Origin of the sequence: Cupriavidus malaysiensis (assembly GCF_001854325.1) — a bacterium.
In the GTDB taxonomy this organism is placed as follows: Bacteria; Pseudomonadota; Gammaproteobacteria; order Burkholderiales; family Burkholderiaceae; genus Cupriavidus; species Cupriavidus malaysiensis.
Map to the genome: position 1 here is coordinate 226,584 of NZ_CP017755.1, position 56,602 is coordinate 283,185.

Consider the following 56,602-nt stretch of genomic DNA (forward strand, 5'->3'; position numbering starts at 1 on the left):
GATGCCGCCGCCGTAGAAGGGCACGGCCGCATCGACCAGGCCGCGCGCCGCGGACAGGTAGGACAGCAGGCCGCCGAAGCAGTAGCCTAGCGCGGCGACCTTGCCGCCGCCGCTGTGCTGGCGCAGCGCGCGCACGGTCGCGCCGATGTCCTGCAGCGCGAGGCCGACGTCGACCTGCTTGCGCAGCGACAGCGCGCGCTCCATATCGGCGCCGGCGTAGCCCAGTTCGACGCGCGGCGCGAGGCGCCAGAACACGTCAGGCGCCAGCACCACATAGCCGTCGGCGGCATACTGGTCGGCCACCGCGCGGATGTGTTCGTTGACACCGAAGATTTCCTGCAGCAGGACGATGCCGGGCGCACCGTCCAGCTTGGCTGCGGGCGGCAGGCTCAGGTAGGCGTCGAAGCTGCCCGTGTCGGCTTCGATGCGGATCCAGCGGCTTTGGGGCATGGTGGCTCGCTCCATGGAGTTTGGTTCAGGGCGCAAGTGTGCCACCGCTGCCCGCTTCGTGCCGGGCACGGCGCCGGCCGTGCTGCCGGCGTCGCTGCCTGGCGCAAAGCGCTACCAGCGTTACCGGTTGGTTACCCGATGCGCATGCCGGCTGCTTACCAGTTGAGCTGCCGGCTTACGCCCGGGGCCAGCACGGTGTGCTTTTCCACACCGTCGTAGACGGCGCTGACCTGGTAGCTGCCCTGCGGCCCCTTCATCAGGCAGCGCGGCCCTTCCGCCTGGAACTCTGCCACGTCCTTGCCGTTGCGGCGGACCTTCACCGCCACGTCGGACAGGTACTCGCCGCGGCGTCCCTCCGTGAACAGCAGGCTCATGCCGTAATGCGGCGCGTCGGCCTGCAGCGCCTGCTGCTCGTCGGCACCGACGCCGCCGCAGACATAGGTGATAGAGCCCGACGTGGCCGGCACCATCGGCGCGGCGACGCCCGTGGCGGGCAGCAGCAGCGCACAAAGTGCGAGGCCGCCGGACAGGGCGGCACCGGTAGCGACGCTGCGCATGGAAGTGTGCTTGCCTTGCATGATCGCTCCTGAAGTTCCTACTGACTCAAATTGGAGTAAGGCCAGGTGCCATCGTTCCGCGTGGTGTCCGCGCGCCACCTTGGCCTGCGCTGGTGCCCTGCCGCCGCCACAAAGGCTGTCGGTGTCCGGCTGACATCGCGCGTGCCAGCGGCGGTGGCAGCGGCAAGGGTGACCGCAGCGATGCACATGAAAGGCATGCTTCATGCGCATCCAATGTGCATGTGTGCGGGATGTGCAGGAAATGAGTGATGGATGCAAAAGATGCGGTGCCTCTGCATTGCCGCGATTGTCGGGCAGGTGGCTCCGCCAACTCCGCGCCCCGTGCGGCGCGGCCCGCTGTCGGCGCGAGGCGGCGCGAGGTGGCACTCATCCGCCGGCACGGACGGTGGCCCGCGCGCCGGGGTCTTGCCCACCTTTTCTTTCTTTTCCTGGCTAAGGGACAACCCTAGTCTCGCTTCTCCTTCAGAGGCGCTATATTTTGCTTTCGTTCCATTTATGGATCATAGTTTCATATATGAAACAAAACAAACGGCCGGCAGCAGCAAGAAGCGACAACTGCCGGGCACGGGAGCGTGCGCCGAAGGCGGAGGGAAGACAGCAACCATGATCGAGATCGAGTTCCGCAAGGTCGGCAAGCGTTTCGTCGACCGCCAGAGCGGCGCGCTGCGCAGCGCCGTCAGCCACCTGGACATCCGCATCCACAGCGGCGAGGTGGTGTCCATCATCGGACCGTCGGGCTGCGGCAAGAGCACGCTGCTCAATATGGGCGCCGGGCTTTACCTGCCCAGCGAAGGCGAGGTCTATGTCGGTGGCGAACGTGTCACGCGACCCGTCAAGAAGGTCGCCTTCATGCTGCAGAAGGACCTGCTGATGCCATGGCGCACGATCCGCGCCAACGTCGAGCTGGGCATGGAGATCGACGGCGTGCCGGCCGCCGAGCGCCGCCGCGTGGCCGACGAACTGCTGGCGCGTTGCCACCTCAAGGGTTTCGAGCAGCACTACCCGTACCAGCTTTCGGGTGGCATGCGCCAGCGCGCGGCGCTGGCCCGCACGCTGGCCGTCGACCCCCAGGTGCTGCTGCTCGACGAGCCGTTCTCCGCGCTCGATGCGCAGACCAAGATGGTGCTGCAGCAGGACCTGGCGCGCATGCTGCACCAAGGCCGCAAGACGGCGCTGTTCATCACGCACGACCTGGTCGAGGCGATCGCGCTGTCGGACCGGCTGCTGGTGATGAGCGAACGGCCCGGCACCATCATCGAGGAGATCGTGATCGACCTGCCGCTGCGCGAGAACCCGCTCGAGCGCCGCAAGCTGCCGCAGATCGGGCCGCTGCAGGGCCGCCTGATGGAACTGCTCAAGGTCGGCAGGGAGAGCGCCGCGCTGCACTAGCCGCGCGCTCGTCCGATGCACGACCCACGACAAGCCAAGCTGCCAGACACCACGACAAGGATCCCCCGCATGTCCAAGCCACTGACCGCATCGATCGCCTGCGCCGCCGCGCTGCTCGCCACCGTCGCCGGCGGCGTCCAGGCCGCGCCCGAGGAAGTCACCTACCTGCTGCCTGCGCCGCCCAACCTGCCCGCCTTCGCGCCCTGGATGATCGCCCAGCAGAAGGGCTACTACGCTGACGAGAACATCAAGGTCACCTTCGTTGCCGCCAGGGGCGGCGTCGACGTGGCCAAGCAGATCGGTGCCGGCAACGCCATCATCGGCGGCGCGATCGGCGATACGCCGATCATCGTGCGCGCCAACGGCGTGCCGGTGAAGGCGGTGGCGGTGCTCGGCGCCGGTGCGCTGACCCAGCTCGCCGTGCACCAGGACGAAGGCATCAGGTCGGTCAAGGACCTGAAGGGCAAGACGGTCACCGTGATGGCCTATGCCGACACCACCTACTACGCGCTGCTGGGCACGCTGCGCAAGGCGGGCCTGGGCAAGGAGGACGTGCCGGTGCAGGCGGCCGGGCCGGCCGGCGTGTGGCAGCTGTTCGCGGCGAAGAAGGCCAGCGCCATGGCCGGCGCGCCCGAGTGGGTCGTCAATGCCGCCGAGGCGGGCGCCAAGGTCGAACTGCTGCCCGCGCAGGACAGCTTCAAGAGCATGGCGCAGGCCATCCTCGCGTCCGACGAGGCCATCCGCACCAGGCCCGAACTGGTGCGCAAGCTGGTGCGCGCCACCCTGCGCGGCATGGACGACATCGTCAAGGACCCGAAGGCCGCGGCGCAGGTCTACGCGCAGGCGGTGCCGACCTTCAAGGGCAAGGAAGCCACCGTGGAGCGCATCTTCGCGCTGTATCGCCAGAACGTCTATGCCGGACAGAAGCCGCTGGGGATCATCGACGGCGCGCGCCTGGAAGCGGTGCAGAAGTTCTACGTCAGCGAAGGCATCGTGGCGCGCGCCACGCCGGTGAACGAGCTCTACACCAACCAGTTCGTCGGAGGCCGGTGATGGACGGCGCCACCACGACCACTTCCGCCACGTCCGCGGCTGCGCCGCCGGAGCCGCGCGCACGGCTGCTGCGCAGCGCGCGCGTGCGCGCCGGCCTCGGCAGCGTCGTGCTGCTGCTGGCCTTCCTCGCCGCCTGGCAGTGGGGACCGGGATGGCTCGGCATGCCGGAGTTCATCCTGCCCAGGTTCTCGCGCGTGGTGGCCGAGTCGCTGCGCATGTGGGAGCAGGAAAGCCTGTTGCGGCATTTCGGCATCACCGCCTTCGAAGTCATCGTCGGGTTTGCCCTGGGCTCGCTGCTGGGCCTGGCGGTCGGTGTGGTGCTGGGGCTGTCGCCCACCACCGAATCGGTGCTGTCGCCCTACATCCTGGCCCTGCAGATCGCACCCAAGGTAGCCTTCGCCCCGCTCTTCGTGATGTGGCTCGGCTATACCATCTACCCGAAGATCCTGGTGGCCATCCTGATCGTCTTTTTCCCGGTGATGATCAATGTGCTGTCCGCGGTGCGCACAGTCGATCCCGACATGGTCAACCTGGTGCGTACGCTGAACGCGGGGCGCTGGCAGATCTTCCGCCTGGTGGAGTTTCCGTCGGCGCTGCCGGCGCTGTTCTCCGGCCTGCGCATCGCTTCCACGCTGGCGGTGATCGGCGTGACGGTGGGAGAACTGGTCGGCGGCAACCAGGGCCTGGGCTTCCTGCTGGTCGACGGCGAAGGGCAGGGCAATACCGCCGCAGTGTTCGTCTCGATCGCGGCGCTGACCTTGATCGGCGTGGTGGCCTACGCGGCCGTGGTGTGGGCCGAGCGCAGGCTGCTCCACTACCTGCCGCGCGCGGCGGTCTCGACGACATGAAGGCCGCGGTCCTGGTCATGCGCACCGCGTATGGCCTCACCCTGGCCGCTGCGCTGGCCGCCGGCCCGGCGCGGGCGGACGGTGCGCTGCCAGCGTGCAAGCCGTTGCGGCTGGTGGTGCCGTTCCCCGCGGGCGGGCCCGCCGACCTGCTGGCGCGCGCGCTCGGCCACGCCATGCAGGAGCGCCATGGCATGGCGGTACTGGTCGACAACAAGCCGGGGGCCAACGGCAACATCGGCATGGATGCGGTGCGCCGCGCCGCCGGCGACGGCTGCACCCTGGCGGTGGTCCCGGCCGGCAACCTGACCATCAATCCCACGCTGATGCCGGCGCTGCCCTACCAGGTGGCACGCGACTATCGCCCGGTCGCGCTGCTGGCCGGCTCGCCCAACGTGCTGGCCGTGCATCCCGCCGTCAAGGCGCGCAGCGTGGCCGAACTGGTGCAGCTGGCGCGGCGCGCCGGTCCGCCGCTCGGCTTCGCCAGCCCCGGCGTCGGCAGCGGCCTGCACCTGGCGGGCGTGCTGTTCGCGCAGAAGGCGGGCGTCACCTTGCTGCACGTGCCCTACAAGGGCACCACGCAGGCGCTCAACGACGTGGTGGGCGGCCAGGTGCCGATCCTGTTCGGCACCCTGCCCACGCTCGCGCCCTTCCTGCAGTCCGGCGCGCTGCGCGCGCTGGCCGTCACCCAGGCGCGCCGCTCGCCGGCCGCACCGCAGATCCCGTCGCTGGCCGAGCAAGGCATCACCGGCGTGGAAGTGAGCTCCTGGTATGCATTGATGGCACCGGCGGGAACGCCGGCGCCGGTGGTCGACGCGCTCAGCCGCGAGGTGCGCGCGGTGCTGGCCTTGCCCTCGGTGCGCGAGGCCTTGCAGCACCAGGGCATGGAGCCGGCCGACGAGGCGGACGGTGCCCCGCGCGCGCTGGACGCGCGCATCCGCGCCGAGACGGCGGCGTGGGCTGCGCTGATTCGCAAGCACGGGATCCAGGCGGAGTGAGGTGGGGCGCGGGGCGGGGATCTTGCGCTGGCGGGGAGGCTTGGGTTTGTGTGCCGGGTCACGTCGGTGGCTTCATCCGGTGCTTGCAGCTTGGACTACACCGTTGGTTTCATCCGGGGCTTGCGTGCTGGATCACACCGTTGGCTTCGCTTGGGCGCTCGCGTGCTGGATCACACCGTTGGCTTCGCTGGATGTTGCGCCTTGCTAAACCACCCCTCTCCCCCGCCCTCGCCCCATGAGGGGAGAGGGAGCCAAGACCTTGTGCTTGGCGATTGGTGTTGGCGCATCCTGCCGGCTTCGTCCAGCGCGTCGGGTTCCGCACCGCGCTGTTTGGCTCCCCTCTCCCGCTTGCGGGAGAGGGGCCGGGGGAGAGGGCAGGCGCTGGCGCGTAGCGAATCCAGTTGATCTACCGCGAGCGAAACCCCTGCTATCGCCGCAGCCGACCCGGGTCGCCCAGCCAGGCCGACACATCGCGCGCCGCCCGCTTGACTTCCCGCTCCGCGCGCTCGCGCAGCGTGCCGTCCTGCTCGAAGCGCTGGGCCGGGCCGGCCACGCTGATGGCGGCCACGGTCTTGCCGGTGGCATCGCGCACCGGGGCCGCGCACGAATCGATGCCCGGTTCGTAGGCCGAAAAGCTCCAGGCGCAGCCGCGCTCGTGGTCGGCCGCGAGGATCTCGCCCAGCCGCGCGTAGCTGGCAGGGCTTTGCGGCGTCGCCGTGACCAGCGGCTCGGCGCCCAGGCGCTCGCGCTGCTCGTCCTCGGAGAGTCCGGCCAGCAGCATGCGCCCGGGAGTGGTCAGGTGGGCGGGCACGCGGCTGCCGACCTGGATGTTGCTGACCAGCGAGGCGGCCGGCATGTGGCGCAGCAGGTAGAGTGCATGGCCGCCGTCCAGCACCACCAGGTAGGCGGAGAGCTGCAGGCTGTCGGCCAGGCGCGGCAGCACCTGGCGGGCGAAGCCCACCAGGTCGCTGCCGGCCAGTACCCGCGACGACAGCTTGAGCAGTTCCAGCCCGGCCTGGTGGCCGCCCTGCGGCAGGGCGTCGAGCATGCCTTCGTGCTCCAGCGTGGCGAGCAGGCGCATCACGGTGACGCGGTTCACCTCGATGCGGCGGCCGACCTCGCTCAGGTTGGCGGTGGAGCCGCCTTCGGCAATGAAGCGCAGCAGGCGCAGCGCCCGTACCACGGGCGAGACCAGTTGCGTTTTCTCTTCGGCATCGCCATCGGCGTCGGCCGGCTCGGCGGCATGAGGGAGGGGAGAGGCGGATGCGGGCTTGCGCGCCCGGGCGCCGGTCGGCTTGGCTGGTGTCTGCATGGTTCTGCGTTGGGACCGGCGCGCTTGCGTCATCAGGCCAGGGGCGCGCGCCAGGCGTCGTAATCGTACACCCAGTCGGCATTGCTCCCCTCCTTGAGCCAGTGGTTGCCGCGCGAACCGATCTGGATGCGCGCGGTGCGCTCGAGGCGCGCGGCCTGGTAACGCTGCAGCGCGGCGGGCACGTCATCGCGCCAGGTGTCGAGGCAGCGTGCCAGTACCACCGCGTCCTCGACCGCCTGGCCCGCCCCTTGCGCCATGAAGGGCATCATCGGGTGGCAGGCGTCGCCCAGCAGCGTGCAGCGGCCCACCGACCAGCGCGGCAGCGGGTCGCGCACGTACAGCGCGGAGATCAGCACCTCGTCGCAGGCGTCGAGCAGCGCGCGCGCTTCCGCATGGAAGCCGGCGTAGGCCGCTCGCACGTCGGCGACCTGCCCCGGCGTGGTCCACGATTCGTGGCGCCAGCTTTCCTGCGCGACGGTGGCGAAGACAAAGATGTCGCGGCCGCGGTTGAGCGGGAAGGTGACGATCTGCGAGGTCGGCTGCGGTCCCCACCACTTGGTGAAGGCGTCGAGGTTGGGCACGCCGGCCAGGCGCTCGGCAGGCACCACGGCACGGTAGGCGACCTGGCCGGTGAAGACCGGGCTCTCCTGGCCGAACAGCGCGGTGCGCACCACCGAGTGGATGCCGTCCGCGCCGATCAGCACATCGACGTCGTCGCTGCTGCCATCGGCGAAGCGCAGCGTGGCGCCCTGCTCGCGCGGCACCACGGCGGTGGCCTTGCGGCCGAGCTGCACGCATGGCGCGGGCACCGCCTGCTCCAGCGCGTGCATCAGGTCGGCGCGGTGCATGGTGAGCTGCGGCGCGCCGTAGCGGGCTTCGGCCGCCTCCGACATCGGCAGGCGCGAGGTTTCCTCGCCGCTGTCCCAGGTGCGGCTGATGCGATGGCTCGGTCGTGCCGCCGTCTCGCGCAGCGCCGCGCCGACGCCCAGTCCGTCGAGCGCACGCACCGCGTTGGGCGTCAGGTTGATGTCGGCGCCCACGCGCGCGAAGCGTACCGCCTGTTCGTACACGACCACCTCGTGGCCGAGCTGGCGCAGTGCGATGGCCGCCGCCAGTCCACCGATGCCGGCGCCGTTGATGCCGATTCGTTGCCTTGCCATGTCTTCCTGCCTTCCTTGCGTTTGCCTGCCCGCCACGCTTGGCGTTGCACGGCGGATATGTGATATGTTCAAAAATGAACGTAATGTTCATAAAAATACTATTCAGATGGGAGAACGTCGTCAAGCAAAAGCGCGCGGAAGCCGTCGGTCATGGCGGGACCGGCACATCGGCGGGGTTTGCGGTGATGCCGGCGACGCGCAGGGGCAGGTCTCCACGCGATCGGGGTCAGGCAGGCATAAGGGGGAGCGTCTCGGCCGCAGCCAGGGGGGAGGGAAGGCGGGAGGGGCGGGGGCGGCCAGGCGCTGCGGTGGGTGCCTGGCCGGGCCGGCTCAGTAGGGGCCGGCGGGGGTGGCGCCGGTGGGCGCGGCCGCAGCCGCGTCCGGCAGGAAGTCGCGGGCGAGCGCGCGCGTGGCGCTGGCGAGCAGGCGCACGTCGAGCCCGGCCGCGACGAAGGTGCAGCCCAGCGCGAGATAGCGGCGCGCCAGCACCGGGTCCGGCGTCAGCGTGCCGGCGGCCTTGCCGCTGGCGACGATGCGGCGGATGGCGTCCTCGATGGCGGCCTGCACCTCGGGGTGGCCCGGGTTGCCGCGGTGCCCGAGCGAGGCGCTCAGGTCGGCCGGGCCGATGAAGACGCCGTCCACGCCATCGACGGCGCAGATCGCCTCCAGGTTGTCGAGTGCCTGGCGGGTCTCGGCCTGCACCAGCAGGCAGGCCTCGGCATCGGCGCGGTCGAGGTAGTCGCGGCGCAGGTCCCAGCGCGAGACGCGCGCCACGCCGCTGCCCACGCCGCGCATGCCGGCGGGCGGATAGCGCATGGCCGAGACCAGCCGCCGTGCCTGCTCGGGCGTGTCCACCATCGGTACCAGCAGCGTCTGCGCGCCGATGTCGAGCAATTGCTTGATCAGCGCCGGGTCGCCGTGCGGCGGCCGTACGATGGGATGCGACCGGTAGGGCGCGGCGGCCTGCAACTGGGCCAGCACGTTGCGCACATCATTGGGCGCGTGCTCGCCGTCGAGCAGCAGCCAGTCGAAGCCGGCGGTGGCGCACAGCTCGGTGCTGTAAGGATCGGGCAGCGAGATCCACAGGCCGATCTGCTGGCGGCCGGCCGCGATGGCGGCCTTGAAGGCGTTGTCGTAGGTCATGGTGGCATGGTCTCCGGAGACGGGCTGGCGGCACGGCGCATCGCGCCTCAGGCGCGCGCGTGCCGTGCCAGGTTGCCCTGGCAAACATACTTGGTGTGCAGGTAGTCGTCCAGGCCGTAGCGCGAACCCTCGCGCCCGTAGCCCGACTCCTTGATGCCGCCGAAGGGCGCCGCCTCGCTCGACAGCGCGCCTTCGTTCACGCCCACCATGCCGGCCTCGAGCGCCTGGGCCACGTCCCAGACGCGGGCGATGTCGCGCGAGTAGAAGTAGGCGGCAAGCCCGTAGGGTGTCGCATTGGCCAGGGCGATGGCCTCGGCCTCGGTGGCGAAGCGGAACACCGGCACCATCGGGCCGAAGGTCTCTTCGTGGTTGAAGCGCATATCCGCGGTGGCGCCGGCCAGCACCGTGGGCGTGAAGAAGTGGCCGTGCGGCGCCTCGGCGCAATCGTGGCGGGCGCCGCCGGTGACCAGCCGGGCGCCCTTGGCCAGGGCGTCCTCGACATGGTGCTGCACCTTGGCCAGCGCGCGCTGGTTGATCAGCGGGCCGATCTCGGCGCTGCCGCCGTCTGCCGGTCCCACGCGCAGCGCCGCGACGGCGCGCGCCAGCGCGGCGACGAAGGTGTCGTGGATGCCGTCCTGCACCAGCACCCGGTTCGGGCACACGCAGGTCTGGCCGGCATTGCGGAACTTGGCCGCCATCAGGCCGGCCACGGCGGCATCGACGTCGGCATCGTCGAAGACGATGAAGGGGGCATTGCCGCCCAGCTCCAGCGAGACCTTCTTCAGCGTATCGGCGCTGGCGCGTGCCAGGTGCTTGCCCACCGCGGTGGAGCCGGTGAAGGAGATCTTGCGCACGCGCGCATCGGCCAGCCAGGCATCGGCCACCGCCGGCGTCTGCGCGCGCGAAGCGGGCAGCACGTTGACCAGGCCCGCCGGCGCGCCGGCCTCCTGCAGCAGCCGGGCCAGCGCCAGCGCCGTCAGCGGCGTGTCTTCGGCCGGCTTGGCCACCACCGCGCAGCCGGCGGCCAGCGCGGGCGCGATCTTGCGTGCCAGCATCGCCAGCGGGAAGTTCCACGGCGTGATGGCGGCCACCACGCCGACCGGCTCCTTGAGCACGAACAGCTGCTTGCCGGCCTGCGCCTGCGGCAGGATGTCGCCATGGATGCGCTGCGCCTCTTCGGCGAACCACTCCACGTACGAGGCGCCGTACAGCACTTCGCCGCGGCTTTCCGCCAGCGGCTTGCCCTGTTCCAGCGAGATCAGGCGGGCCAGGTCTTCCTGGTTGGCGAGGATGGCGGCGTGCCAGCGCTTGAGCAGCGCGGCGCGTTCGCGCGAGGTGGCGCGCCGCCACGCGGCGAAGGCGCGCTGCGCGGCGTCGACGGCGGCGGCGGCGTCGGCCGCGCCGCAGTCGGGCACTTCCGCCAGCAGCGCGCCGCTGGCAGGATCGGTCACGGCGAAGCGGCGGCCGTCGGCGGCGTCGCGCCAGGCGCCGTCGATCAGGCAGCGCGAGACCAGCAGTTCAGGGCGGGCGAGGGCCAGGGTGGCGGGCAGCGTGGGAGCAGGGGTCGAAGACATGAGGGCGATCGGCAGGAAAGAAGGGAAAGGGTGCCGCGCGGCAGGGCCGCGCGGTGGTGGTGCAAGCAGGGGGGGCGGCTGCGCGGCGCGGGCCCGCTCAGCTGACGATGCCGAGGTGCCAGGGCACGAACTCGCCGTCGCCCAGGCCGAGCGCCTCGCTGCGCGTGGTCTCGCCGGAGGCGGCACGCAGCAGATGGGCGAAGATCTCTTCGCCCATCTGCTGCACCGTCAGCTCGCCGTCGAGCACGCGGCCGCAGTTGATGTCCATGTCGTCGCGCAGCCGCTCGAACATCGGCGTGTTGCTGGACAGCTTCAGCGTCGGCGCGGGCTTGGAACCGAACATGGAGCCGCGCCCGGTGGTGAACAGGATCATGTTGGCGCCGCTGGCGATCTGGCCGGTGACGGCGCAGGGATCGTAGCCCGGCGAATCCATGAAGACGAAGCCGGCGCGGTCGATCGGCTCGGCGTACTCGTAGACTCCCTGCAGCGGCGTGGTGCCGCCCTTCATGGCGGAGCCGAGCGATTTCTCGAAGATGTTGGCCAGGCCGCCCTGCTGGTTGCCGGGGCCCACCACGCCGTTGAACTGGCCGTTGTGGCCGCGCGTGTACTCCTTCCACCAGGCGATGCGGTCGAGCAGCTTCTGCCCGACCTCGGGCGTCACCGCGCGCCGCGTCAGCATATGCTCGACGCCATAGATCTCGGGCGTCTCGGACAGGATGGCGGTGCCCCCGTGGCGCACCAGGATGTCCATGGCCGCGCCCAGCGCCGGATTGGCGGTGATGCCGGAGAAGCCATCCGAGCCGCCGCATTCGAGGCCGACCTTGATATGGCTGGCCGGCACCGTCTGGCGTACCGCCGCGTCGGCGCGCGGCAGCATCTCGCGCACGGCTGCCACGCCGGCCTCGATGGTGGCGCGCGTGCCGCCGGTCTCCTGCATCACCAGCGTGCGCAGCAGGGTGCCGCCCTCGCCGTCGCGCAGCGCCTGCGAATCGACCAGGTCCGCGACCTGGTTGCGCTCGCAGCCCAGCCCGACGACCAGCACACCGGCCAGGTTGGGGTGGCGCGCGTAGCCGGCCAGCGTGCGGCGCAGCACGTCGAAGTGCAGGCTCGGCGAGGACATGCCGCAGCCGCTGCTGTGCTGGAAGGCCACCACGCCGTCGACGTTGGGGAAGCCGGCCAGGCGCTCCGGCGTGAACCACTCGGCGATCTTGCGGATCACGGTGGCCGAGCAGTTCACCGAGGACAGGATGCCGATGTAGTTGCGCGTGCCCACGCGGCCATCGGCGCGCACGATGCCCTGGAAGGTGGCGCGCGCGTGCTCGGGCACGTAGTCGACCGGGCGCACGTCGGTGCAGAAGGCCGGCTCGCGCTCGAACTCGACGAAGCGCAGGTTGTGCGCATGGACGTGCTCGCCCGGCGCGATAGCGCGTGCGGCCAGGCCGATCACGGTGTCGTACTTGCGCACCGGCGTGCCGGCGGCGATGGCTTCGGCGGCCACCTTGTGGCCCGCCGGCACCTGGGCGCGCAGGCGCAGCACGCGGCCGTCGACCTCGACGTTCTGGCCGAGCGCCAGCGGCGCGCGCGCGATCACGATATTGTCCCGCGCGTGCAGACGGATCAGCGCGCGCGAGAGGTCCTTGGTGGTGTCCTGGGTGGCGGTGGTCATCGGGCTTTCTTCGTGTGGCGCTGGTGATCAGCCCAGCATCTGCTTGAGGTTGAGCCGTTCGATCAGCTTCTTCTCGTGTTCGTAGTTGTCGGCGACGAACTTGCGGTACTCGTCGGCGTCCTGGTACATGACGATGGCATCGATCTTCTCGCAGGCCGCCTTGAATTCCGTGCTGAGGATGGCGCGGCGCAGCGCCTCGCGCAGCTTCAGCGCGATCTTCGGGTCGAGTCCGCGCGGCGCGCCGATGCCGTTGGGCGCATCCATCACCACGTGGTAGCCGAGTTCCTTGAGCGTGGGCGTGCTGCCGAAGCGCGGCAGGCGCTGCGCGCCCCAGGTGGCGAGCAGGCGCAGCTTGCCTTGTTCCACATAGGGCGCCCAGGAGCTGGAGTCGGCCAGCAGGTCGACCTGGCCGCCGAGCAGGTCGGACAGGGCCGGCGCGCCGCCCTTGTAGGGGATGTGGTTGAGCTTGATGCCGGCATTGAGCGCGAACTCTTCCATGCCGACGTGGGTCTGGCCGGCGACGCCGGCGGTGGCGTAGTTGACCTTGCCGGGGTTGGCGCGGGCGTAGGCCACGAGGTCGGCCAGCGTCTTGAAGCGCGCGTCGCTGCGCACCACCATGCCGAAGGTCTGGCCCGAGGCGCGCGCCAGGTAGGTCAGGTCCTTGAGCGGGTCCATCTGCACCACGCCGAGCTGCGAGAAGCGGGTCACCGAGAGCGGGATCTGGCCGATGGTGTAGCCGTCCGGGCGGGCGTTGGCGAGTGCCTTGGTGCCGATCATGCCGGAAGCGCCGGCACGGTTGTCCACCACGATGGACTGGCCCAGCTCGCGCCCCGCCAACTGCATCAGCACGCGCATGGTCACGTCGGCGGTGCCGCCGGCCGGCCACGGGCAGATGAAGGTGATCGGACGCGAAGGATAGTCGCTATCGGCCGCCAGCGCGGACGCGGCGGGGAGCATGCCGGCAAGGGTGCCGGCGAGGGTGCCGGCGGCACCGAGCAGCAGTTGCCGGCGCCCCGGCTTGAATGTGCTGTCTTGCATGTCTGTCTCCTGTGGGGGGCCTTGATGGGGCAAGCAGGTGCCATGCGCCGTGGCCGCCCTCGGCGGCGCATGGGGGAGGGGTCAGGCGGCCAGCGCGTCGGCCGCGGTGCCCGCGCCGACCAGCCGGGCGATGGCTTCGCCGACCTCGGTGGTGCTGGCGCCGCCGCCCAGGTCGGGCGTGCGCGGGCCCTGCGCCAGCACGGTCTCGATGGCGCCCAGGATGGCATCGTGCGCCTGGCGGAAACGTGCATCAGGCGCGCCGTCCCCCGCGCGCGCGCCGCCGAGGAAATCGAGCATCAGCGCGCCCGACCAGATCATGGCGACCGGGTTGGCGATGTTCTTGCCGTAGATGTCGGGCGCGGAGCCGTGCACCGGCTCGAACAGCGAGGGAAAGCGGCGCTCGGGGTTCAGGTTGGCCGACGGCGCCAGGCCGATGGTGCCGGCGCAGGCCGGGCCCAGGTCGGACAGGATGTCGCCGAACAGGTTGGAGGCCACCACCACGTCGAAGCGCGTGGGCTGCAGCACGAAGCGCGCGGTCAGGATGTCGATGTGCTGGCGATCGACGGCGACGTCGGGATAGTGCACCGCCATCGCATCGGTGCGCTCGTCCCAGTAGGGCATGCTGACCGCGATGCCGTTGGATTTGGTGGCCACGGTCAAATGGCGGCGCTGGCGCGCGCGGGCCAGCTCGAAGGCGTAGCGCAGCACGCGGTCGGTGCCGTGCCGGCTGAACACGGATTCCTGCAGCACCACCTCGCGCTCGGTGCCTTCGAACATGCGGCCGCCCAGCGAGGTGTATTCGCCCTCGGTGTTCTCGCGCACCACCAGGAAGTCGATGTCGCCGGGCTTGCGGTTGGCCAGCGGGCAAGGCACGCCTTCGAACAGGCGCACCGGGCGCAGGTTCACGTACTGGTCGAACTCGCGGCGGAACTTGAGCAGCGAGCCCCACAGCGAGACATGGTCGGGCACCTTGTCGGGCCAGCCGACCGCGCCGAAGTACAGCGCGTCGCAGCCTTCCAGCTGCGCGCGCCAGTCGGCCGGCATCATCGCGCCGGTCTGCAGGTAGTAGTCGCAGTGGGCCCAGTCGAAGTGGACGAATTCCAGGTCGAGCGAGAAGCGCGCCGCGGCGGCCTCGAGCACGCGCAGGCCTTCCGGCATCACTTCCTTGCCGATGCCGTCTCCGGGGATGACGGCGATGCGCAGCGGGGCCTTGGGGGATGAGGTCATGGAGGAATCCGGTTCGCAGTAGGAGGATCGGCAGCCATGGTAAAGCCGGCCCGGCGGAATATAATCAGCCGGATCGTGAAGCGATAAAACACGATCCGTGAAGAATGAACTGCTCAACGAAGACCTCCGTGTCTTCATCGAGGTGGCGCGCCGGTCCAGCTTTTCCGCGGCCGCGGAGGCGCTGGGCGTGTCGCCGGCCTACATCAGCAAGCGCATCCATATGCTGGAGGCGGCGCTTTCCGTGCGCCTTTTCCACCGCACCACGCGCCGCGTGGTAGTCAGCGAGGACGGCGAACGCGTCTACGCGCTGGCGCAGCGCATCCTGGACGATATCGACCACCTCTACGAGGAAGTGTCGAGCACGCGGCGCAACCCGCGCGGCCTGCTGCGGGTGTGCTCCAGCTTCGGCTTCGGCCGCAACGTGGTGGCACCGGCCATCTCGCAGCTGGTGCGGCAGTATCCGGCGCTGCAGGTGCGCTTCGAGGTGTTCGACCGCCTGGTCGACGTGGCCACCGAGGGCTTCGACCTCGACATCCGCGTGGGCGACGAGATCGCCCCGCACCATATCGCGCGGCGCCTGGGCTCCAACCATCGCGTGCTGTGCGCGGCGCCGGCCTACCTGGCCCGGCGCGGGCAGCCGCGCACGCTGGCCGAACTGGCCAGCCACGACTGCCTGGTGATCAAGGAGCGCGATCACCCCTTCGGGGTCTGGAAGCTGCGCGACGGACAGCAGGAGCAGACCGTCAAGGTGACCGGGCCGTTGTCGTCCAACAACGGCGAGATCGTGGTACGCTGGGCGGTGGACGGCCACGGCATTGCGCTGCGCTCCACCTGGGACGTCGGGCCGCAGCTGGCCAGCGGCGCGCTGGTGCAGGTGCTGCCGGACTACCGGCAGGACGCCAATATCTGGGCGGTCTATCCGTCGCGGCTGACCACCTCGGCCAAGATCCGCGTCTGCGTGGAGTTCTTCGAGGCTTATTTCCGCCAGCGCGGCGATCCGGCGGCGGCCTGAGCACGGCCGGCACGGCACGCTGCGGCTGGGCATTGTCCGCGACGCTGCCTATGATGGAGACGGCGCGGCGCGCGCGGCCCCATTGCTGTGGTGCGCGGCCGTGTGCCGTCACCGCATTGCAGCCAAGACGAGGGCGCCATGTCAAACCATACCTACAAGCTGGTGGAGATCGTCGGTTCCTCGCCGGAGGGCACGGACAAGGCCATCCAGAATGCCATCGCCAAGGCGAGCGAAACCATCAAGCATATCGACTGGTTCGAGATGGTGGAGATGCGCGGCCACATCGTCGACGGTACGGTGGCGCACTTCCAGGTGACGCTGAAGATCGGCTTCCGCGTCGACTGAGCGAGCGCGGCGGGAGCGGCGCGGCGCTCAGCCGCGCGCGGCGTGCGGCAAGGCGTCGTGCAGCGGGCCGTAGAGGCGGCGTAGCGCCGGCTGTGGCGCCTCGCGCAGGTAGGCCAGCGTCTTCTCGAGGAAGGCGGGCGTGGCGCTGTCCGGCACGCGCCGGATCCACCTGCCGGCCTCGGCCTCGCGGCCTTGCAGCGCGAGCAGGCGCGCGTGGTTGAACTGCCCGCGGAAGTCGCCGCCCTCGGCGGCGCGGCGGTAGTGCTCGGCCGCCTGGGCCAGGTCGCGCTCGACTTCCCAGCCGTCTTCGTAGAAGCCGCCGATGATATTGAGCGACTTGGCATGGCCGAGTGCCGCCGCGCGCCGGTACCAGTCCAGCGCCTGCGCGCGCTCGGGTGCGACGCCGCGGCCCAGCGTCAGCGCGGTGGCCAGGTTGTACATGCCCCAGTCCGAACCGCGCTCCGCCGCCAGCTGGTACCAGCGCGCGGCGGCGTGCGCGTCCTGCGGCGTGCCCCAGCCATTCTCGTAGCAGCGTCCCGCCAGGTTGGCGGCGCCGGCGTGGCCGGCGTGCGCGGCATGCTTGAACCAGGCGAAGGCGCGCGCTTCGTCGCGCGCCAGTCCGCGCCCGGCGAGGAACCACTGGCCCAGCAGGGCCTGCGCGTCGAGATGGCCGGCCAGCGCGGCGGCGCCGAGCCAGGGCAGTGCCTGGGCGGCGGGACCGCACAGCTTGTCGCGCAGGGCGGCGGGGCCGAGCTGTTCGAGTTCACCAGGGGTGGCGGGGCGGAAGGGCAGGTCGAGCATGGCGGAGAAGGCAGGCGCCCCGGCCCCGCCGCAAGGCAGGACCGGGGCACCGGACACGCGGCGCGTGCCGCAGGCGGTCGGGCCGGTCGGGCGTTCAGAAGCGCACGTTGGCGCTGAAGATGAAGGCGCGGCCGGGCGCCATGGTGGCGTAGTGGCTGGCGTAGGCCTGGCTGTAGTAGACCTTGTCGGTCAGGTTCTGCACGTTGAGCTGCAGCGCCAGGTTCTTGTTGACCCGATAGCTGGCCATGGCGTCGAAGCGCCAGTACGACGGCACCCATTTGTTGGTCGACTCGTTGCCCCAGATCTTGGACACGTAGTAGGCGCCGCCGCCCAGCGTGAACTTGGGCAGCACCTGGTAGGTGGTCCACAGGCTGAAGCTGTCGTCCGGCGTGTTGGGGAAGGAGGTGCCGTTGGCGAGGCCGAAGGCCGCGCCGGCGCCGCCCGCGTTGCGCAGTTCACTCTTCAGGTGGGTGTAGCCGCCGAACACCGCCCAGTCGTTGGTGACGTTGCCGGAGAAGCCCAGCTCGAAGCCCTGCACGCGCTTGTCGCCGGCCATGGCCGCGGTGCCGTCCTGCAAGGTGATGCGGGCATTGGTGGTGTCGATGCGGAACAGCGCGGCGGTCAGGGCCAGGCGCCGCTGCAGCGGCTCCCACTTGGCGCCCACTTCGTAGGCGCGGTTCTTCTCGGGCGCCAGCATGGCGCCAATGTTGCCGCTGCGGTCCGGGCCCAGCGCATTGCCGTCGCTGCCCTGGGTCAGGAAGGAGCCTGCCGGGGTCGACGAGGTGCCGAAGGAGGCGTACAGGCTGACCGTCTCGACCGGCTTGAAGACGATGCCCAACTGGTAGTTGAACAGATTGTCGGTGCGGCCGAAGTCGGTGCGCACGCCCTTGCTGTCCGCGGCGGAGGTGAAGTTGGCGTCGTAGCGGTCGTAGCGGATGCCGCCGTTGACCAGCCAGTGCTTGCCCAGCTCGACCGAGTCGAACAGGTAGACCGCCGCCGTGTTGGTCTTCGAGTTGGTCGGGTTGTTGGCGCGCGAGATGGCGCCGGACCACGGATCGAAGGGATTCGGGTTGAGCAGCGTGGTGCAGTTGTAGCCGCCGGCGGCGCCCGGGCCGCTGGGGCAGCGGTTGCTGCCGGTGGCCACGTTGTAGCTGTCGTTCTCGCTCTTCTCCTGCGCGAACTCGATGCCGAAGGCGTACTTGTGCTTGGCGAAGCCGGTCTGCACGGTGCCGGACAGGTCGGTCTGGTTGGCGACGGTGTTGACCGTGGAGACGCGCGTGTTGGCGCGGCGCCAGACCATGCCGTAGTAGATGTTGCCCTGGCTGTCGTCGGGCTGGGTCCAGATGAAGTCCTGGTGGGTGCGGGCCACGCGCGTCTGGTTGCGGAACTTGAGCGCCGGGCTGAAATCGTGCTCGAAGCGGATCGTGCCCATGTCGGTCTGGTCCTTGCGGAAATCGCGGTTGGCCAGGCCGTAGTAGGTGTTGCGCGGCACGCTGATCGGCGAGCCGTCGCCGGCAAAGCTGGTACGGGCGATGCTGTCGCTGCGCCGGTTGAAGGTCGGGTTGTTGTACGGGATCCCGGTGTCCGGGATGTCGTTGGACTGCATGTGGTAGTACGCCAGCGTCAGGCGCGTGTCGGTGCCCAGGCCGAAGGCGACGGTCGGCGCGATGCCCCAGCGCGACTGGTTGGCCACGTCGCGGCCCGGCACGTCCTGGTCATGCACCATGGCGTTGAGGCGGAAGGCCCCGTGGTCGGAGAACTTCCAGTTGCCGTCGGCGGTGGCGCGCTTGTAGTCGGCGTTGCCGAGACTGACATTGCCCTCGGCGAAGTTCTCCAGGCGCGGCGCCTTGCTGGTGATGTTGATGCTGCCGCCGGCGGAGCCGCGGCCGTCGTAGGCGCCGGCCGGACCCTTGGTCACTTCCACCGTCTCGACGTTGAAGATCTCGCGCGATTGCGAGCCGATGTCGCGGAAGCCGTCGAGGAAGGTGCTGGCCTGCGCGTCGTAGCCGCGGATGAAGGGGCGGTCGCCGACCGGGTTGCCGCCCTCGCCGGCGCCGAAGGCGATGCCGGGCACGGTGCGCAGCACGTCGGTGAGGCTGGCCGAGGCGGTGCTCTGGATCACTTCCTGCGGAATCACGGTGATCGAGCGCGGCGTGTCGAGCAACTTGTCCGGGTTCTTGATCGAAGAGGTGGAGTCGACCTTGAAGTTGCTGTCGCCCGTGCCGCTGACCGTCACCGCCGGCAGTTCAGCCGCGGCCACCGTGGCGCTGCCGGCCGACTGCGCGGCCACCGGTGTTGCCGCCACCGCCATGCCGACGGCGCCGGTCAGGCGCGGAACGGCGTGCTTCCTCTTGCTTCTGCTGACAACCACTGCAGTCGACACGATCCTTCCCTCTTTAGTTTTGTGAATCATATTAAGAATGAGAAGGATTATCATTTGCTGCCTGGATGTAAGTCAAGTGATACATCCAGGGCCGATGTGTCGTCTATGTATCGAGAATGGATGACAAGGCCTGCACTTGACGTGGTGGTGGAAGCACGTGCGGGCGTCCTGCGCCGGCCTGTGCCATCACCTGCCGCCACCACGTCATGCGCATGCCGCGAGGCGGGGCCGCCGGCCGAGACAGCCGGCGCGCGGCCCCGGCGGGCCTCAGTCGAACTGGTAGGAGTAGATCGCGTTCAGCCGCGGCGAGCGGTGCGACGCGTTGATGGGCTTGTCGCCGACCGGTTGTGCGATCGACAGGTCCAGCGTGTAGTAGCGGCGGTCGGAGAAGCGCACGCCGAGTCCTACCGAGGCCAGCGAACGGTGCGTCAGCACAACGCTGTTGGAGAGCACGCGCGCCATGTCGCCGATGACGTAGGGCTGGACCGTCTTCAGGTAGGCCATGTCGAGCGTGAACAGACGATTGAATTCGAGCGAGGCGCCCCAGCCCTTGTCGCCCGCCACTTCGCCGGCCGGATAGCCCAGGCCGAACATGCGGCCGCCGAAGCTGATCTGTTCGCTCGAGGCCAGCCGCTGCGCGCTGAACTGGCCCGCCGCCGACACGGTCATGCCGAAGCCGGCCGGCAGGTCGTTCGACTGCGAGGCCTGCAGCCGGGTGCGGAAGAAGCTGAGGTCGTTGGTGGTGTTCTCGCGCGAGGCGCCGAGCCCGGCGATGCCCTGGTACAGGCCCAGCATCAGGGTGCGCGTCTGGCCCTGGCTGCGCTGCACGTAGTTGGCCTCGGCGCTGACCACGCGCACGCGCGTGCCCAGTGTCACCTGCTGCCCGGTGGCCGTGCCGGTATAGCGTTCGAACTGGTCGACGCCGTAGATGCCGCCGGTGGCGATCAGTGTCTGCGCGTTGCTGAGCAGCAGCGGGTAGGCGAGGCTGGCGCCGATGCGCTTGTTGTCGTTGACATAGCGCGGATCGATGCCGAGCGGCGCCAGCGTCGCGTTCTCGGGCACGCCGCGGTAGTGCGAGGCGGTCACGCGCGCCACCATGCCCTCGGTGCCGATCGGCTGCGCGTAGTTGGCCGCGTAGTACTCTTCCTTGTTCGGGCCCTTGGGAAACAGGGCTGACACCGAGACCTGTTCACCCAGCGGCGACAGGCTGTTGGCGGTGAGCGTGGAGATCGCGCGCAGCCCCGGCGACATGTACTCGATGCCGGTGCCGAAGGTGACGGGCTTGCGCTTGATGTCGAGCACCAGCTCGCAGGCGCCATCGGTGGTCTGCGGCGGCTGCACGGTGGCCGCCACCTGCATGCCCGGCTGCAGGCCGAGCACGTTGGCATAGTGTTCGAAGGTCTCGCGGCGCAGCGGCTTGTCCTGCATCAGCCGTTCGCCGATCGCGCGCAGGCGGTCCTCGGCCGCGCCGGCCTTGCCGCGGATGGTGATGGTCTTGACATAGCCTTCGACCACCGTGACCAGGACGTTGCCGTTCTCGAAAGTCTGCGCCGGCACGAAGGCGAACGAAAGCGGGTAGCCGCGCTGCTGGTACATCTGCGTGACTTCGTTGGCGGCTTCCAGCAGTTGTGCGACGGTGATCTCGTGGCCGGCCAGCGGCGCGAACTTCGCGGCGATCTCGGCGAAGGGGATGGTCTTGACCCCTTCGATCTGGAACTTCTGCGGCGTCAGCCGGCTTTGCAGCAGGTGCTGCAGCGCGGCATCGGGACGTTCCACCTGGATCGTGACGTTGCTGCCGGCGGGCCGGCTCGGCTCGATCTTCGGCAGGGTCTGGGTCGGGTCGCCCTGGACCGGGCTGCGCGGATCGGAATAAGAGGCCTGGCAGACGCCGAGGCCGATCAAAAGCGTGGCGACACGAGTACGTGCTCGCATGGTGATACCCCTGTTTCTAAAGTGTCGCGGCTATGACGCGATGTGCCGCTGAAGACGGGGGTGCCGCTGTCCCCGCCTTCTCCTTGCGGCCATCGCGCTGTTCTACGGATCGACTGCTTTCCTGATTGCCTTGCCGGTGACCGCCGGCGCCCGCGGCGCCGGCGTGCCGCCTAGTGCTTGCTGCCGCCCAGGCCGCCCAGCAGGCCGCCGAGCAGGTTGGTGACGGGCGCCAGCGCGCCGCCGCTGCCCGACGTGCCGGACGAACCGCCGGTGCTGCCGGTGCTGCCGGTGCTGCCCGACGTGGCGGCGCCGACGCCGCTCGTGAGGCTGGAGACCAGGTTGGTCACCGGCGCCAGTGCACCGCCGCCGGCGCCGGCGGTGCTGCCGACCGACCCCACCGCTCCGACCGCGCCGGTGACCGTGCCGACCACGTTGCCGACCAGGCTGGTGACCGGCGCGAGCGCGCCGCTGCCGGTATTGCCGCCGGTGGCGCTGCCGAGGGCGCCGGTCAGGCTCGAGACCAGGCTGGTGACCGGCGCCAGGGGGCCGCTGCCGGCGCTGCCGCCGGTAGCGCTGCCGAGGCTGCCGGTCAGGCCCGAGACGAGGCCGGTGACAGGGGCCAGCGGGCCCGAGCTGCTGCCCGAGCCGCCGGCCAGGCCGCCGAGGCCGCCGAGGCCACCCAGCAGGCTGGTCACCGGTGCCAGCGGGCTGCTGCCCGAGCTGCTGCCGTTGGCGTTGTAGAGCACGCCGCCCAGCGACGCGACCGTGGTGCCGGTGCCGGTCACGATGCCGCCCACGCCCGATACCACCGGCGTATTGGTCTGCTTGAGCGAAGTGCCGGCGACGGCGAGCGCGCCGCCGACCGTGGCCAGCAGGCCGTTGACCGGCTGGCCGAGGCCGGTCGCGGCGCCCAGCGTCTGGGTGGTGCTGGTCAGCTGCGAGGTCAGCGGCACGATGGCCTTGCTGACACCGCTGGTGAGCTGTTCGACCGGGCCGGTCGACAGCACGGTGCCGAGCTGGGTGCCCACGTTGCCCACCGTGCCGCCCAGCTGCGTCACCAGCGAGCCGACCGGCGTGGTCACCGGCGCCAGCGGCGAGAGCGGGCCGCTGCCCAGGCCGCTGACCGCGCTGCCGACGTTGCTGACGGCGTTGCCGACCTGGTTCACCACATTACCGGTGCTCGCCAGCGTCGTGCCGAGCGGGTTGGCCGCGTTGGGCATGTTGCCCAGGCCGTTCTGCAGGCCGGTCCCCAGCGCGTTGACGGCGGCGCCAAGCGAGCTGACCGCGTTGCCCAGGCCCGTCTGGGTCTGCGACGACACCACCGGCAGGCTGGCGCCGGAGATCGCCTGGCCGAGCTGGCCGACCGTGCTGCCGGCCGCGTTCACGACCGAGCCGGTGCTGTTGACGATGGAGCTGGTGGGCGTCAGCGAAGTGGTGGAGCCGCCATTGTTGCCGCCGTTGTTGCCACCGTTGTTGCCACCGTTGTTGCCACCGTTGTTTCCGCCGTTGTTGCCACCGTTGTTGCTGCCGTTGCCACCCGTTCCGTTGCTGCCGCTACCGTTGCTGCCCGTGCCGTTGCTGCCCGTGCTCGAACTACCGCCGGAGTCTGTGCCGAGGGAGGTGGAGCCGCTGCCGCTGGCGCAGCCGCCCAGTGCCAGCAGCGTGGTCAGCAGCGATGCCAGGACGATGTGTTGTTTGCGCATGATGTTCTACCCCTCGAAATGGATGTGAATCTCTTGACGTGTGCGCGCCCTGTTTGCGGCGCGTGTGGCGGGGTAGAGCGCAAACGCTGTGCCAGCGCGTGCGTGGCGGCTGGCCGGGCCGGGCGGCGGCGCCGGGCGGTTGGCCGTAACGCCTTGTGCTGCAAGGGTTTACGGCTGGCAGGCAAGCATCGTTGAGGGTGGTTTGAAACGGTCGCGAGCGGTTGTTCCGCCGTTACGTGTTACGTAACGTCGCGGCCAATCTCCGAAACATCGGCGTGCTCGCAGGTCTGCTGCACACGGCGACGGCATGGCGGGGCTGCCGCATCGCCATGCGTTGGTGTGTTTCGTGGCGAGGGGAACATGTTACGTAGCACGTAACGTCCGCCGAGCTGTCGGGCACCGCTCTTTGCATGCCCGTGAGAACCCCCCGTAACGTCGGGGAAGCCGCATGGCGCAAGGCCGCGCGGGTAGCGGGCCGGGCCGCCGCCGATGCGCTCGGCGTGGTTGGCACGCTGCTTGCGGCTGTGGACTCCGACGAGTCTGCACCCCGGGGTGATTCGGATGCGAAACCCGCCTGACCAGGGCGATCGCGCAGGGGGCGGCGAACTCGCCCGCGGACCAGCCGCACCGATCAGACAGCGCCCCCTTGGCAAAGACGTGGCGGGGGAGACAAAGGAGAAAACCATGAACGCATCGATCCGACCCATTTCCACGCAACCCGCGCAGCGCGTGCTGGCACTTGCCTGTGCCGCGGCCCTCGCCATGCTGGCGGGCTGCTCTTCCGGCGGCTCCGGCAGCGGCGCGACGCAGGATTCCCAGACCACGCCGACCACGCCCGTCAATCCGCCGAACGTGACGACGCAGAGCACGCCGCTCGGCCAGGTGTCCAGCGGCGCCGGCAATACCGTCATCGCCGCCGGCAATGCCGTCACCGATATCGGCAAGCAGTTGCAGAACACCGCGCTGCCGGTGGTGCCGACCGCCGCGCGCAATGCGCTGGGCGATACCGTGGCCAATGCCGGCGGCGCGGTGGGCGCGCTCGGCGCCGGGGTGCGCGATGGCCTGGGCAAGATGGGCTCGGTCAGCGATCCGCTTGGCGTGACGGTGGCCAGCACCGGCAACGTCGTGACCAAGCTGGGCAACACGGTGTCGAGCGCAGGCAATGTGGTGACCGGCCTGGGCACCGAGACGCTGTCGCCGCTGGCGCCGGTGACCACGCCGGTCGGCAGCCTGGTGAGCCAGGTCGGGGCGGTCGTCGCCGATGGCGGCGGCAAGCTCGGCAGCGTGCTGTCCACCGGGCCGGTGGCGCAGCTCACCAGCACGGCCAGCAAGGCCATCGTACCGCTGACCACGCAGCTTACCAATGCCACCCAGGGCATCGGCGCCGCCACCGGCCTCGGCCAGCCGGTCAACAGCCTGCTGGGCACCGTGGGCAACAACCTGGCCAGCGTGGGCAGCCTGGTCACCAACAGCAATGCGCCGCTGGTGTCGAGCCTGGGCGGCGTCGTCACCGAAGCGGGCAGGACCGTGGCCGGCGCGGGCGTCCTGCTGCATGGCGACGGCAGCACCACCAATCCGCTCGGCGGCCTGCTCGGCTCGCTGCCGCTCAGCGGCCTGACGGGCAGCGGCGCCAGCAGCAATCCGCTGGCGCCGGTGACCGGCCTGCTCGGCGGACTCACCGGCGGCAGCACGGGCGGCAATCCTCTGTCTCCCGTCACCAGCCTGCTGGGCGGCCTCGGCGGAAGCTCCAGCGGCTCGAACCCGCTGGCGCCCGTGACCAACCTCGTGTCGAGCCTGACCAGCGGCCTCAGCGGTGCCGCCGGTGCCGCCGGTGGCGGCAGCGGAGCACTGCCGGTGAAGACCGTGCTCACGCCGGTCACCGGCCTGCTCGGCAGCGCCACCGGTGCGGCAGGCAGCGCCACTACGGGCACGATCGGCACCACCGGATTGCCCCTCGTGTCGAGCCTGCTGGGCGGCCTCAGCCACTGAGCGCTACCGCATCACCCGAATGCGGTAGACCCCGACGACTTCATGGTGCGTTGACGTCTTTACCCCGCGGCGGCGCATCCTTTTCTTCCCTCCCATGCATGCAGTGCCGGTCTTCGCGGGCCGGTACTGTGGCAGGGATCCGTTCGCACATCATTCAAACTCTGATTTCAAACGGGTGTCCTCCTAGGTGTCCTCTTCTAAGCTGTTCCCCGCCCCCTCGACTAGGGGGTGTATAAGGCAGGCGGCGTGACATATAAAGATGGCACCAGTGGTATCGCTCGCTGTGACAGCCTGGCCATAAGAGCCAGGCGACAGCGAACAGATAAGCGGACGCTGGATGATGCAGTGCTTATTTTTGGGAGTGTGACCTCATGAAAAATTCCATTCAGCGTTTCCTTCGGGACGAGCGCGGCGCAACGGCCATCGAGTATGGTCTGATCGCCGGTCTGATCGCGATCGCGATCGCGATCGCCACCGCAGTCAGCGGCCTCGGCACCAACCTCACGACATTCTTCAACGGACTGGCCGGCAAGGTTTCGGCCTGGGCATCAGGCGCCACCAGCGCAGGCTGAGGCCACGCCACTGTCGCCCTGATGCTGTTCGTTGCCGTGCTGTTCTGCGCGGCAATCGTCTGGACCGACTTCTTACACCGTAGAGTTCCCAACACCGTGCTGGCCGCGGCGCTTGCCGCCGCCTGCATGGCGCTGGTGTTCGGCCCTTCGTCGCAGCCGGCGCTGTCATCGCGCCTGCTGGGGATGGGGCTGGGCTTCGTCGTCACCTTGCCGGTCTACGCCCTCGGGCGCATGGGCGCGGGTGATGTGAAGTTCCTTGCGGTGGCGGGTCTGTTCAGCGGTGCCGCCGGCCTGCCTGCCGTCTGGATCGTGGGCAGCCTGCTTGCGCTGGTGCATGCGCTGCTGGCGCGATCCGACCGGGTCGCGCTGGTGGTTGCGCGCGCTTCGCAATGGCGCAGCCGCACGCACGGCAACGCGCAGCATCAGGTCCGCCTTCCTCAACCGTTCGACGCCCGGCGCGGCATTCCCTACGCGGCCTATCTCGCCATGGGACTGCTCGCGTGGCTGCTGCGCGCGCAGTAGCGCGTGCTGCAGCACATGCCGCGAGGTGCGCGCTGCAGCAAGGCGCGGCACCGCGCGGCGCCTGATGCGCGATGACGCGGCACGATGAAGCGACACACCACGGAACGCGGTAAAGCCTGAACGATCCAGGCCGATATCTGCAGCAGGATCGGCGCCGCCGGTTCGGCGCGGCAAGACTCATCAACCGGATAGCGTATGCCTTTGCGGGGATCGTCAATCACGCGCGCACGCACCTCGGGCGTGGCGGCGCTGGAATTCGCCCTCATCCTGCCATTGATGCTGACCATCATCGTCGGCATCGTCTACTACGGCGTGGTGATGGCCTTGCAGCAGGTGCTGACGCTGGCGGCCGAAGAGGGCGCGCGTGCCGCGCTGCGCTACCCCAGCGGGGCCAGCGCCAACACGGCGGCAGCCACGCAGGCGCTGCGGGTCAGCGCCGCCTCGGCCACCGCGGTCGCCGCGCTGCCCACCTCGCTGGCTTCGCTGCTGTCGAGCAGCAACGTGGCCCAGGCCGCCAACTGCACGGCGCCGGCCGGCGCGGTCTGCGTCAACGTTACGCTGAACCTGCCGACCAGCAGCATCCTGCCCACCATTCCGCTGATGCCGGTGCCGGCCACGCTGACCGGAACGGCCGTGGTGCAACTGTCGCCAGACACATGATGGCCGGACACATGACGAAGACACCTGCCGCGGCGGCGCCTGGCCTGCCGCCACGAACCTGCTCCCCGAACCGGATTCCAGCATGACCAGCAAACAGATCAAGATCATGGCCATCGTGCTGCTCGCGCTTGCCGCGTTGCTCGCGCTGATGGCCTGGCAGGTGGGACGCAAGCCGCATGAGCCTGCGGCGCCGGTGCAGGCGGTGGCGGCACGGCATCCGGTGGTGGTGACCGCCAAGGCGATCGAGGCCGGCAAGCCGGTGCCGGCCGACGCCCTCAAGGTGGAGATGCTGCCGATCGAGCCGGCGGACTCCTACGCCGAGGTCGGCAAGGTGGCCGGCAAGGTGCCGCTGGTCGCGCTGGGGGCGAACGTGCCCGTGCTCGCTTCCCATCTGCTGCGCGGGCTGGCCGCGCAGGTGCTGCAGGGCGAGCGTGCGGTGGCGATCAACGTGGACGAGATGGTCGGCGTCGGCAACCAGGTCCAGCCGGGCGATTTCGTCGATGTTTTCCTGGTGCTGCGGCGCGACAACCAGGAAGTCGACGGCAGCCAGGCGCGCCTGCTGCTGTCGCGCCTGCGCGTGCTGGCCTATGGCGCCAGCACGGTGACGCAGACGGCCCAGCCGCAGGAACAGATGATGGTGCGCCAGGAAGGCGCCAAGACCGCCGTGCTGGCGGTGCCGGTGGAGCAGGTCAACAAGCTGGCGATCGGGCAGCAGGCCGGGCGCCTGCTGCTGGCGCTGCGCAATCCGAAGGACGAGACCACGCCCGATGCGGGCCTGTTCGCCGAGCCGCCGCCGGTGCTGAAGGCGAAGGGCAAGGCCGGCGAGGACGGCCTCGCGCCTGCGGACCGCGCCGCCGCCGGGCTTGCGCTGAGCGGGCTGGTCGGCGCTTCCGCACCGCATGCGGCCGCGCGCCCGCTGCCGGCCGCCGTGCCGCGCCCGCCGCGTTCCGCCGCCGCGCCGTCGGGCGTGGAGGTGATCCGCGCCGGCAAGCGCGATATCGAATGAAGGCGGCCTTGCCATGACATACGCGGGCCGCCACGCCATCCACGCACCACACGATTCACGTTACGCCGCCCAGCGCGGGATACAGATGCTCCAGCCCAAGACACGACGGGACACCGGATCGGTCGGCGCCGCCTGCGCCGCCGTCTCTATCGCCATCGCCGCCGCCGCCGCGGCGGCCTGCGCCTGGCCCGTGCTGGCCGCCACCGTGCAGGAAGCCCGCCTGCCCGCGCGCGCCATCAAGCTGCTGGCCGGCGCGCAGCAGGAAGTGCGCCTGGGCCAGCCGCTCGAGCGCGTGGCGGTGGGCAATCCGGCGGTGGCCGATGCCTTGCTGCTGAAGAACGGAACGGGCCCCGCCAGCGTGCTGGTGGTGGCACGCAGTCCCGGCGTGACGGACCTGATGATCTGGCCGCGCGGCGGCGCGCCGGTGCGCTACGCCGTCGAGGTGGCCGCGGTGGCGCCCGATGCCGACGCCCCGTCGGTCACGTCGTCGGCGGCGGGCGTCTCGATCGATGGGCAGTCGCCGGACGCGCTCGTGGCTGCGCGCGCGCAGGCCGCGGCACGCGCCACGCAGAGCGGCAGGGAAGGCAAGGATGGCAAGGGCGGCGGCGTCGTCGTTGACCGCTCCGTGGTGCCCCTGAGCGCCACCGTGCAGGTCGACGTCAAGGTGGTCGAGGTCAGCAAGTCGGTGCTCAAGGAGGTCGGGCTGAACTTCTTCCGCGCCAATGGCGGCTTCTCCTTCGGCACCTTCTCGCCGTCGTCGCTGAACAAGTTCACGGCGGGCTCCTTCAGTTCGGGCTCCAGCAGCTCCGGCAGCGGTTCCGCCAGCGTGGACAGCGGCCTGCCGATCGGCAACGCCTTCAACCTGGTGGCGGCCTCGGTCTCGCACGGCATCTTCGCCAATATCAGCGTGCTGGAAAGCAACGGCCTGGCGCGCGTGCTGGCCGAGCCCAGCCTGGTGGCGCTGTCGGGCCAGAGCGCGAGCTTCCTGGCCGGCGGCGAGATCCCGATCCCGGTGCCGCAGGCGCTCGGCACCACCACCATCCAGTTCAAGCCCTTCGGCATCGGCCTGACCGTGACGCCGACGGTGCTGGCCGCGAACCGCATCGCGCTCAAGGTCGCGCCGGAGGCGAGCGATCTCGACTTCACGCGCAGCGTGTCGATCAACGGCGCTTCGGTGCCGGCCATCATCACGCGCCGCGCCGATACCACCATCGAACTGGGCGACGGCGAAAGCTTCGTCATCGGCGGCCTGGTCAACCGCAACACCGTGAGCAGTGTCAGCAAGGTGCCCGTGCTCGGCGACCTGCCCATCATCGGCGCCTTCTTCAAGAACCTGAACTACACCCAGGACGAGCGCGAGCTGGTGATCATGGTCTCACCGCGCCTGGTCAAGCCGCTGGCCAAGGGCTCGGCGGCGGCGGCAGCGGTGGGCAACGATGGCCGTACCAGCGCCGATCCCAATGTCTGGGGCTGGTACATGCTCGGCGAGTATGCCGATCCGACGCTGCCGGGCTTTTCGAAGTAGCAGGCGGGGGACACGTGCGGAATGACGGAATGGCGGCACCACAGAGAAGACAGCGGTAACGGTAGATGGACTATTTCCTGTTGAACTCCCCGCAGGGCGGGCTGGCGCAATGGCTGGGCGGCGTGCTGCACGGTGCCGGCACGCTGCTGCTGGTCGACGGCGCGCAGGAGTCCTTCGTCGACAAGATCACGACGGCGAATCCGGCGCTGGTGTTCCTCGATTTCTCGCCGGCGCAGGCTGCGGACTCGGCACGCCTGGCCGCGCAGCTCGGCCGCCTGTTTCCCACCGTGCCGCTGGTGGCCGTGGGCAATGCCGCGGAGCCTGCGGCGCCGCTGGCCGCGCTGCGCGCCGGCATGAAGGATTTCGTCGATATCGGCGCGCCGGCGCAGGAGGCGATGGAGGTGATCCGGCGCCTGCTGGCCGCGCGGCTGCAGGTGCAGGTACCGGCGCTGGTCGCGGAGCCGTCCCGGCGCGGCAAGGTGCTGGCCGTGCTGGGCGCGCGCGCCGGCGTGGGCACCTCCACGCTGGCGGTCAACCTGGCGACCGCCGTGCGGCGCGGCTCCGGAGCGGAGGTGCTGCTGCTGGATCTCGGGCTGCCGGCGCGCGATGGCGCGCTCTACATGAACATCAGCCCAGGCTTCCACTTCGTCGAGGCCGTGCGCAACCTGCGCCGCTTCGACCAGGTCTTCGTGCAGACGGCGCTGGCGCGCCATGCCAACGGCGTCTCGGTGCTGCCGCTGCCGACCACGCTGGCCGAACTGCGCGACATCTCCTATTCGGAGGCGCTGGCGCTGCTGGAGCGCCTGCGCGGCTTCTTCGATCTGCAGGTGATCGATCTCGGCGGCTTCAGCAACGCCGACTTCATGGCGCAGATCGTCAAGGCGGCCGACACGGTGATGATGGTCACCGAACAGAGCGTCGGCGCCATCGTGTCCGCCGCCGAGCTGGTGCAGGAACTGAAGAAACGCGACGTAGAGCGCGAAGACATAGAGCTGGTGGTATCGCGCTTCGATGCACGCCTGGGGCTGGAGGCCGGGGAGATCGCGCAGCGGGTCGGCATGTCCGGCGCTGTCGAACTGCCCGACCGGCGCGAGGCCCTGGTGCTGGCGATGAACCGTGGCGCGCTGCTGGCGGATGACAAGCCGGGGGATCCCTACATGCTGGCTCTCGGCGGCTTGACGGAGCAGCTCGGATTCCGCGCTCCGCGCGCGTCCCAGGCCAGCCTGTTGCACAAACTGAAGGACAGGCTGCCAGACGCGCTGCGTGCGGTGCGCGTGGCAAGAACCGGAAACTGAAATGACGCAACCGATCGAATTCTCGGATAACGCCGCAGCGCCCTTTCCCGTCTCCCAGGAGTTCCACAACATCAAGGAGGCGGCGCACGAACACCTGCTGACGCGCATCGAGGAGCTGGGCGCCGAGTTCGGCCGCTGGTCGCGCACGGCCATCCAGCGCTTCGTCGACCTGGAGCTGGAGGGCTTCACGCGGCTGCGCCGCATCCCCATCAACGAATCCGAGCTGCGCCAGATCGCCGAGGCCTTGACCAAGGAGCTGGCCGGCTTCGGCCCGATCGAGGACCTGCTCAACGATCCCGCGGTGGAAGACATCCTGATCAACGGCCACATGGATGTCTATGTGTCGCGCCACGGCGTGCTCGAACGCATCCCGGTGCGCTTCGCCGACGCGGGCCACCTGCTGCGCATCGTGCGCCGCATCCTGGCGCCGATCGGGCGCCGGCTGGACGAGTCGAACCCGATGGTCGACGCGCGCCTGCCCGACGGCGGCCGCATCAACGTGGTGATCCCGCCGCTGGCCCTGGAGGGGCCGGTGGTCTCGATCCGCAAGTTCCGCAAGGATCCGCTGACGCCGGCCGACCTGCAGCAGCTCGGCAGCATGAGCCCCGAGATCTGCGAGCTGCTGGAGGCCGCGGTCAAGGCCCGCTGCAATATCCTGGTCAGCGGCGGCACCAGTTCCGGCAAGACCTCGCTGCTCAATGCGCTGGCCACCTTCGTGCCGCTCACGGAGCGCGTCATCACCATCGAAGACACGGCCGAGCTGGCGCTCAACCATCCGCACGTGGTGCGGCTGGAGAGCCGCCCCGGCGGCTTCGAGGGTACCGGCGTGGTGTCCATCCGCGACCTGCTGCGCAACAGCCTGCGCATGCGTCCCGACCGCATCATCGTGGGCGAAGTGCGCGGCGGCGAAGTGCTGGAGATGCTGCAGGCCATGAGCACCGGACACGATGGCTCGATGGGCACCATCCACGCCAGCAGCCCGCGCGAGTGCCTGTACCGCCTGGAGATGCTTGCCGGCTTCGCCGGCTTCCAGGGCAGCGAGGTCAGCCTGCGCCGGCAGATCGCCAACGCCATCGACTTCATCGTGCAGATCGGCCGCCTGTCCAACGGCAAGCGGCGCATCCTGTCGATCACCGAGGTGACCGGCCTGGGCGACAACATCATCTCGACGCAGGAGCTGTACCGCCACGAGGTCACGCCCGGGCCGGACGGCACCGAGAACGAGCGCTGGGTGTCGCTGGGCATCCTGCCGCATTCGCCCAAGCTGGCGCGCATGCGCCCGGCCAACTTCCTGATGGACGACCGCTTCGATGTCTAGCCCGGCCCTGTTCATCGCCGCGCTGGCCCTGCTGCTGCTGGGCCTGGGCCTGCTGCTGCTGGCCGGCAGCCGTGGCCGCGCGCGGCACGAACAGGCCAGCGCCCACCTGCAGGCACAGACCGAGCAGGTGCGCGCGCGCTACGCGAGCGTGGTGGAACTCGACGTGCAGGCCGGCAACCGCAAGCTGAGCCATCACTGGAAGGAGTTGCTGCGGCGTGCCGACCTGGCGCCGACGCGCCGTACCTACCTGTTGTGGGGCGGGCCGGGCTTGCTGGCCATCGTGGCGGCGATGGCCACGGGCGGCCTGCTGGCCGGCGTGGCGGCCGCGGTGGTCTGCGTGGCCGTGGCGGCCTTCCTGGTCTGGAACCGCGTGCAGCGCATCCGCATGAAGCTGCTGATGCAGCTGCCCGGCTTCCTGGATGGCGTGGTGCGCTTGATGAGCATCGGCAGCAGCGTGCCGGCGGCCTTCCAGAACGCCATCCTGAACACCGAGGCGCCGCTGCGCCAATGCCTGGTACAGGCGGTGCACCTGCAGCGCGCGGGCAAGGAACTCGAGCAGGCGGTGCAGCTGATCGGCCGCATCTACCGGCTCGACGAGCTGGTGATGGTGGCCTCGGTGCTGCGCCTGTCGGTGCGCTACGGCGGCCGCGCCGACATCGTGATGGAGCGTACCGCGGCGTTCATGCGGGATCGCGAGTCGGCGCAGCGCGAGCTGCGCGCACTGTCGTCGGAGACACGCTTGTCGGCCTGGATTCTCGGACTGCTGCCGCTGGTGGTGGCCGGCGGGCTGTTCACGCTGAATGCCGGCTACATCCTGATGATGTGGCATGACTCGGCCGGCAAGGCGATGCTGCTGTCGGCCGCGGGGCTGGAAGTGGCCGGCGCGGTCATTCTGTACCGCCTCGCCAAGGCGATCTAGGAGCGCACATGGATGCCAACACGCTGATCGTGCTGAGCCTGGTCATCGCGGCCTGCGGAGTGCTTGCGCTGGCGCTGCCATTGCTGAAGCGCTGGCGCTTGCAACGGGGCGCAGCGCGCACGCTCGATTCGGCGCTGGCGCGCCAGCGGGCGGAAGCCCATGGCGCAGCAGCATCGGCGTCGGCATCGGCCCCGGGCGTCCAGGCCGATGCCGGACGCAAGGACGGCGCCGCGCTGAGCGCCAAGCTGGGCGCGCGAGTCGGCAACCGGCTGCTCGAACGCTTCAACCAGCGCTGGCTGGAATCACCGCTGGGCCGCGCCGTGGTGACCGCGGAGGAACAGGCGCTGCTCGAACAGTGCGGCTTCTATGGCGTGCGCGCGCGCGCGGTGTTCGGCGCGCTGCGCCTGCTGCTGCCGACCGTGGCCGCGGTGCTGGCTTTCCTCTGGCGCCTGCCGCAGGATGGACTGTCAGCCGTGGTCTGGGCCTTCGCGGCGTTTGCCGCACTCTATCTGGGCAGCAAGGCCGCCTTGCGGCGGCGCGCCGCGCAGCGCCTGCTCCAGCTCGAAGAAGAACTGCCCGTGCTGGTCGACATCCTGCGCCTGTTGCAAGGCGTGGGGCTGTCGATCGACCAGAGCCTGCAGGTGATCGTCAGCGAGTTCGGCAGCATGCTGCACGTGCTCGGGCCCGAACTGAACCGCGCCAACCAGCAGTTCGCCTCGGGCCGCTCGCGCGAGCAGACCCTGCAGCGCATCGGCCGGCTGTTCGACAGCGAGGACCTGCGCAACCTGATCATGCTGCTCAGCCAGGTCGACCGCTTCGGCGGCGCGGTGCAGGAACCGCTGCGCCTGTTCGGGCTGAGGTTGCAGGAGACGCGCAAGGCCAACCTGAAGGACAAGATCGGCCGGTTGACGGTGAAGATGACGGCGGTGATGGTGGTCACGCTGCTGCCGGTGCTGTTGATCCTGACCGCCGGGCCCGGCTTCCTGGGCGTGATACGGATGATGTCGAAGGTGGGCGGAACATGATGATGAAAACCTGGATCCAGGGTATGCAGCGGCGCTGGTGGACCGGCCTGTTGCCGGTGGCGCTGGCGGGCTGCTCCGCCCTCGCCAACAGCAACTCGGCGGCCATGCTGGAGCAGCAGGCACAGGCGCAGTCCGAGCTGATCAAGGCGCAGAACAAGGAAGCACGCGCCGAGTACAACGACAAGGCGCTTTATCTCGCGCTGATCGAGAAGATGCAGCAGCAGGACCTCTACTTCGCCTCGCTCGCGCATATCGATGCTTTCCAGCAGCGCTTCGGCGCAGGCCCGGAGATCCTGGCGCTGCGCGCCGAGGCCCTGCGCGAGACCGGGCAGGACGCGGCCGCCACCGAGGCCTACCAGGCGCTCGCCAGGCAGGGCGGGGCCGCGCGCGCCCACCATGGCCTGGGCCTGATCGCCGGGCGCCAGGGCGACTTCGGCAAGGCCGTGCAGGAACTGCGCCAGGCCAGTGCGGCGGACCCGACCAATCCGCGCATCGCCAGCGACCTCGGCTACGCGCTGATGCGCACCGGCGCGCTGCAGGAAGCGCGCGTGCCGGTGATGCAGGCGCTGCAGCTGGACGGCAGCAACCTGAAGGTGGTGGGCAATGCCGCGGTGTGGCTGATCGCGGACGGCAAGCGAGGCCAGGCGACCGCGCTGATGCAGAAGGCCGCGCTGCCGGAAGCAGCGCGCAGCGCCATCCGGCGCGAGGCCGAGCGCATCGCGCGGGCAAGCAATACGCGCGAGCGTGCGGCCGTGGTCTGGCCGGGCGCCTCGGCGCTGGCGCGGCTGGCGCAGCCGGCGCCCGCCGCGGTGGCGGCCGGTGCCGCCGCGTCGGCAGATCCGGGCGGCAGCGGCCAGTGAGCCGGCGTCCCCCACAGCAAGATTCGAACAGGAAGAGAGCGAGATGACACGCAACCAACGCCATGCCAGCCGCCCGCGCGGCATCCGCATCGCCCTGCTGCTGGCGCTGGGCCTGCCCGGCGCGCTGGCCTGGGCGCAGGCGCCCGCCGGCGGCGGCGAGGCCGCGCCGCCGGAACTGAGCGGCCGCCCGGCGCTGCGCCCCATCGGTGAGAACACGCGCTACGTGCTCGAGGTCCAGCGCAGCGGCGCGGAAGCCGGCCCGCTGCTGCCCATGCGCGGCGAGCAGGCCGCGCTTGGCTACCTGCGCTATATGCAGAGCTTCCGCTACCAGATCCCCGAGTTCTATAGCGGACAGACCTCGTCGAGCGGCCTGCGCGGCTCGGCCGCCAATTCGAGCGGCACGCTCCCGGCGACGGCGCAATGATCCGCAGGCCGCGTTCCGGGCAGCGCGGCGCCGTCAGCGTGCTGGCGGTGCTGCTGATCGCCACCATCGCCATGGCGGCGCTGGTGTCGATCGACCTCGGCAACGTCTTCTACCGCCAGCGCCAGCTGCAGAGCATGGTCGACCTGGCGGCGCTGAGCGCGGCGCAGCAGTTGAAGCAGGCGGGGACCGACGCGACGCAGCGTGCCGCTGCATTTGCCTCGGCAAAGGCGGTTGCGGGTTCCAACGGCTATCCCAGCCAATCTGGTGCCGATTGCTCCCTCCCAACTTCCGGCAGCCCCGATGGCATGAAAGTCTGCATCGGCGTCTGGGATCCGGCATACACATCCGCCAACGACACCGCGAGTCACTTCACTTCAACCTACGACAATACGAAGGTATCGCCCAATGCCGCACGCGTTACGGCGACGCAGACTGTACCGGTTCTTTTCGTGATTCCTGGTTCCGCATCTCGGCAGCTGCGCGCTCAAGCTGTTGCGGTGGGGAGTCCGCCGTCAGCTTCATTTTCAATCGGAAGTGGGCTGCTTAGCATCAACGATCCGAACGGGGCCGCCAATGCAAATAGTCTGCTGGGTCTCCTGTTGGGCAGAACCGTCAATTTGTCGGTGGCAGATTGGAATGGCTTGGTCAATGCAAAAGTATCTCTAGCGCAATTGCAGTTAAAACTTGGCGCAGGATCGATCCAAGAGCTCTTGAACACGTCGCTGTCAATTCAAGATTTCTATGCGTTGGTGCTCGGAGCGGCCGGACAAGATAGTCTCGTGTCAGTTCTTCTTGGTGGTGTCAAGACCGTAGGGGTCAATGCTGCACAGGCGACGGTCAGCCTGGGACAGCTTTTGGACCTGGGCGTGTTGGCGCCGACACAGTCCGCGGCGGCCAACGTTGGCCTCAATGTGTCCACGCTCCTGACATTGGCCGCACAAGTGGCGAACGGCGGATCAGCTCTCGCTGTACCCAACCTGAGTGTTCCGCTACCGGGGGCCAGCATCGGTCTGAATCTCTACGTGATTCAACCACCTGTTTCGGCAGCAGGTCCAGTGTGGCTGCAAGGTACGTCACCAGAGCAATGGGCAACTACCGCTCACACTGCTCAGGTTGGCCTTGGACTACGGGTATCGGTTGGTGCGGATCTGTTGTTGAATGCGCTTGGCCTGGGTGCACTTTCAGACGTCTTGAATGCGCTGGGAGGTGTGCGGCTTGATATCCCGTTGTATGTCGAGGTGGCTGGCGCAACCGCGGCACTGACCGGCATCCAATGCACGACTGATCGGGCGAGCCGGCAGGCGACATTCAGTATCAAGACGAGCGTTGCGAAGGCGTGCCTCGGGCGCACGGACGGTACGGCTGGCTGTGCGTCGGGAGGAGTGAGTCTGGTCAACCTGGCGATTATCTCGGTGTCAGCCGCTCCGGCGACGAGTCAGGTTGGGGCCTCCAATACTTTTTCTCGGACACTTCCAATTAACGGCACGACGCATGTGTCCTCTCAACAATTGGTATCCGGTTTGCTGGATGATGTGCTGAGCAATCTACAGTTGCAGGTCAACATAAATCTATTGTTCTTCAAATTGAGCGTACCTCTTTACTTGAACGTCCTCCTGCAGCCGATTGCTCCGCTTCTCGATTCGCTCCTGGCGACCTTGCTTAACTTGCTTGGTATTCAGGTCGGCACCGCCGACGTCTGGCTGAACGACATCAGCTGCAAGAACTCCGATTTGGTTTACTGAACATGGCATCAACGTTGCGCCTAACGACAGCATGGATGGCGGGTCGCTTATGAAAACAGATCGCTGGGCCTACGAGAATCTCGAAGTCTACGTATGGGAAGGCAAGCAGGAGATCGCCGATCGCATCACGCGCTTCCTGGCGCCGCTGGGCGTGGAGGTGATCCGCGCGGGGGCGCTGGAGGCGCCGCCGGCCGAGCCGCGGCTGAAGCCTGCCATCGCGGTGATCAGCGTGTCGGTGATCGGCAATGCCAAGTTCACCGCGCTGGACTGGGAGGCAGCGCATGGCATGCCGGTGGTGTGGGTGGCCGCGCCCGGGCGTGAGGGCGACCCGGGGCGCTTCCCGCCCGAGTATGCGCACATCCTGTCGGCCGACTTCTCCGGCGCGGACCTGCGCGGCCAGATCGGCAAGCTGCTGCCGCAACTGCTGGCGGCGAGCGAGCCGGAGACCGAGGTGGCCGACCTGGTGGCCGAGTCGCCGGCGATGCGCCAGCTGCTCGAGCAGGTCGATACCTTCGCCGACTTCCCCAGCAATGTGATGCTGTACGGCGAGACCGGGGCCGGCAAGGAGCGCATCGCGCGCCTGTTCCACGAGCGCAACCGCAGCTATGGCAAGGGGCCGTTCGTGGCGGTCAACTGCGGCGCCATTCCCGACGGCCTGTTCGAGTCGCAGTTCTTCGGCCATGCCAAGGGCGCCTTCACCGGCGCCATGTATGCGCACCAGGGCTATTTCGAGCAGGCCAACGGCGGCACGCTGTTCCTCGACGAGATCGGCGACCTGCCGATGTTCCAGCAGGTCAAGCTGCTGCGCGTGCTGGAGGAAAAGGCAGTGACGCGGCTGGGCTCGACGCTGCCGGTGCGGCTGGACTTCCGCCTGGTGGCGGCGACCAACAAGGACCTGCGCGAGGCGGTGGGCCAGGGGCGCTTCCGCGCCGATCTCTATTTCCGCCTGTCGGTGATCGAGCTGCGCGTGCCCAGCCTCGAAGAACGGGGGCCCGGCGACAAGGTGCTGCTGCTGCAGTCCTTCCTGCGCCAGATGATGGGGCGTGCCGAGCATGACGCGCTGCCGCCGGCGCCGGACTGGCTGCGCGGGGCGGTGGGCACGGCCTACTTCAACGGCAATGTGCGCGAGCTGCGCAACCTGGCCGAGCGCGTCGGCATCGTGCTGCGGCAATGCCGCGCCTGGGACGAGGGCCGCATCCGGCCGCTGTTCCGCTCGCTGCGCCCGGGTGCCTTCGAGGGCAACGAGCGCGCCGCCGACTGGCGCGGCGATGCCGAGGAGCGGCGCCGTATCATCGCCGCGCTTGACGCCAATGGCTGGCGCCGCCAGGACACGGCGGCCTGCCTCGGCATCAGCCGCAAGGTGCTGTGGGAGAAGATGCGCAAGTTCCAGATCGCCGACAACGAGGCCGAGCCGGCGTAAGCCTTGCCCGCCGGCGTGGCGGGCATGGCGTTCAGAGCGGGCGCAGCTGCTTGACCTTGAAGCGGCCCTCGCGCAGCAGCTCCTTGTCGTAGACGCCCACGAGCTCGACTTCGGTGGTCTCGCCGATGTTGACGCCGGCCGGCCACAGCGCCGGCTTGATCTTGACCACCATCTCGCCGCTGGCGTCGCGGAAGCGGTAGGTGTTGCCGCTCAGGCTGCCGACCAGACGGCCGCGCAGGCGCGCGGCCTGGTCGTCGCGGCCGGTGTCGGCCAGGGCCTTGACCGTGCTGGCAGGGATGACCGACGGGCCGACGTAGTCGGCGCGGGCGGGGGCGGCGGCGATGGCCGCGAAAGTGGCGAGGGCGAGGCAGGCGGCGGACAGGCGGCGTTGCATGCTGGCATTCTCCAGGAGGTGGGCGGTGGCTTCGGGACGGCGCCCGTGAGGGGCGCCGATGCCATGCATGATGTCCGGCCGGGCCTGAACCGAGGCTGAACACGGCCCGGCCGCGCGCGCGAGGCTATGATGCGGCATTGGCGCGGCGTTTCCGCCGCCGCGCCGCATCCATCCGCTTCAGGGAGTCACTTTGCGTTTCCTCCACACGGCCGACTGGCATCTCGGCCGGCTCTTCCACGCGCGCAGCCTGGTCGACGACCAGGCCTACGTGCTCGACCAGTTCGTCGACCTGGTGCGCGAGCAGCGTCCCGATGCCGTGCTGCTGGCCGGCGATGTCTATGACCGGGCGGTGCCGCCGCCGGAAGCCGTGGCCCTGCTCGACGACGTGCTGGCCCGCATCGTCGCCGGCCTGCGCGTGCCGGTGGTGATGATCGCCGGCAACCACGACAATGCGCAGCGGCTCGCCTTCGGCGCCCGCCTGATGCAGGACCAGGGCCTGCACGTGGCGGGGCTGGTCAGCAAGGACCCGCTCTGTGTGCGCCTGCGCGATGCCGACGGCGAGGTGCGGCTCTATGCGCTGCCCTATGCCGAGCCCGCGCTGGTGCGCGATGCCTACGGCGTGGAGCCGGCCGGACACGAAGCGGCGTTGGCTACCCAGCTCGATGCGATCCGTGCCGTCCATCCGGCGGGCGTGCGCTCGGTGGTGGTGGGCCATGCCTTCGTGGTCGGCGGCAGCGCCAGCGAGTCGGAGCGGCCGTTGTCGGTCGGTGGCAGCGGCGCGGTTGCGGCCAGCGTGTTCGACGGTTTCGACCTGGTGGCGCTCGGCCACCTGCATCGGCCGCAGACCCTCGGCGAGCGCATCCACTATGCCGGCTCGCTGCTGAAGTACTCGGTGTCGGAGGCCGGACACGCCAAGTCGGTATCGCTGATCGAACTGGATGCGCGCGGCGGCGTGCGCATCGAACCGATCGCGCTGCGGCCGCGGCGCGACCTGCGCGTGCTGCAGGGCACGCTGGCCGAGCTGGTGGCCGGGGCGGCGGCCGATCCGGGGCGGGACGACTACATCCATGCCGTGCTGACCGATACCGGCGCCCTGCTCGACCCCATGGCGCGCCTGCGCCAGGGCTACCCGAACACGCTGGCGCTGGAACGCGCGGTGCTGGCGCGCAGCGGTACGGCCGGTGCCGCGGGCAGGCGGCTGCGCGAGCTGGACACGGCCACCCTGTTTGCCGATTTCTTCCGCGAGGTGACCGACGGCGAACTGGACGAGCCGCAGCGCGCGGCGCTGCAGCAGGCCCTTGGCGGCCTGGACCGCGATGTCCGGGGCGCGGAGGGTAGCGCATGAAGCCGCTGTGGCTGGCCATGCAGGCCTTCGGCCCCTTCGCCGCGCGCGAGGTGATCGATTTCACGCAGTTGGGAGAGCATGCCTTCTTCCTGATCCACGGTCCGACCGGCGCGGGCAAGACCACGGTGCTCGACGCGATCTGCTTCGCGCTGTACGGCGACACCTCCGGCGGCGAGCGCAGTGCCCAGGACATGCGCAGCGCCAATGCCGCGGCGGGGCTGCGCAGCGAAGTCGAGCTGGAATTCGCCCTGGGGGCGCAGCGCTACCGCATCGTGCGCTCGCCGGCGCAAGAGCGGCCCAAGCTGCGCGGCGAGGGCACGGTCAAGGAGGCGGCGCGCGCCCAGCTCGATGCCCTGGAGGGCGGCGAGTGGGTCAGCAAGGCCAGCCAGCCGGGCCGTGTCGACGAGTTCGTGCGAGGCCTGCTGGGCTTCGACAGCACGCAGTTCCGCCAGGTCATCGTGCTGCCGCAGGGCCGCTTCCGCGAACTGCTGACGGCGGATTCGAAGTCGCGCCAGGCCATCCTCGAGCGCCTGTTCCATACGGAGCTCTACCGGCGCGTGGAGGACCTGCTCAAGACCCAGGCAGGCGAACTGCGCCGCGATGCCGAGCGCATCGAGATCCGGCGCGCGGAACTGCTGCAGCAGCATGGGCTGGAAAGCACCGAGGCGCTCGATGCGCGGCTGGCCGAGGCGCTCGTGCAGGGTACCGCCCTGCACGAGCGCGAGGGCGCGGCACGCACCGCGCTGTCGCTGGCGACGCTTGGCCTGCAGCAAGGCGAGCAGGCGGCCGCGCAGCTGGCCGAGGCGGCCCAGGCCCATGCCGCCCACGCCGCCCTGCAGGCGCGCAGCGCCGAGGTCGACGCGCAGCGGGGGCGCGTGCGCGCCGCGCACCAGGCCCGGGCGGCGTTGCCCTGGCTGCAGCGCCAGCGCGACGCCGTGGTACAGGGCGAGCGCGCGGCGCAGGCGGTCGAGGCCGCCGCGCTGGTGCTGGCACGGCGGCAGGAGGCGGCGCGCGCGGCGGCAGCGGCGCTGGCGGCGCAGCGGGAGCGCGATCCGCTGCGCCAGCAGGCGCAGCAGCAGGTGGTCCAGCTGGAGGGTGCGCTGACGCATGCGCGCCGCCTGGGCCAGGTGCGCGATGCGCTGGCCGCCGCGCAGGCGGCGCAGGCGCGGGCCGCCACGGCGCATGAACAGGCGCAGGCCCAGCGCGAGCAGCAGGAGGCGCGGTTGCGGCAGATCGAGACGGCGCTGGAGACGGCGCGGGCGACCGCGGCCGGCGCCGAGGCTGCCGCGCTCAAGCTCGAGGCCGCCCGCCAGCGCACTGCCGTGCTGGCGCAGCACGGCGAAGCCGGCCGAGCCTGCCAACGGGCGCTGGCCCACCAGCACGCACAGGCCGGGCGCGAGCGCAGCGGCGCGGCGGCGCTGCGCGAGGCACGCAGCGCGCTGCGTGCCATGGAGGCGGCGTGGCTGGCCGGGCAGGCCGGGCGCCTGGCCGCGTCACTGCGCGCCGGCGATCCCTGCCCGGTGTGCGGCAGCCTGGAGCATCCATCACCGTCCCTGCCGCTGGAGGCCGGGATCGAGGATGCGGCGCTCGAGGCCGCACGCGCGCGGGTGGAGCAGGCGGAAGGCGAGGCCGGCGCAGCCGCCAGTGCCGCGCAGGCAGCCCAGGCCGAGTTGCTGGCGGCCCAGGCGCGCCTGGCCGAGCTGGAGCGTGCGGTGGGCGCGGCGGGTGACGCCGGCGCCGAAGCGGCCGCGCGGCTGGCGCAGCAGGTCGAGGCGCTGGAGCAAGGGCTGGCCGGTGCGCGTGCCGCGGCCGCGCAGGCCGGCACGCTGGAGGGGCAGGCCGCCACGCAGCGCGCCGCGCTCGCCGCGGCGCAGGAGCGCCTGGCGGCGGCGGACACGGCGCTGCGCCAGTCAGCCGATCAACTGGCGCAGCGGCAGGGCGAATGGCGTGCCGCCAGCGAGCACGTGCCGGAAGCATTGCGCGAGCCGGAGGCCGTGGAACAGGCCCTGCAGGCGGCGCGGGCCGGACTTGCCGCGGCCGAGGCCGCGCTGCAGGCCGCGCAGGCCGCCGAGCGCGAGGCCACCAGCGCCCTGGCGGCGGCGGGCGCCGCGCACGGCGCGGCCCAAGCGGAGGCGGCGCGCCAGGCGGCCCAGGTGGCACAGGCGCGCGAGGCTTTCGCGCAGGCCCTGGCGCGGGCCGGCTTCGCCGACGCGCCGGCCCTGGAGGCGGCGGGCATGGAGGCGGCCGCCCTGGAAAGACTGGAGGCGGCGCTGCGCGAGTTCGACCTGGCGCTGGCCGCCGCCGCCGACCGGCAGGCGCGCGCCGCCACCGTGGCGGCGGCGCTGCAGCCGCCCGACCTGGCCGCGCTGCGGGAGGCGCAGGCGCGCACGCAGCGCGAACTCGAAGCCCTGGTCGCCGAGCAGGCCGCGCTGGCGCGCGCGCAGCAGGGACTGCAGGCTTGCCGGCAACGCTTGCACGAGTTGACGGCCGAGGCGGGTGGCATCGAGGCGCGCTTTGCCGTTCTCGGCCGCCTGTCCGAGGTTGCCGCCGGCAACAACCCGCGCCGCATGAGCTTCCAGCGCTTCGTGCTGGCGACGCTGCTGGACGAAGTGCTGGAAGCGGCTTCGCTGCGGCTGGTGCGCATGAGCCGCGGCCGCTACGAGCTGCAGCGCGTGCGCGAACAGGGCGACAAGCGCGCGGCCGGCGGCCTGGACCTCGAAGTCTTCGACCACGATACCGGCCTGCCGCGGCCGGCCAGCACGCTGTCCGGCGGGGAAGGCTTCCTGGCCTCGCTGTCGCTGGCGCTGGGCCTGGCCGACGTAGTGCAGTCGCGCGCTGGCGGAATCCAGCTCGATACGCTATTCGTGGATGAGGGTTTCGGCACGCTCGATCCGGAGAGCCTCGACTTCGCCATCCGCACGCTGCTGGACCTGCAGCAGGCGGGGCGGCTGGTCGGCGTGGTGTCGCACGTCAGCGAATTGCGCGAGCGCGTCGATGTGCGGCTGGAGATCCGGCCGGGAGCCCAGGGCAGCCGCGCGGTTCTGCAACTGCCTTGAGCCATCGCCCGGCCGGCAGGCCGCGCGGGAGAGCGGACACGAGCGGGCCCGGGCGGGCACACTGCGGTGTCCGCTCGGGCGGGCGGGCGGCCTGTCCGGTGCCGCCTGCTGCGCTTGACCCTTGGTGCGGGCGGGCGTAACATGTTCATTTAGCGAATTCAAGTTCGCAATTAGAACAAAGTCGGAAAGACTGGCTGGCAGGGCAGCCGCCACGCCCGCTCGGGCGGCATCGGTGAGACGAATCGCCCGGCACGACATCCGGAGACTTCTTTGCGCGCTGCACTGCGGCGGGTTCCGGCTGGACGTCCGGAGTTTTCCAAACAGGAACGCAAGTGATCAACAAGATATATGACTCGGTGGAGGCGGCGGTCGCCGGCATCCACGACGGCGCCACCATCCTGATCGGCGGTTTCGGCCTGGCCGGCATGCCCGCCGAGCTGATCGACGCGCTGATCGCGCAGGGTGCGCGCGACCTGACCATCGTCAACAACAACGCCGGCAACGGCGACACCGGCCTGGCCGCGCTGCTGAAAGCCAAGCGCGTGCGCAAGATCATCTGCTCCTTCCCGCGCCAGTCCGATTCCTACGTCTTCGACGCGCTCTTCCACGCGGGCGAGATCGAGCTCGAGCTGGTGCCCCAGGGCAACCTCGCCGAGCGCATCCGCGCCGCCGGCGCCGGCATCGGCGGCTTCTTCACCCGGACCGCCTACGGCACGCCGCTGGCCGAGGGCAAGGAAACCCGCATCATCGACGGCCAGGGCTATGTGTTCGAGAAGCCCATCCACGCCGACTTCGCGCTGATCAAGGCCGATGCCGCCGACCGCTGGGGCAACCTGGTCTACCGCAAGACCGCGCGCAACTTCGGCCCGGTCATGGCCATGGCCGCCAAGTGCGCCATCGCGCAGGTCAACAGGGTGGTGGAACTCGGCGAGCTGGATCCCGAGCACATCGTCACGCCGGGCCTGTTCGTCAAGCGCGTCGTCAAGGTGGACTGCGGTCCGACCCGCATTTCCTGACCAGTCTGAGAGCGAAAGGAGAACCGATATGCAACGCCTCACCCGCGATCAGATGGCCGCACGCGTGGCCAAGGACATTCCCGACGGTGCCGTGGTCAACCTCGGCATCGGCCTGCCCACCCTGGTCGGCAACCACCTGCCGGCCGACCGCGAGATCCTGCTGCACAGCGAAAACGGCCTGCTCGGCATGGGCCCGGCACCGGCCGAGGACCAGATCGACGGCGACCTGATCAATGCCGGCAAGCAGCCGGTCACGGTCAAGCCGGGCGGCTCGTATTTCCACCACGCGGATTCTTTCGCGATGATGCGCGGCGGCCACCTCGACTTCTGCGTGCTGGGCGCCTTCCAGGTGTCCGAGAAGGGCGACCTGGCCAACTGGCATACCGGCGCCCCGGGCGCGATTCCGGCCGTGGGCGGCGCCATGGACCTGGCGATCGGCGCCAAGCAGGTCTTCGTCATGATGGAGCACCAGACCAAGAAGGGCGAAAGCAAGATCGTGCCGCAGTGCACCTATCCGCTGACCGGCATCGGCTGCGTCACCCGTATCTACACGGACCTCGCTACCATTGACGTGACGCCGGACGGACTGGTCGCGCGCGACCTGGTCGAAGGGCTGTCCTTCGAAGAACTGCAGCGCCTGACCGGCGTGCCCCTGACGCAGGGCGCCGCCTGAGCGGGGCGCCTCGGCATACACGACAACCGAACGAGAGACGAGACATGACCGAAGCCTTTATCTGCGACGCCATCCGCACCCCCATCGGCCGCTACGGCGGCAGCCTGTCCGCGGTGCGCGCGGATGACCTGGGCGCGGTGCCGCTGAAGGCGCTGATGGCACGCAACCCGAACCTGGACTGGCGCGCGATCGACGACGTGATCTACGGCAACGCCAACCAGGCCGGCGAGGACAACCGCAACGTGGCGCGCATGTCGCTGCTGCTGGCCGGCCTGCCGCAGGATGTGCCGGGTGCCACCATCAACCGCCTGTGCGGCTCCGGCATGGACGCCACCGGCACCGCCGCGCGCGCCATCAAGGCGGGCGAGGCCGGCCTGATGATCGCCGGCGGCGTGGAAAGCATGAGCCGCGCGCCCTTCGTGATGGGCAAGGCCACCAGCGCCTTCTCGCGCGATGCGCAGATCTTCGACACCACCATCGGCTGGCGCTTCGTCAACCCGGCCATGCGCGCGGCCTACGGCGTGGACTCGATGCCCGAGACCGCCGAGAACGTCGCCACCGACTACAAGATCAGCCGTGAAGACCAGGACCTGATGGCGCTGCGCAGCCAGGAAAAGGCCTCGCGCGCGCAGGCCGACGGCACGCTGGCCCAGGAAATCACCGCCGTGACGATCGCGCAGAAGAAGGGCGATCCGATCGTGGTCGAGCGCGACGAGCATCCGCGCGCCACCAGCATGGAAGCGCTGGCCAGGCTCAAGGGCGTGGTGCGCGCGGACGGCACCGTGACCGCCGGCAATGCCTCCGGCGTCAACGACGGCGCCTGCGCGCTGCTGCTGGCCAGCGAAGCCGCCGCCAGGCAGCATGGCCTGACGCCGAAGGCACGCATCGTCGGCATGGCCACCGCCGGCGTGGCGCCGCGCGTGATGGGCATCGGCCCGGCGCCGGCCACGCAGAAGCTGATGAAGCAGCTCGGCATGACGCTGGACCAGATCGACGTGATCGAGCTGAACGAAGCGTTCGCCGCGCAGGGCCTGGCCGTGCTGCGCGAACTCGGCGTGCGCGATGACGATCCCCGCGTCAACCCCAACGGCGGCGCGATCGCGCTGGGCCACCCGCTCGGCATGAGCGGCGCGCGCCTGGTGACCACCGCCATGTACCAGCTGCACCGCACCGGTGGCCGCTTCGCGCTGTGCACCATGTGCATCGGCGTGGGCCAGGGCATCGCCATGGTGATCGAGCGCGTCTGAGGCGTGCTGCGGCTGCCCCGGGCGCGCAGCCGGCGTCCGGGCAGTCTACAGATCACATTGCAGGCTGCCGTTAGCCAGTGAGGACCTGATCGGAGCACGGCCGGCCGCCCGCCGGCCGCCGGCGTTCCTTCCGGTCGCCTTCGCCTCCTGCGGAGCGTGAAGCCATGCGGCCGGGCCGGTCGCGTTTTTCAGCATTGCCCGGCACGCACGCCGGTGTGGAGTCCATGATGTCCCTTCCCGTTGCCACGCTGGTCACCGGCGGCAGTTCCGGAATCGGCCGCGCCATCTGCGAGATGCTGCTCGCCGACGGCGTGACGCAAGTGGTCAATGTCGACTATGCCGAGCCCGGCTGGTCGCACCCGAACATGACCTTCTTCCAGGCGGACCTGACCGACGCCGCGGCCACGCGCGCGGTCGGCGAGCAGGTCACGCAGCGCTTTGCCGTGACCCGCCTGGTCAACAACGCGGGCGCGACCCGCCCCGGCACCATCGACAGCGCCACGCTGGACGACCTCGACTACGTGGTGGGCTTGCACCTGCAGGCCAGCATGCTGCTGATCCAGGCCTGCCTGCCGGCCATGCGCGCGGCAGGTTTCGGCCGCATCGTGCAGATGGCCTCGCGCGCGGCGCTGGGTAAGACCGAGCGCGTGGTCTACTCGGCCACCAAGGCCGGCATGATCGGCATGGCGCGCACCCTGGCCATGGAACTCGGCGGCGACGGCATCACCGTCAACTCCGTGGCGCCGGGCCCGATCGCCACCGAGCTGTTCCGCCGCAGCAACCCGGAGGGCAGCGAGCGCACCCGGCGCATTCTTGCCAGCATCGCGGTCAAGCGCATGGGAACGCCGGAAGACGTGGCGCGCGCCGCCATGTTCTTCCTGTCGCCAGAAAACGGCTTCGTCACCGGACAGGTTCTCTATGTCTGCGGCGGAACCACGCTGGGCGTGGCGCCCGTCTGAAGAAGACCGCCACGCCGCCACGAAGGCCAGCCTTTCATGAGAGGGCGGGCCGGTATAACGATATTTCAGGAGCATTTTCATGAGTTTCGCCTCTCACACTTCGTCGGCGCGCCGCCGCCTGCTGGCTGCCGGCGTGGCGCTCGCGGCCGGCTTTGCCGGATTCGCCGGCGTGGCCGGCTCGGCCTTCGCGCAGGGCGGCTATCCGACCAAGCCGATCACCATGATCGTGCCGTTCTCGGCGGGCGGCACCACCGACATCCTGGCCCGCATCGTCGGCCTGCAACTGAGCAAGGTGCTCGGCCAGCCGGTGGTGATCGACAACCGGCCGGGCGCCGGCGGCAATATCGGCGCGGCGCTGGCTGCCAAGGCGCCGGGCGATGGCTATACCCTGTTCATGGGCACCATCGGCACCCACGCGATCAACCAGTCGCTGTACGCCAAGCTGCCGTACGACCCGGTCAAGGACTTCGCGCCGATCACCCGCGTGGCCATGGTGCCCAATGTGGTGGTGGTCAATCCCAAGGTGCCGGTGCAGAACGTCAAGGAACTGATCGCCTACGTCAAGGCGAACCCGGACAAGCTGTCCTTCGGCTCCTCGGGCAGCGGTTCGTCGATGCATCTGTCGGGCGAACTGTTCAACTCGATGACCGGCCTGCACATCCAGCACATTCCGTACAAGGGCAGCGCCCCCGCGGTGAACGACCTGCTGGGCAACCAGATCGGCCTGATGTTCGATAACCTGCCTTCGTCCTATCCGCACATCAAGGCAGGCCAGCTGCGCGCGCTCGCCGTGACCTCGGCCAAGCGCTCGCCGGCACTGCCCAATGTGCCGACCGTGGCCGAGGCCGGCGTGCCGGGCTACGAGGCGACCTCATGGTTCGCGCTGTACGCGACCGGCGGCACGCCGCAGCCGATCGTCGACCGCCTGAACGCCGAAGTGGTCAAGATCCTGCAGAAGCCGGAAGTGCAGAAGCAACTCGCCGAACAGGGCGCGGAAGCGCATCCGGAGAAGCCGGCCGACCTGGCGAACTTCATGAAGTCCGAGACCGCCAAGTGGTCCAAGGTGGTCAAGTCCTCCGGCGCCACCGTGGGCTGATGCCACGAGCCTTGGACGGGCACGGAAAAAGCCGGCGCGCAGCGCCGGCTTTTTCTTTTATCCTGCGGCAATGCCAAGGGACCGGGACAGGAACGGCAGAAAAAACCCGCGCATGGCGCGGGCGGAATCCTGGCCCAATGGGCAGGAGGAGACGCGATGGCGGCCCGGCGGCGGCGGCCGGGACATGCGCTCAGATGGTGTATTTGACGACCTGCTCCTCTACGCCGACGAAGCGCACGAGGATGCGCAGGCCGCTCGGGTATTCCTTGATATGGTGGCCGTCCGGCGTATCGGGCAGGCGGTAATAGACCGGTGCCGGCTCCCGAGACCGGGCAGCCGGCACCGAGCCGCCGCCCGAAGCCGGGGCGGCGGGGTCATGGACCTGTGGCTGATGTCCGGTCATCGTGGAACTCCTGACGAAAGGCATGCATGGACACCTTGGCCGGAAGTCGGCATCGTGCATGCGGGTGGCAATGTCTCGAATGTATTACGGGGCTGGAGAAAATGCCATTTAGCGTTTTTTAATTCTGTTGCAGCGATTTAACTTTATTGTCATTCCGGGGCGATTCTTCGCGCAGCCGGGGGTGGCAACGCCGGGGCGCGGCCGCGCCACGGTGGCGCCCGAATTCGTGGGGTACGCCGCCGCATGCTGTGGTGCATTGATTACAATGCCCCCATGCGAACACCCTTCAGCAAGGCCAGGCTCGGCCGCTACCAGCTAGAGGCGCGTCAGTGAGCACAAACTCTGGTGTCGACCGGACACAGCCGGCCCTCTTCGATGCCGACCTGGCGGCCTGGCGCAGCCAGCCGGAGCGCGCCTTCGATGGCTGGCTGGCCAGCCATGGCTTCGGCCAGGCGACCGCCGTCGTCTATCGGGCGATGTGGGGCAAGCTGCTGCGCTGGTCCGGCGAGCGGGGGCTGGCGCCGCTGAGCTGGTCTGCACAGCAGATCGGCGAATTCCTCGATGCCCAGCAACTGCACAAGCACCATCGCTACCGCTACGCGCGCCTGATAGAGCGGGTCTTCCATCACCTGTCCGCCTTGCAGCAAGGCCTGCACAATCCGGCCACCCAGGCGGTGCGGGCCCGCCTGGCCGATGGCGAAAACGATCCGATGGCCTTCCTGCTGCCGGCGGAGCGGGATTGCCTGATCTCGCAACTGGCCGCGGCCTGCGCCGGGCCCGAAGCACAAGGTGAGTACTCGCCCACGCAGTGGAAGCGCGCGCGCGACCTGGCCTTGCTGGCGGTGTTGCTGGGCGCCGGCCTGAAGGTCGGCCAGGTGCGCGCACTGGGTCTCGACCAGTTCACCGACGGGCTGCAGGCGGTGCGCATGGTGAGGCCGGACAATGGGCGTGCCTATGAGGCCCCCCTGTTGGCCTTCGCGCGGCCCGCCTTGGCAGCCTGGCTGGCGGTGCGCGCCAGCGGCGGCGCGCTGGGTTCGCTGGTCTTCCCCGCCACGCCCGATGGACGGGCCATGCATGCGGCGTCCGTGTATCGCCGCATCGAGCGCCTGCTCGGGCAGGCCGGGGTGCTGGACGGGCGCAGCGAACGCGCCTCGCCCCAGACCTTGCGCAACACCTATGGCGCCCTGCATTTCGATGCCGGCGCCGGACCGGCGGCGGTGGCGCAGTATCTCGGCATGCGCGACCTGGAGTCGGGCTGGCGCCTGCGCGCCGCGTATGAAGCGTGGATGGCGCGCAGCGGGCAGATGACCGACCACGATGCACCCGCGGCATCGGCCTGAATGCCGGCGCCCGTCACAAAATCCGACGAACATCTCATCAGGAATCGAAACTTCATGTCTGAAACCTTGTTGTTGACCGGCGCGACCGGATACATCGGCTCGCACACCTGGGTCGCGCTGCTGGAGGCCGGCTATCAGGTGATCGGCCTGGACAATCTGTGCAACAGCAGCCGGGTCGTGGTGGACCGTATCGCCGCCATCACCGGACAGGCACCCCGCTTCGTCGAGGGCGATGTGCGTGACGACTCACTATTGCGCCAACTATTCGCAGAGAACGAGATCAGCGGGGCGATCCACTTCGCCGCGCTGAAGGCGGTGGGCGAATCGGTGGCCCAGCCGCTGGCCTACTACGGCAACAATCTCGAGGGCCTCGTGACGCTGTGTTCGGTCATGGGCGAGGCCGGCGTCAAGCAACTGGTGTTCAGTTCCTCGGCGACGGTCTATGGCAATCCCCATGCGGTGCCGATCCTGGAGGATTTTCCGCTGTCGGCCACCAACCCCTATGGCCAGACCAAACTGATGGGCGAACAGATCCTGCGCGACCTGGAGCGCTCCGATCCTGCCTGGCGCATCGCCTACCTGCGCTATTTCAATCCGGTCGGTGCGCATGAAAGCGGGCAGATCGGGGAAGATCCGGGTGGAATTCCCAACAATCTGATGCCCTATGTCGCGCAGGTGGCAGGCGGGCGCCGCGAGAAACTGATGGTTTTCGGCGGTGATTATCCGACGGTCGACGGCACGGGCGTGCGCGACTATATACACGTTTGCGACCTGGCGGACGGCCATCTTGCCGCCCTGGAATATCTGCGCCGCGCGGGTGCTGGCCTGACCGTCAATCTGGGGACCGGACGCGGCTACAGCGTACTGGAGGTGGTCAAGGCCTACGAGGCAGCCAGCGGGCGGACCGTTCCTTACGAGATCGTCGCGCGTCGGCCGGGCGATATTGCGGCCTGCTATGCCGATCCGTCATTGGCGGGAGATTTGCTGGGGTGGCGTGCGCGCCATGATATCGAGCGGATGTGTGCCGACTCGTGGCGCTGGCAGTCGATGAATCCGCTCGGGTTTGCCGGCGCCTGAATGCCATCGGCAGGGCTTTTCCCGCAGCGGGTTCCTGCTGCGGGGCCCCGCAGCGGGCGCAAGCGGTAAGCCCCTGCATAATCGCGCGCAGAAAAAACAAAGAACAAAGGCCGGGCTGCGTTGACCAGGCGCCCGGGCCGTCCCCCCCGGAACGGAAACGCCGCGCCGCGTCCATTTGCATGAACGCGGCGCCGGGTCTGGGCATGGTCGCGGCAACCCGGCCTGGAGCCGGGGCGGCGCTGCTGGCGGCGCGGCACCAGCAGCTGCCACGCAGGCGCCAGCCGGTTGGAACTCAGCGGATCAGGAAGTCCTCGACCTGCTTGCCGGCGGCCAGGGCCTGGGTCAGCCAGCCCGGGCGCTTGCCGCGACCGGTCCAGGTGTTGCCGGCATTGTCGCGATAGCGCACCGGCACCTTGCGGCTTGCCTTCTTGCCGGCGACCGGCTTGGCGCCAAAACCGAGGTCGTCGGCGGTCAGGCCATATTGCTCGATTTTCTGGCGAATATCAGCGATCACAGCAGCCTGTTCGCGCGCCTTGATTTCCTCTGCTTGCTTCTGCAGTGCGTTGATCTGCTGAACGATTTCCTGATATGTCGCCATTGCTTGCCTCGATTTTAGGGGTGGGAGCGTGAAGATTCGCATGAATTATAACGAGCCGGACGGGCCCTGCAAATGCCTTTAACCCGTTTGAGGATCGATACACAAAAAAATTGGTGCTGGCCGTGGGCAAATGAACTTTTGCACCGCCCGCGAGTCTGCAGGAATCGCGGTTTTTTCCGCGCCGCCAGCGCACGCAATGTGCATTTGAGATGGGGCGATCCGCGGCAGGCCGATAACGCCGGCTATTCGACCGCGGCCGCGTTCATAGGGGTTTGGGTGGAAGAATAGTGATTCCCGCATAACAAAGCCGATAAGTCTGACGTTGGCGGCTGGCGCAATGCCCCGCGCGGCTGGCTCGCCTCAAGAAAGATTCTGCCCAGCCGATATCCTGCGAGTGGATCGTCGATGTGTCGGTCCGACAACATGGGGCATTGGCGTGTCCCCCGGGGTCCGTCTTGTCCGAGGTGCATCATGTCCTTTCTTAAAAACATTGAGATCCAGGCTCAGTCGCGCACGGCATGCCCGGCCCTGCCATGCCCGCGGCCTGGCATGGCGGCGCTGCGCGGCCCGGCGCGGGGCCCCGGCCGGCGGCTGGCGAACGCTGCCGGTGTCCTGGCCTCGGTGGTGCTTCCGGGAGAATGCCGGCGGCGTGAGGGGACTGGCACGGTATCCAGGGCGGCGCGCACCAGGGCGTCCACCGTGGCCGGCGGCGGCAGTTCCGGCAACGACTGGACGGCTTTCTGAGCACCTTGCAGCGGACGCCGGGTTCACACGGCGTAGCCGAAATGACATGATGCGAGCTTTTTCCGCACCGCCTGCTTCTTCGCGATCGTGCTCACCTTCAACGCGCGGCTGCCGTCGGCAGTCGTATGCCTGCAATGATTGACAGCCTCCTGTTACTCGTCATACCGCTCTGCCTGGCCCTCGGGCTCGGGCTGGGGCTGGGCGCGGCTGGCGGGAAACGCATGCCGGGCAAGTGGGGGGTCCGCTACACACAGTGGATGTTCCTGCTGAGTGCCTGCGCCTCGGTCGGCATGCCCTCCTGGGTCGTGCTGGCTTCCGGCAGCCTGCTGCACCTCGGCGAGGGGCAGCAGGCCGCCGCTGCGGCGTTCGGCGTGGGTGCCGCGGCGGCCGCCATGGTCCAGTTGCTGCGGCGCGCGCCCTTGCACTGGCGCGGCACCGCCGTGGTGGCCGCCGCGCTGGCCACCGGCCTGATGGCCACCGCGGGTATCGAATTGGGCCGCGCGTGCGGCCGGCCGGGTGCGATGCCGCGTGCCTGCCTGGACGCCTTCACGCCGCTGTCGCCGGTCTGGCTCGCCGTCGGCGTGCTCATGCTGGCCAGCGTGGCCTGGTTGGCGCTGCGCGGGCGCGCCCACCTGGCCGCCGTGCCGCCGGCTCCCGGTGGCGCGGCTGACGCAGCCGCCGTGGCGCCATCCGGCGATGCCAGGGGGCTGGCGCGCCGCGCCCACGGCCGTTCGCCAGGCAGCCTGACGGTGCGCCCGAGCGCGCAGGGCGAGGGCCATGTCGGCGAATACAACGCCGCCGAGGAGCTTCCAGACCGCGCCGCCTTTGCGCGCTGGCTGGAACAGGCCATCGCCCATGCCCGCTTCGCCGACACCGGGTGCGCCGTGCTGCTGGTCCATATTGCCGATTTCCGCGAGGTCGACGAGGTGTTCGAAGTGCGCGCCGACGATATCCTGGCCCAGGATACGAGCGCCCTGGCCCAGGCCGTACTCGAGCCCCACGACTTCCTGGCCCGCCTGGCGCGCGACGAGTTCGCCGTCGGCGTGCCGGAGCTGGTCAGCTACGGGCGCGCACAGGAGCTCGGATCGCGCCTGCTGGGCTCCCTCGGCGAGTTTGTCGCGGCGCGCGGGCTGCAGATGCAGATCGGCGTCAACATCGGCATCGCGATCTACCCGCGCGACGCCCAGACCTCGGAGACGCTGATGCAGGCCGCCCGCGTCAGCCTGGCCGAGGCGCGCGAGAGCGGTTCCAACCAGGTGCGCCAGTTCAACTCCGCGGCAGGCGAGCGCGCGCGCCGCGTGCGCGTGATCCGGCGCGACCTGTGGCCGGCCATCGAGGACGACGCCTTGTCGCTGGAATACCAGCCGAAGTTCGACGTGCGGCAGCGCCGCGTGGTCGGTGCCGAGGCGCTGTGCCGCTGGCGGCACGCCCTGCTGGGCGCCGTCAATCCGGCCGAGTTCATCATGGTGGCCGAGCAGTCGGGGCAGATCGACAAGCTCGACGACTGGGTGATCGCCGCCGTCTGCAGGCAGGTCCGGCAATGGCGCGACCTGGGGCTGCCGACCGTGCCGGTGGCCATCAACGTGTCGGGGCTGCGCTTCGCCAGCCGCAATTTCCCGCAGTACCTGATGGAGCAGATCCACCAGCACGACATCCCGCCGTCAGCCGTCACGCTGGAGATCACCGAGACGGCCGCGATGAAGGACATCGGCAAGTCGCTCGAAACGCTGGCCGAGCTGCAGTCGCTCGGCATCCACGTGGCGCTGGACGATTTCGGCAGCGGCTATTCCAGCCTGGGCTACCTGAAGCGGCTGCGCGTGGGCACGCTGAAGATCGACCGCACCCTGATCGGCGGGCTCGACGCCGACGCGCAGGGGCGCGCCATCGTCGGCTCGATGGTGGCGCTTGCCCATGAGCTGCGCATGCGCGTGGTGGCCGAAGGTGTCGAGTCCACCTCGCAGCTCGATATCCTCGCCGGCATGGGCTGCGACGAAGTCCAGGGCTACCTGCTCGCGCGTCCGCTCGAGCCGGGGGTGTTCGCCGAGCTGCTGCGCGACAGCGAGGCTGCCGCGGCCTGAGCGGCGCCAGTGCGGGACGGGTCGGGGACCGGCCCGCTCCTGGCTGCCGCGGACGGCGCCGCGACGGACCTGAAGACGGACCTGAAGACGGACCTGAAGACGGACCTAAAGACGGACCTAAAGACAGCGCCCGATGTGCCGATAAATACCGCAGGCGCGCTGGCACCGGGCCCATGCGCGCTGGCGCGGGCCGGCTGGAACGCGCTCCGGACCGGCGCCGACACGCCGCATCAATGGAGTCGTCATGTCTTCCCAGAGCATCCTCGTCGTCGACGATTCGCCCTCGCTGCGCGGCATGATCTGCGCCTGCCTGCGTGCTGCCGGCTATCCGGTGACCGAGGCCGGCGACGGGGCCCAGGCGAGCGAATTGGCCGCGGGCGCGGATTTCTCCCTGCTGGTCACCGATCTCGTCATGCCGGGCGTCGACGGTCTTGCGCTGATCCGTGCCCTGCGCGCCATGCCGCGCCACGCCGCGCTGCCGATCCTCGTCCTCAGCACTGAGGGCGACGACGGCGTGCGCGCCCGCGTGCGCGAGGCGGGCGCCTCCGGCTTCCTGCCCAAGCCGTTCGATCCTGCCCAGCTCCTGCACGCCGTCGGTGCCTTGCTATCCCCCTCTGACGTGGGGTGAGTGCGGCGGCAAGCCGGCCTTCAGACAGGCGCCCGCCTGCCGTTATCTCAGAGGCTGAACAGGGCGATGCCGTGCCGCAGCGGGCGCGCTGCTGCCTGCCGCGCGAGCGGCCGGCCGGGATACAGGTAGACAACAGGAGCGGAAGATGACGGACAACATCAAGGCCGATGGTGCGGGAGCGGAGTTCCTGGCATTCCGGCTGGGCCGCGAGGAATACGGTGTGGATATCCTCAAGGTGCAGGAAATCCGCGGCTACGAGACCGTCACGCAGATCGCCAACGCGCCCGCCTACCTGAAAGGCGTGATCAACCTGCGCGGCATCATCGTTCCCATCATCGACCTGCGCATCAAGTTCAGCCAGGCAGCGGTCAGCTACGACCAGTACACCGTGGTGATCATCGTCGATCTCCACGATCGCACCACCGGCATCGTGGTCGACGGCGTCTCCGATGTCCTGACGCTGGCCCCCGCGCAGATCAAGGCCGCCCCGCTGATGTCCGGCGATATGGATACCGACTACATCCGCGGCCTGGGCTCGATCGAGGACCGCATGCTGATTCTCGTCGACATCGAAAGACTGCTCGATACCGAAGAACTGGCCGCGCTCGACGCGGCAGCCGCGGCGTGATGCCGGCGGCGCGCCCGCGCCGCGGCAGCCGTACCTGAAATCATGCGAAACAACCAGCCAGTCACCAGCCACGAGTACCAGCTTTCCCCCAACGATTACCTGATTTCGCGCACGGACCTGAAGGGGCGGATCACCTTCGCCAACCGGGCCTTCGTCGAAGTCAGCGGCTATTCGCACGAAGAGCTGATGGGCGCGCCGCACAACCTGGTGCGCCATCCCGACATGCCTCCCGAGGCCTTTGCCGACCTGTGGCACTCGCTCGAAGCAGGCCATTCCTGGCGCGGGCTGGTCAAGAACCGGCGCAAGAACGGTGATTACTACTGGGTCAACGCCACCGTCACGCCGACGCGCGTCGACGGCCGGGTCATCGGCTACACCTCGGTGCGTGCGATGGCGGCGCCCGAGCAGGTCGCCGCGGCCAGCGCGGCCTATGCGCGCATCCGCCAGGGCGGCAGCGGGCTGGTGGTCCGTGACGGCGCCGTGGTCCGCACCGGCCTGGCGGGCCGGCTCGCCAGCCTGTTCCGGCCCAATTTGAAGCGGCGCATCGTCTGGTCGCAGGGCACGGCGCTGGCCTGCTTCCTGCTGACGCTGCTGGCGGTGGAGTGGCAGGGCGGCACCGCCGCGGCGGCGCTGCGCCCGTGGCTGTGGAGTGGTTTCGGCCTGGCCCTGGCATGTGCCTTCGCCTCCGGCGTGCGCCTGCTGTCGCGTGTGCACCGGCCGGTCGACGAGATGCTCGACTTCGCCTTGCGCATGGGCGCGGGCGACCTCACCACGCGCTACGACTACCAGTCCGACGACGAGGTGGGCGCGCTGGCGCAGGCCATGCAGACCATGCAGCGCAGCCTGCTGTCCGTGGTCCACGAGATCCAGGAAGGCATGAGCAGCATCGCCACCGCCACGCGCCAGGTCGCGGCGGGCAACAACGACCTGTCGCAGCGCACGGAGCAGCAGGCGGCCTCGCTGGAAGAGACGGCGTCGAGCATGGAAGAGCTGACGGGCACGGTGCGCCAGAACGCGGACAACGCGCGGCAGGCGAGCGGACTGGCGGCGAACGCCTCGGAGACGGCGCTCAAGGGCGGCGAGGTGGTGGGCCGGGTGGTCGAGACGATGCAGGAGATCAACGAGGCGTCGAAGAAGATCGTCGACATCATCGGGGTGATCGAAGGGATAGCGTTCCAGACCAACATCCTGGCGCTGAACGCGGCGGTGGAAGCGGCGCGCGCGGGGGAGCAGGGACGGGGCTTCGCGGTGGTGGCGGGCGAAGTGCGCAGCCTGGCGCAGCGCAGCGCGAACGCGGCCAAGGAGATCAAGGGCCTGATCGGCGACACGGTGGCGCGGGTGGACAACGGCACGACGCTGGTGGGCCAGGCGGGCCAGACGATGGAAGAGATCGTGCAGGCGGTCAAGCGCGTGACGGACATCATGGGCGAGATC

49 protein-coding genes (2 of these 49 only partly in view) are annotated in these 56,602 nt (G+C 69.6%); 33 read left to right on the plus strand and 16 right to left on the minus strand.

The features are described from left to right. Both BKK80_RS20905 and BKK80_RS20910 read right to left on the minus strand, forming a co-directional pair. Window positions 1-450: the 5' portion of a dienelactone hydrolase family protein gene (locus BKK80_RS20905; protein ID WP_071017396.1), read on the minus strand. The gene continues 249 nt to the left of window position 1, outside the view; the window shows 450 of its 699 coding nt (coding positions 1-450); the start codon lies at window positions 448-450; the stop codon falls past the left edge of the window. Between the two features lie 155 nt (window positions 451-605). Then, window positions 606-1,028 carry a hypothetical protein gene (locus BKK80_RS20910; RefSeq protein ID WP_071017394.1) on the minus strand — a complete coding sequence of 141 codons (423 nt, stop codon included), beginning with the start codon at window positions 1,026-1,028 and terminating at the stop codon, window positions 606-608. A 603-nt stretch (window positions 1,029-1,631) separates the two neighbouring features. Here BKK80_RS20910 and BKK80_RS20915 point away from each other — a divergent pair. From BKK80_RS20915 to BKK80_RS20930, 4 genes are all read left to right on the plus strand, one after another. Next, entirely contained in the window at window positions 1,632-2,417 is a 786-nt protein-coding gene (locus BKK80_RS20915) for an ABC transporter ATP-binding protein (protein ID WP_071071047.1), read from the plus strand. 69 nt (window positions 2,418-2,486) lie between these two features. Then, a complete protein-coding gene (locus BKK80_RS20920; protein WP_071071049.1) occupies window positions 2,487-3,470 on the plus strand; it encodes an ABC transporter substrate-binding protein in 984 nt (327 codons plus the stop codon). Next, window positions 3,470-4,318, plus strand: a complete 849-nt coding sequence (locus BKK80_RS20925) for an ABC transporter permease (RefSeq protein WP_156811413.1) — start codon at window positions 3,470-3,472, stop codon at window positions 4,316-4,318. Before BKK80_RS20920 ends, BKK80_RS20925 begins: the two co-directional genes overlap by 1 nt. After that, window positions 4,315-5,313 (plus strand): tripartite tricarboxylate transporter substrate binding protein, encoded by a 999-nt coding sequence (locus tag BKK80_RS20930; protein WP_071071051.1) that lies wholly within the window; start codon window positions 4,315-4,317, stop codon window positions 5,311-5,313. The genes BKK80_RS20925 and BKK80_RS20930 overlap by 4 nt, the downstream gene beginning before the upstream one ends. A gap of 427 nt (window positions 5,314-5,740) precedes the next feature. On the opposite strand, the gene BKK80_RS20935 is transcribed toward BKK80_RS20930, so the two are convergent. From BKK80_RS20935 to BKK80_RS20965, 7 genes are all read right to left on the minus strand, one after another. Beyond that, window positions 5,741-6,625: an IclR family transcriptional regulator gene (locus BKK80_RS20935; RefSeq protein WP_083384314.1), complete on the minus strand. Its 885-nt coding sequence runs from the start codon at window positions 6,623-6,625 to the stop codon at window positions 5,741-5,743. A 32-nt stretch (window positions 6,626-6,657) separates the two neighbouring features. Further along, window positions 6,658-7,785 carry an FAD-dependent monooxygenase gene (locus BKK80_RS20940; RefSeq protein ID WP_071039229.1) on the minus strand — a complete coding sequence of 376 codons (1,128 nt, stop codon included), beginning with the start codon at window positions 7,783-7,785 and terminating at the stop codon, window positions 6,658-6,660. A 330-nt stretch (window positions 7,786-8,115) separates the two neighbouring features. Beyond that, window positions 8,116-8,928: a 4-hydroxy-2-oxoheptanedioate aldolase gene (hpaI, locus tag BKK80_RS20945; protein WP_071071053.1), complete on the minus strand. Its 813-nt coding sequence runs from the start codon at window positions 8,926-8,928 to the stop codon at window positions 8,116-8,118. A gap of 47 nt (window positions 8,929-8,975) precedes the next feature. Continuing rightward, window positions 8,976-10,502, minus strand: a complete 1,527-nt coding sequence (locus BKK80_RS20950) for an NAD-dependent succinate-semialdehyde dehydrogenase (protein WP_071071055.1) — start codon at window positions 10,500-10,502, stop codon at window positions 8,976-8,978. A 97-nt stretch (window positions 10,503-10,599) separates the two neighbouring features. Beyond that, window positions 10,600-12,168 (minus strand): UxaA family hydrolase, encoded by a 1,569-nt coding sequence (locus tag BKK80_RS20955; RefSeq protein WP_071039231.1) that lies wholly within the window; start codon window positions 12,166-12,168, stop codon window positions 10,600-10,602. A gap of 27 nt (window positions 12,169-12,195) precedes the next feature. Then, window positions 12,196-13,206: a tripartite tricarboxylate transporter substrate binding protein gene (locus BKK80_RS20960; RefSeq protein WP_071071057.1), complete on the minus strand. Its 1,011-nt coding sequence runs from the start codon at window positions 13,204-13,206 to the stop codon at window positions 12,196-12,198. Between the two features lie 81 nt (window positions 13,207-13,287). Next, window positions 13,288-14,433 carry a tartrate dehydrogenase gene (locus BKK80_RS20965; protein ID WP_071071059.1) on the minus strand — a complete coding sequence of 382 codons (1,146 nt, stop codon included), beginning with the start codon at window positions 14,431-14,433 and terminating at the stop codon, window positions 13,288-13,290. 97 nt (window positions 14,434-14,530) lie between these two features. Between BKK80_RS20965 and BKK80_RS20970 the strand changes: the two genes are divergently transcribed. Together BKK80_RS20970 and BKK80_RS20975 are read left to right on the plus strand one after the other, a co-directional pair. Further along, the gene (locus BKK80_RS20970) at window positions 14,531-15,445 is read left to right on the plus strand and encodes a LysR substrate-binding domain-containing protein (RefSeq protein ID WP_071017377.1); all 915 of its coding nucleotides are present in this window, start codon (window positions 14,531-14,533) and stop codon (window positions 15,443-15,445) included. Between the two features lie 138 nt (window positions 15,446-15,583). Further along, window positions 15,584-15,790, plus strand: coding sequence for a dodecin (locus BKK80_RS20975; protein WP_071017376.1), 207 nt, complete (start codon window positions 15,584-15,586; stop codon window positions 15,788-15,790). Window positions 15,791-15,817: 27 nt separating this feature from the next. Here BKK80_RS20975 and BKK80_RS20980 read toward each other — a convergent pair whose 3' ends face one another. From BKK80_RS20980 to BKK80_RS20995, 4 genes are all read right to left on the minus strand, one after another. After that, a complete protein-coding gene (locus BKK80_RS20980) occupies window positions 15,818-16,591 on the minus strand; it encodes a tetratricopeptide repeat protein (protein WP_083384313.1) in 774 nt (257 codons plus the stop codon). A gap of 94 nt (window positions 16,592-16,685) precedes the next feature. Next, entirely contained in the window at window positions 16,686-18,902 is a 2,217-nt protein-coding gene (locus BKK80_RS20985; RefSeq protein WP_084545672.1) for a TonB-dependent receptor, read from the minus strand. Between the two features lie 339 nt (window positions 18,903-19,241). Further along, window positions 19,242-20,906: a ShlB/FhaC/HecB family hemolysin secretion/activation protein gene (locus BKK80_RS20990; protein WP_071017372.1), complete on the minus strand. Its 1,665-nt coding sequence runs from the start codon at window positions 20,904-20,906 to the stop codon at window positions 19,242-19,244. Between the two features lie 170 nt (window positions 20,907-21,076). After that, window positions 21,077-22,609: a collagen-like triple helix repeat-containing protein gene (locus BKK80_RS20995; protein ID WP_071071063.1), complete on the minus strand. Its 1,533-nt coding sequence runs from the start codon at window positions 22,607-22,609 to the stop codon at window positions 21,077-21,079. A gap of 684 nt (window positions 22,610-23,293) precedes the next feature. Here BKK80_RS20995 and BKK80_RS21000 point away from each other — a divergent pair. The 14 genes from BKK80_RS21000 to BKK80_RS21065 all read left to right on the plus strand — a co-directional run bounded on the left by BKK80_RS21000 (window position 23,294) and on the right by BKK80_RS21065 (window position 37,886). Next, window positions 23,294-24,598: a collagen-like triple helix repeat-containing protein gene (locus BKK80_RS21000; protein ID WP_071071065.1), complete on the plus strand. Its 1,305-nt coding sequence runs from the start codon at window positions 23,294-23,296 to the stop codon at window positions 24,596-24,598. A gap of 371 nt (window positions 24,599-24,969) precedes the next feature. Then, entirely contained in the window at window positions 24,970-25,170 is a 201-nt protein-coding gene (locus tag BKK80_RS21005) for a Flp family type IVb pilin (protein ID WP_071071067.1), read from the plus strand. Window positions 25,171-25,191: 21 nt separating this feature from the next. Then, window positions 25,192-25,692, plus strand: coding sequence for an A24 family peptidase (locus BKK80_RS21010; protein ID WP_071017364.1), 501 nt, complete (start codon window positions 25,192-25,194; stop codon window positions 25,690-25,692). Window positions 25,693-25,887: 195 nt separating this feature from the next. After that, a complete protein-coding gene (locus BKK80_RS21015) occupies window positions 25,888-26,352 on the plus strand; it encodes a TadE/TadG family type IV pilus assembly protein (protein ID WP_071017363.1) in 465 nt (154 codons plus the stop codon). An 82-nt stretch (window positions 26,353-26,434) separates the two neighbouring features. Then, window positions 26,435-27,358, plus strand: coding sequence for a Flp pilus assembly protein CpaB (gene cpaB, locus BKK80_RS21020; protein WP_071039239.1), 924 nt, complete (start codon window positions 26,435-26,437; stop codon window positions 27,356-27,358). A gap of 85 nt (window positions 27,359-27,443) precedes the next feature. Beyond that, the gene (locus BKK80_RS21025) at window positions 27,444-28,883 is read left to right on the plus strand and encodes a type II and III secretion system protein family protein (protein WP_084545673.1); all 1,440 of its coding nucleotides are present in this window, start codon (window positions 27,444-27,446) and stop codon (window positions 28,881-28,883) included. 65 nt (window positions 28,884-28,948) lie between these two features. Then, complete coding sequence (locus BKK80_RS21030; protein WP_071071069.1) at window positions 28,949-30,178, plus strand: P-loop NTPase family protein; 1,230 nt, start codon at window positions 28,949-28,951, stop codon at window positions 30,176-30,178. Window position 30,179: 1 nt separating this feature from the next. Beyond that, window positions 30,180-31,496, plus strand: coding sequence for a CpaF family protein (locus BKK80_RS21035; protein ID WP_071017358.1), 1,317 nt, complete (start codon window positions 30,180-30,182; stop codon window positions 31,494-31,496). After that, a complete protein-coding gene (locus tag BKK80_RS21040) occupies window positions 31,489-32,415 on the plus strand; it encodes a type II secretion system F family protein (protein WP_071017356.1) in 927 nt (308 codons plus the stop codon). Before BKK80_RS21035 ends, BKK80_RS21040 begins: the two co-directional genes overlap by 8 nt. Before the next feature lie 8 nt (window positions 32,416-32,423). Continuing rightward, window positions 32,424-33,440, plus strand: coding sequence for a type II secretion system F family protein (locus tag BKK80_RS21045; RefSeq protein ID WP_071071071.1), 1,017 nt, complete (start codon window positions 32,424-32,426; stop codon window positions 33,438-33,440). Window positions 33,441-33,442: 2 nt separating this feature from the next. Continuing rightward, window positions 33,443-34,300: a tetratricopeptide repeat protein gene (locus BKK80_RS21050; RefSeq protein WP_205683750.1), complete on the plus strand. Its 858-nt coding sequence runs from the start codon at window positions 33,443-33,445 to the stop codon at window positions 34,298-34,300. 43 nt (window positions 34,301-34,343) lie between these two features. Beyond that, window positions 34,344-34,724 carry a DUF3613 domain-containing protein gene (locus tag BKK80_RS21055; RefSeq protein ID WP_071071075.1) on the plus strand — a complete coding sequence of 127 codons (381 nt, stop codon included), beginning with the start codon at window positions 34,344-34,346 and terminating at the stop codon, window positions 34,722-34,724. After that, complete coding sequence (locus tag BKK80_RS21060; RefSeq protein ID WP_071071077.1) at window positions 34,721-36,466, plus strand: TadG family pilus assembly protein; 1,746 nt, start codon at window positions 34,721-34,723, stop codon at window positions 36,464-36,466. The genes BKK80_RS21055 and BKK80_RS21060 overlap by 4 nt, the downstream gene beginning before the upstream one ends. Before the next feature lie 49 nt (window positions 36,467-36,515). Further along, the gene (locus tag BKK80_RS21065; RefSeq protein WP_071017347.1) at window positions 36,516-37,886 is read left to right on the plus strand and encodes a sigma 54-interacting transcriptional regulator; all 1,371 of its coding nucleotides are present in this window, start codon (window positions 36,516-36,518) and stop codon (window positions 37,884-37,886) included. Window positions 37,887-37,917: 31 nt separating this feature from the next. Here the strand turns inward: BKK80_RS21065 and BKK80_RS21070 are convergent, their stop codons facing one another. After that, entirely contained in the window at window positions 37,918-38,280 is a 363-nt protein-coding gene (locus tag BKK80_RS21070; RefSeq protein WP_071071078.1) for a YgiW/YdeI family stress tolerance OB fold protein, read from the minus strand. Between the two features lie 190 nt (window positions 38,281-38,470). Between BKK80_RS21070 and BKK80_RS21075 the strand changes: the two genes are divergently transcribed. The 7 genes from BKK80_RS21075 to BKK80_RS21105 all read left to right on the plus strand — a co-directional run bounded on the left by BKK80_RS21075 (window position 38,471) and on the right by BKK80_RS21105 (window position 47,672). Beyond that, window positions 38,471-39,625: an exonuclease SbcCD subunit D gene (locus BKK80_RS21075; protein ID WP_071039243.1), complete on the plus strand. Its 1,155-nt coding sequence runs from the start codon at window positions 38,471-38,473 to the stop codon at window positions 39,623-39,625. Continuing rightward, window positions 39,622-42,681, plus strand: a complete 3,060-nt coding sequence (locus tag BKK80_RS21080) for an AAA family ATPase (RefSeq protein WP_071071080.1) — start codon at window positions 39,622-39,624, stop codon at window positions 42,679-42,681. Before BKK80_RS21075 ends, BKK80_RS21080 begins: the two co-directional genes overlap by 4 nt. 332 nt (window positions 42,682-43,013) lie before the next feature. Then, window positions 43,014-43,697 (plus strand): 3-oxoacid CoA-transferase subunit A, encoded by a 684-nt coding sequence (locus BKK80_RS21085; protein WP_071017339.1) that lies wholly within the window; start codon window positions 43,014-43,016, stop codon window positions 43,695-43,697. A gap of 28 nt (window positions 43,698-43,725) precedes the next feature. Next, complete coding sequence (locus tag BKK80_RS21090; protein WP_071017338.1) at window positions 43,726-44,370, plus strand: 3-oxoacid CoA-transferase subunit B; 645 nt, start codon at window positions 43,726-43,728, stop codon at window positions 44,368-44,370. Between the two features lie 44 nt (window positions 44,371-44,414). After that, window positions 44,415-45,617, plus strand: coding sequence for a 3-oxoadipyl-CoA thiolase (pcaF, locus tag BKK80_RS21095; RefSeq protein ID WP_071017336.1), 1,203 nt, complete (start codon window positions 44,415-44,417; stop codon window positions 45,615-45,617). 227 nt (window positions 45,618-45,844) lie between these two features. Then, the gene (locus tag BKK80_RS21100; protein WP_071017334.1) at window positions 45,845-46,576 is read left to right on the plus strand and encodes an SDR family NAD(P)-dependent oxidoreductase; all 732 of its coding nucleotides are present in this window, start codon (window positions 45,845-45,847) and stop codon (window positions 46,574-46,576) included. A gap of 79 nt (window positions 46,577-46,655) precedes the next feature. After that, window positions 46,656-47,672 (plus strand): Bug family tripartite tricarboxylate transporter substrate binding protein, encoded by a 1,017-nt coding sequence (locus BKK80_RS21105; protein WP_071017332.1) that lies wholly within the window; start codon window positions 46,656-46,658, stop codon window positions 47,670-47,672. A 190-nt stretch (window positions 47,673-47,862) separates the two neighbouring features. Here BKK80_RS21105 and BKK80_RS21110 read toward each other — a convergent pair whose 3' ends face one another. Continuing rightward, a complete protein-coding gene (locus BKK80_RS21110; RefSeq protein WP_071017330.1) occupies window positions 47,863-48,075 on the minus strand; it encodes a hypothetical protein in 213 nt (70 codons plus the stop codon). A gap of 329 nt (window positions 48,076-48,404) precedes the next feature. Between BKK80_RS21110 and BKK80_RS21115 the strand changes: the two genes are divergently transcribed. Together BKK80_RS21115 and galE are read left to right on the plus strand one after the other, a co-directional pair. Beyond that, window positions 48,405-49,415, plus strand: coding sequence for a tyrosine-type recombinase/integrase (locus tag BKK80_RS21115; RefSeq protein ID WP_071017328.1), 1,011 nt, complete (start codon window positions 48,405-48,407; stop codon window positions 49,413-49,415). Between the two features lie 54 nt (window positions 49,416-49,469). After that, window positions 49,470-50,492 (plus strand): UDP-glucose 4-epimerase GalE, encoded by a 1,023-nt coding sequence (gene galE / locus BKK80_RS21120; RefSeq protein WP_071017326.1) that lies wholly within the window; start codon window positions 49,470-49,472, stop codon window positions 50,490-50,492. Between the two features lie 292 nt (window positions 50,493-50,784). Here galE and BKK80_RS21125 read toward each other — a convergent pair whose 3' ends face one another. Continuing rightward, a complete protein-coding gene (locus tag BKK80_RS21125; protein ID WP_071017325.1) occupies window positions 50,785-51,090 on the minus strand; it encodes an H-NS histone family protein in 306 nt (101 codons plus the stop codon). Window positions 51,091-51,968: 878 nt separating this feature from the next. Between BKK80_RS21125 and BKK80_RS21130 the strand changes: the two genes are divergently transcribed. The 4 genes from BKK80_RS21130 to BKK80_RS21145 all read left to right on the plus strand — a co-directional run. Continuing rightward, complete coding sequence (locus tag BKK80_RS21130; RefSeq protein ID WP_418235911.1) at window positions 51,969-53,912, plus strand: putative bifunctional diguanylate cyclase/phosphodiesterase; 1,944 nt, start codon at window positions 51,969-51,971, stop codon at window positions 53,910-53,912. A gap of 244 nt (window positions 53,913-54,156) precedes the next feature. Then, the gene (locus tag BKK80_RS21135; RefSeq protein WP_071017321.1) at window positions 54,157-54,540 is read left to right on the plus strand and encodes a response regulator; all 384 of its coding nucleotides are present in this window, start codon (window positions 54,157-54,159) and stop codon (window positions 54,538-54,540) included. A gap of 145 nt (window positions 54,541-54,685) precedes the next feature. Next, window positions 54,686-55,168, plus strand: coding sequence for a chemotaxis protein CheW (locus BKK80_RS21140; protein ID WP_071017319.1), 483 nt, complete (start codon window positions 54,686-54,688; stop codon window positions 55,166-55,168). A gap of 42 nt (window positions 55,169-55,210) precedes the next feature. Then, window positions 55,211-56,602, plus strand: the 5' portion of a protein-coding gene (locus BKK80_RS21145) for a methyl-accepting chemotaxis protein (RefSeq protein ID WP_071017318.1). Its footprint extends 252 nt past the window's final position; only the first 1,392 of its 1,644 coding nucleotides appear in the window; it begins with the start codon at window positions 55,211-55,213; the stop codon falls past the right edge of the window.

Excerpts from the sequence above, each read along its gene's own strand:
- pcaF (WP_071017336.1), top strand. The coding sequence starts at position 44,415 with ATGACCGAAGCCTTTATCTGCGACGCCATCCGCACCCCCATCGGCCGC.
- BKK80_RS21080 (WP_071071080.1), top strand. The coding sequence starts at position 39,622 with ATGAAGCCGCTGTGGCTGGCCATGCAGGCCTTCGGCCCCTTCGCCGCG.
- BKK80_RS21015 (WP_071017363.1), top strand. The coding sequence starts at position 25,888 with ATGCCTTTGCGGGGATCGTCAATCACGCGCGCACGCACCTCGGGCGTG.
- BKK80_RS21050 (WP_205683750.1), top strand. The coding sequence starts at position 33,443 with ATGAAAACCTGGATCCAGGGTATGCAGCGGCGCTGGTGGACCGGCCTG.
- BKK80_RS20920 (WP_071071049.1), top strand. The coding sequence starts at position 2,487 with ATGTCCAAGCCACTGACCGCATCGATCGCCTGCGCCGCCGCGCTGCTC.
- BKK80_RS21055 (WP_071071075.1), top strand. The coding sequence starts at position 34,344 with ATGACACGCAACCAACGCCATGCCAGCCGCCCGCGCGGCATCCGCATC.
- BKK80_RS20975 (WP_071017376.1), top strand. The coding sequence starts at position 15,584 with ATGTCAAACCATACCTACAAGCTGGTGGAGATCGTCGGTTCCTCGCCG.
- BKK80_RS21030 (WP_071071069.1), top strand. The coding sequence starts at position 28,949 with ATGGACTATTTCCTGTTGAACTCCCCGCAGGGCGGGCTGGCGCAATGG.
- BKK80_RS21000 (WP_071071065.1), top strand. The coding sequence starts at position 23,294 with ATGAACGCATCGATCCGACCCATTTCCACGCAACCCGCGCAGCGCGTG.
- BKK80_RS21010 (WP_071017364.1), top strand. The coding sequence starts at position 25,192 with ATGCTGTTCGTTGCCGTGCTGTTCTGCGCGGCAATCGTCTGGACCGAC.
- BKK80_RS20965 (WP_071071059.1), bottom strand. The coding sequence starts at position 14,433 with ATGACCTCATCCCCCAAGGCCCCGCTGCGCATCGCCGTCATCCCCGGA.
- BKK80_RS21025 (WP_084545673.1), top strand. The coding sequence starts at position 27,444 with ATGCTCCAGCCCAAGACACGACGGGACACCGGATCGGTCGGCGCCGCC.
- BKK80_RS20960 (WP_071071057.1), bottom strand. The coding sequence starts at position 13,206 with ATGCAAGACAGCACATTCAAGCCGGGGCGCCGGCAACTGCTGCTCGGT.
- BKK80_RS20910 (WP_071017394.1), bottom strand. The coding sequence starts at position 1,028 with ATGCAAGGCAAGCACACTTCCATGCGCAGCGTCGCTACCGGTGCCGCC.
- BKK80_RS21125 (WP_071017325.1), bottom strand. The coding sequence starts at position 51,090 with ATGGCGACATATCAGGAAATCGTTCAGCAGATCAACGCACTGCAGAAG.
- BKK80_RS21065 (WP_071017347.1), top strand. The coding sequence starts at position 36,516 with ATGAAAACAGATCGCTGGGCCTACGAGAATCTCGAAGTCTACGTATGG.
- BKK80_RS20935 (WP_083384314.1), bottom strand. The coding sequence starts at position 6,625 with ATGCAGACACCAGCCAAGCCGACCGGCGCCCGGGCGCGCAAGCCCGCA.
- BKK80_RS20925 (WP_156811413.1), top strand. The coding sequence starts at position 3,470 with ATGGACGGCGCCACCACGACCACTTCCGCCACGTCCGCGGCTGCGCCG.
- hpaI (WP_071071053.1), bottom strand. The coding sequence starts at position 8,928 with ATGACCTACGACAACGCCTTCAAGGCCGCCATCGCGGCCGGCCGCCAG.
- BKK80_RS20995 (WP_071071063.1), bottom strand. The coding sequence starts at position 22,609 with ATGCGCAAACAACACATCGTCCTGGCATCGCTGCTGACCACGCTGCTG.
- BKK80_RS21140 (WP_071017319.1), top strand. The coding sequence starts at position 54,686 with ATGACGGACAACATCAAGGCCGATGGTGCGGGAGCGGAGTTCCTGGCA.
- BKK80_RS21135 (WP_071017321.1), top strand. The coding sequence starts at position 54,157 with ATGTCTTCCCAGAGCATCCTCGTCGTCGACGATTCGCCCTCGCTGCGC.
- BKK80_RS21110 (WP_071017330.1), bottom strand. The coding sequence starts at position 48,075 with ATGACCGGACATCAGCCACAGGTCCATGACCCCGCCGCCCCGGCTTCG.
- BKK80_RS20955 (WP_071039231.1), bottom strand. The coding sequence starts at position 12,168 with ATGACCACCGCCACCCAGGACACCACCAAGGACCTCTCGCGCGCGCTG.
- BKK80_RS21060 (WP_071071077.1), top strand. The coding sequence starts at position 34,721 with ATGATCCGCAGGCCGCGTTCCGGGCAGCGCGGCGCCGTCAGCGTGCTG.
- BKK80_RS20950 (WP_071071055.1), bottom strand. The coding sequence starts at position 10,502 with ATGTCTTCGACCCCTGCTCCCACGCTGCCCGCCACCCTGGCCCTCGCC.
- BKK80_RS21035 (WP_071017358.1), top strand. The coding sequence starts at position 30,180 with ATGACGCAACCGATCGAATTCTCGGATAACGCCGCAGCGCCCTTTCCC.
- BKK80_RS20985 (WP_084545672.1), bottom strand. The coding sequence starts at position 18,902 with ATGGCGGTGGCGGCAACACCGGTGGCCGCGCAGTCGGCCGGCAGCGCC.
- BKK80_RS21090 (WP_071017338.1), top strand. The coding sequence starts at position 43,726 with ATGCAACGCCTCACCCGCGATCAGATGGCCGCACGCGTGGCCAAGGAC.
- BKK80_RS21130 (WP_418235911.1), top strand. The coding sequence starts at position 51,969 with ATGATTGACAGCCTCCTGTTACTCGTCATACCGCTCTGCCTGGCCCTC.
- BKK80_RS21100 (WP_071017334.1), top strand. The coding sequence starts at position 45,845 with ATGTCCCTTCCCGTTGCCACGCTGGTCACCGGCGGCAGTTCCGGAATC.
- galE (WP_071017326.1), top strand. The coding sequence starts at position 49,470 with ATGTCTGAAACCTTGTTGTTGACCGGCGCGACCGGATACATCGGCTCG.
- BKK80_RS20915 (WP_071071047.1), top strand. The coding sequence starts at position 1,632 with ATGATCGAGATCGAGTTCCGCAAGGTCGGCAAGCGTTTCGTCGACCGC.
- BKK80_RS20980 (WP_083384313.1), bottom strand. The coding sequence starts at position 16,591 with ATGCTCGACCTGCCCTTCCGCCCCGCCACCCCTGGTGAACTCGAACAG.
- BKK80_RS21105 (WP_071017332.1), top strand. The coding sequence starts at position 46,656 with ATGAGTTTCGCCTCTCACACTTCGTCGGCGCGCCGCCGCCTGCTGGCT.
- BKK80_RS20990 (WP_071017372.1), bottom strand. The coding sequence starts at position 20,906 with ATGCGAGCACGTACTCGTGTCGCCACGCTTTTGATCGGCCTCGGCGTC.
- BKK80_RS21005 (WP_071071067.1), top strand. The coding sequence starts at position 24,970 with ATGAAAAATTCCATTCAGCGTTTCCTTCGGGACGAGCGCGGCGCAACG.
- BKK80_RS20930 (WP_071071051.1), top strand. The coding sequence starts at position 4,315 with ATGAAGGCCGCGGTCCTGGTCATGCGCACCGCGTATGGCCTCACCCTG.
- BKK80_RS21045 (WP_071071071.1), top strand. The coding sequence starts at position 32,424 with ATGGATGCCAACACGCTGATCGTGCTGAGCCTGGTCATCGCGGCCTGC.
- cpaB (WP_071039239.1), top strand. The coding sequence starts at position 26,435 with ATGACCAGCAAACAGATCAAGATCATGGCCATCGTGCTGCTCGCGCTT.
- BKK80_RS21040 (WP_071017356.1), top strand. The coding sequence starts at position 31,489 with ATGTCTAGCCCGGCCCTGTTCATCGCCGCGCTGGCCCTGCTGCTGCTG.
- BKK80_RS21070 (WP_071071078.1), bottom strand. The coding sequence starts at position 38,280 with ATGCAACGCCGCCTGTCCGCCGCCTGCCTCGCCCTCGCCACTTTCGCG.
- BKK80_RS20940 (WP_071039229.1), bottom strand. The coding sequence starts at position 7,785 with ATGGCAAGGCAACGAATCGGCATCAACGGCGCCGGCATCGGTGGACTG.